This is a genomic window from Marinobacterium zhoushanense, from assembly GCF_014641945.1.
In the GTDB taxonomy this organism is placed as follows: domain Bacteria; phylum Pseudomonadota; class Gammaproteobacteria; order Pseudomonadales; family Balneatricaceae; genus Marinobacterium_D; species Marinobacterium_D zhoushanense.
The window spans coordinates 112,411-170,081 of record NZ_BMIJ01000007.1 but is presented as its reverse complement, the minus strand read 5'-3'; the positions used below and the strand labels follow the sequence as shown (position 1 = coordinate 170,081).

Annotated in this window: 51 protein-coding genes and 6 tRNA genes (2 of these 57 only partly in view); 37 read left to right on the top strand and 20 right to left on the bottom strand. The window is 60.7% G+C overall.

The features are described 5' to 3' along the window. The 17 genes from IEX40_RS16915 to IEX40_RS16835 form a co-directional block, all read left to right on the top strand. Positions 1–1,222, top strand: the 3' portion of a protein-coding gene (locus tag IEX40_RS16915) for an IucA/IucC family protein (protein WP_188750421.1). Its footprint begins 629 nt before the window's first position; only the last 1,222 of its 1,851 coding nucleotides appear in the window; the start codon falls outside the window, past its left edge; its stop codon occupies positions 1,220–1,222. Next, a complete protein-coding gene (locus IEX40_RS16910; RefSeq protein WP_188750419.1) occupies positions 1,215–2,468 on the top strand; it encodes an MFS transporter in 1,254 nt (417 codons plus the stop codon). Before IEX40_RS16915 ends, IEX40_RS16910 begins: the two co-directional genes overlap by 8 nt. Before the next feature lie 85 nt (positions 2,469–2,553). Beyond that, positions 2,554–3,336: an IucA/IucC family C-terminal-domain containing protein gene (locus IEX40_RS16905; RefSeq protein ID WP_188750417.1), complete on the top strand. Its 783-nt coding sequence runs from the start codon at positions 2,554–2,556 to the stop codon at positions 3,334–3,336. Positions 3,337–3,409: 73 nt separating this feature from the next. Further along, a complete protein-coding gene (locus tag IEX40_RS16900; RefSeq protein WP_188750415.1) occupies positions 3,410–4,360 on the top strand; it encodes a LysR family transcriptional regulator in 951 nt (316 codons plus the stop codon). 138 nt (positions 4,361–4,498) lie between these two features. Continuing rightward, positions 4,499–5,620 carry a high-affinity branched-chain amino acid ABC transporter substrate-binding protein gene (locus IEX40_RS16895; protein ID WP_188750413.1) on the top strand — a complete coding sequence of 374 codons (1,122 nt, stop codon included), beginning with the start codon at positions 4,499–4,501 and terminating at the stop codon, positions 5,618–5,620. 84 nt (positions 5,621–5,704) lie between these two features. Further along, positions 5,705–6,634 carry a high-affinity branched-chain amino acid ABC transporter permease LivH gene (livH, locus tag IEX40_RS16890; RefSeq protein WP_188750411.1) on the top strand — a complete coding sequence of 310 codons (930 nt, stop codon included), beginning with the start codon at positions 5,705–5,707 and terminating at the stop codon, positions 6,632–6,634. After that, positions 6,634–7,884, top strand: coding sequence for a high-affinity branched-chain amino acid ABC transporter permease LivM (locus IEX40_RS16885; protein ID WP_188750409.1), 1,251 nt, complete (start codon positions 6,634–6,636; stop codon positions 7,882–7,884). Before livH ends, IEX40_RS16885 begins: the two co-directional genes overlap by 1 nt. Next, positions 7,885–8,652, top strand: coding sequence for a high-affinity branched-chain amino acid ABC transporter ATP-binding protein LivG (gene livG, locus IEX40_RS16880; protein WP_188750407.1), 768 nt, complete (start codon positions 7,885–7,887; stop codon positions 8,650–8,652). A 2-nt stretch (positions 8,653–8,654) separates the two neighbouring features. Further along, entirely contained in the window at positions 8,655–9,356 is a 702-nt protein-coding gene (locus tag IEX40_RS16875; RefSeq protein WP_188750405.1) for an ABC transporter ATP-binding protein, read from the top strand. Between the two features lie 163 nt (positions 9,357–9,519). Continuing rightward, positions 9,520–10,995 carry an MFS transporter gene (locus IEX40_RS16870; RefSeq protein ID WP_188750403.1) on the top strand — a complete coding sequence of 492 codons (1,476 nt, stop codon included), beginning with the start codon at positions 9,520–9,522 and terminating at the stop codon, positions 10,993–10,995. 218 nt (positions 10,996–11,213) lie between these two features. Next, the gene (locus IEX40_RS16865) at positions 11,214–11,510 is read left to right on the top strand and encodes a BufA1 family periplasmic bufferin-type metallophore (RefSeq protein WP_188750401.1); all 297 of its coding nucleotides are present in this window, start codon (positions 11,214–11,216) and stop codon (positions 11,508–11,510) included. 46 nt (positions 11,511–11,556) lie between these two features. Beyond that, positions 11,557–12,531 (top strand): MNIO family bufferin maturase, encoded by a 975-nt coding sequence (bufB, locus tag IEX40_RS16860; RefSeq protein ID WP_188750399.1) that lies wholly within the window; start codon positions 11,557–11,559, stop codon positions 12,529–12,531. Further along, a complete protein-coding gene (locus IEX40_RS16855) occupies positions 12,528–13,298 on the top strand; it encodes an HvfC/BufC N-terminal domain-containing protein (protein WP_229680806.1) in 771 nt (256 codons plus the stop codon). Before bufB ends, IEX40_RS16855 begins: the two co-directional genes overlap by 4 nt. A gap of 13 nt (positions 13,299–13,311) precedes the next feature. Next, entirely contained in the window at positions 13,312–13,833 is a 522-nt protein-coding gene (locus IEX40_RS16850) for a DoxX family protein (RefSeq protein WP_188750397.1), read from the top strand. Positions 13,834–13,954: 121 nt separating this feature from the next. Then, the gene (locus IEX40_RS16845; RefSeq protein WP_188750395.1) at positions 13,955–14,449 is read left to right on the top strand and encodes a SixA phosphatase family protein; all 495 of its coding nucleotides are present in this window, start codon (positions 13,955–13,957) and stop codon (positions 14,447–14,449) included. A gap of 80 nt (positions 14,450–14,529) precedes the next feature. Continuing rightward, positions 14,530–15,486, top strand: coding sequence for an AEC family transporter (locus IEX40_RS16840; protein ID WP_188750392.1), 957 nt, complete (start codon positions 14,530–14,532; stop codon positions 15,484–15,486). A gap of 35 nt (positions 15,487–15,521) precedes the next feature. After that, a complete protein-coding gene (locus IEX40_RS16835; protein WP_188750390.1) occupies positions 15,522–16,136 on the top strand; it encodes a hypothetical protein in 615 nt (204 codons plus the stop codon). A gap of 24 nt (positions 16,137–16,160) precedes the next feature. Here IEX40_RS16835 and IEX40_RS16830 read toward each other — a convergent pair whose 3' ends face one another. The 6 genes from IEX40_RS16830 to hemA are packed head-to-tail and all read right to left on the bottom strand — an operon-like array spanning position 16,161 to position 21,098. Then, on the bottom strand, positions 16,161–16,649 hold the full coding sequence (locus IEX40_RS16830; protein WP_188750388.1) for a DUF192 domain-containing protein: 489 nt from the start codon (positions 16,647–16,649) through the stop codon (positions 16,161–16,163). Positions 16,650–16,696: 47 nt separating this feature from the next. After that, a complete protein-coding gene (locus IEX40_RS16825; RefSeq protein ID WP_188750387.1) occupies positions 16,697–17,104 on the bottom strand; it encodes a CoA-binding protein in 408 nt (135 codons plus the stop codon). 3 nt (positions 17,105–17,107) lie between these two features. Then, positions 17,108–17,863, bottom strand: coding sequence for a molybdopterin-synthase adenylyltransferase MoeB (locus tag IEX40_RS16820; protein ID WP_188750385.1), 756 nt, complete (start codon positions 17,861–17,863; stop codon positions 17,108–17,110). Between the two features lie 31 nt (positions 17,864–17,894). Further along, positions 17,895–18,737, bottom strand: coding sequence for a peptide chain release factor N(5)-glutamine methyltransferase (prmC, locus tag IEX40_RS16815; RefSeq protein ID WP_188750383.1), 843 nt, complete (start codon positions 18,735–18,737; stop codon positions 17,895–17,897). Continuing rightward, positions 18,727–19,815, bottom strand: a complete 1,089-nt coding sequence (gene prfA, locus IEX40_RS16810) for a peptide chain release factor 1 (protein WP_188750380.1) — start codon at positions 19,813–19,815, stop codon at positions 18,727–18,729. The genes prmC and prfA overlap by 11 nt, the downstream gene beginning before the upstream one ends. 11 nt (positions 19,816–19,826) lie before the next feature. Next, positions 19,827–21,098, bottom strand: a complete 1,272-nt coding sequence (gene hemA, locus IEX40_RS16805; protein WP_188750378.1) for a glutamyl-tRNA reductase — start codon at positions 21,096–21,098, stop codon at positions 19,827–19,829. A 191-nt stretch (positions 21,099–21,289) separates the two neighbouring features. On the opposite strand from hemA, the gene IEX40_RS16800 reads away from it, so the two are divergent. The 12 genes from IEX40_RS16800 (at position 21,290) to IEX40_RS16745 (ending at position 29,933) form a co-directional block, all read left to right on the top strand. Then, complete coding sequence (locus tag IEX40_RS16800; RefSeq protein ID WP_188750376.1) at positions 21,290–23,011, top strand: tetratricopeptide repeat protein; 1,722 nt, start codon at positions 21,290–21,292, stop codon at positions 23,009–23,011. Continuing rightward, positions 23,011–23,574, top strand: a complete 564-nt coding sequence (lolB, locus tag IEX40_RS16795; RefSeq protein ID WP_188750373.1) for a lipoprotein insertase outer membrane protein LolB — start codon at positions 23,011–23,013, stop codon at positions 23,572–23,574. The genes IEX40_RS16800 and lolB overlap by 1 nt, the downstream gene beginning before the upstream one ends. 133 nt (positions 23,575–23,707) lie before the next feature. Further along, positions 23,708–23,782: transfer RNA gene (locus tag IEX40_RS16790), tRNA-Gln, on the top strand. Positions 23,783–23,857: 75 nt separating this feature from the next. Beyond that, positions 23,858–24,799 (top strand): ribose-phosphate pyrophosphokinase, encoded by a 942-nt coding sequence (locus IEX40_RS16785; protein WP_188750371.1) that lies wholly within the window; start codon positions 23,858–23,860, stop codon positions 24,797–24,799. 129 nt (positions 24,800–24,928) lie between these two features. Next, on the top strand, positions 24,929–25,519 hold the full coding sequence (locus tag IEX40_RS16780) for a 50S ribosomal protein L25/general stress protein Ctc (RefSeq protein ID WP_188750369.1): 591 nt from the start codon (positions 24,929–24,931) through the stop codon (positions 25,517–25,519). A 22-nt stretch (positions 25,520–25,541) separates the two neighbouring features. Further along, positions 25,542–26,135, top strand: coding sequence for an aminoacyl-tRNA hydrolase (pth, locus tag IEX40_RS16775; RefSeq protein ID WP_188750367.1), 594 nt, complete (start codon positions 25,542–25,544; stop codon positions 26,133–26,135). A gap of 15 nt (positions 26,136–26,150) precedes the next feature. Next, on the top strand, positions 26,151–27,242 hold the full coding sequence (gene ychF, locus IEX40_RS16770; protein ID WP_188750365.1) for a redox-regulated ATPase YchF: 1,092 nt from the start codon (positions 26,151–26,153) through the stop codon (positions 27,240–27,242). 104 nt (positions 27,243–27,346) lie between these two features. Then, positions 27,347–27,423 (top strand) — tRNA-Met (locus tag IEX40_RS16765). Between the two features lie 22 nt (positions 27,424–27,445). Further along, positions 27,446–27,520, top strand: a tRNA-Gln gene (locus IEX40_RS16760). 23 nt (positions 27,521–27,543) lie between these two features. Beyond that, a tRNA-Met gene (locus tag IEX40_RS16755) sits at positions 27,544–27,620 on the top strand. 21 nt (positions 27,621–27,641) lie between these two features. Next, positions 27,642–27,716 (top strand) — tRNA-Gln (locus tag IEX40_RS16750). A 96-nt stretch (positions 27,717–27,812) separates the two neighbouring features. Beyond that, entirely contained in the window at positions 27,813–29,933 is a 2,121-nt protein-coding gene (locus tag IEX40_RS16745; RefSeq protein ID WP_188750363.1) for an EAL domain-containing protein, read from the top strand. Positions 29,934–29,998: 65 nt separating this feature from the next. On the opposite strand, the gene serB is transcribed toward IEX40_RS16745, so the two are convergent. Next, positions 29,999–31,216, bottom strand: a complete 1,218-nt coding sequence (gene serB / locus IEX40_RS16740) for a phosphoserine phosphatase SerB (RefSeq protein ID WP_188750361.1) — start codon at positions 31,214–31,216, stop codon at positions 29,999–30,001. Positions 31,217–31,396: 180 nt separating this feature from the next. Between serB and IEX40_RS16735 the strand changes: the two genes are divergently transcribed. Continuing rightward, positions 31,397–32,731, top strand: a complete 1,335-nt coding sequence (locus tag IEX40_RS16735) for a bifunctional DedA family/phosphatase PAP2 family protein (RefSeq protein WP_188750359.1) — start codon at positions 31,397–31,399, stop codon at positions 32,729–32,731. Here the strand turns inward: IEX40_RS16735 and rnr are convergent. The 6 genes from rnr to queA form a co-directional block, all read right to left on the bottom strand. Further along, positions 32,728–35,181: a ribonuclease R gene (rnr, locus tag IEX40_RS16730; RefSeq protein WP_188750357.1), complete on the bottom strand. Its 2,454-nt coding sequence runs from the start codon at positions 35,179–35,181 to the stop codon at positions 32,728–32,730. The two genes, IEX40_RS16735 and rnr, sit on opposite strands and share 4 nt — an antisense overlap. A gap of 158 nt (positions 35,182–35,339) precedes the next feature. After that, positions 35,340–36,263, bottom strand: a complete 924-nt coding sequence (gene secF, locus IEX40_RS16725; protein WP_188750355.1) for a protein translocase subunit SecF — start codon at positions 36,261–36,263, stop codon at positions 35,340–35,342. Between the two features lie 11 nt (positions 36,264–36,274). Then, positions 36,275–38,128, bottom strand: a complete 1,854-nt coding sequence (gene secD, locus IEX40_RS16720) for a protein translocase subunit SecD (protein ID WP_188750353.1) — start codon at positions 38,126–38,128, stop codon at positions 36,275–36,277. Between the two features lie 66 nt (positions 38,129–38,194). Next, positions 38,195–38,533 (bottom strand): preprotein translocase subunit YajC, encoded by a 339-nt coding sequence (gene yajC / locus IEX40_RS16715; RefSeq protein ID WP_188750351.1) that lies wholly within the window; start codon positions 38,531–38,533, stop codon positions 38,195–38,197. A gap of 60 nt (positions 38,534–38,593) precedes the next feature. Continuing rightward, a complete protein-coding gene (gene tgt / locus IEX40_RS16710) occupies positions 38,594–39,712 on the bottom strand; it encodes a tRNA guanosine(34) transglycosylase Tgt (protein WP_188750792.1) in 1,119 nt (372 codons plus the stop codon). A 32-nt stretch (positions 39,713–39,744) separates the two neighbouring features. Next, entirely contained in the window at positions 39,745–40,788 is a 1,044-nt protein-coding gene (gene queA / locus IEX40_RS16705; RefSeq protein WP_188750350.1) for a tRNA preQ1(34) S-adenosylmethionine ribosyltransferase-isomerase QueA, read from the bottom strand. Positions 40,789–40,932: 144 nt separating this feature from the next. On the opposite strand from queA, the gene IEX40_RS16700 reads away from it, so the two are divergent. Beyond that, positions 40,933–41,019: transfer RNA gene (locus IEX40_RS16700), tRNA-Leu, on the top strand. A 165-nt stretch (positions 41,020–41,184) separates the two neighbouring features. Then, positions 41,185–41,862 carry an SOS response-associated peptidase gene (locus IEX40_RS16695; protein WP_188750347.1) on the top strand — a complete coding sequence of 226 codons (678 nt, stop codon included), beginning with the start codon at positions 41,185–41,187 and terminating at the stop codon, positions 41,860–41,862. 75 nt (positions 41,863–41,937) lie between these two features. Here IEX40_RS16695 and IEX40_RS16690 read toward each other — a convergent pair whose 3' ends face one another. Both IEX40_RS16690 and IEX40_RS16685 read right to left on the bottom strand, forming a co-directional pair. Then, positions 41,938–42,258 carry a hypothetical protein gene (locus IEX40_RS16690; RefSeq protein ID WP_188750345.1) on the bottom strand — a complete coding sequence of 107 codons (321 nt, stop codon included), beginning with the start codon at positions 42,256–42,258 and terminating at the stop codon, positions 41,938–41,940. A gap of 131 nt (positions 42,259–42,389) precedes the next feature. After that, positions 42,390–44,177 (bottom strand): diguanylate cyclase, encoded by a 1,788-nt coding sequence (locus tag IEX40_RS16685; protein WP_188750343.1) that lies wholly within the window; start codon positions 44,175–44,177, stop codon positions 42,390–42,392. Between the two features lie 497 nt (positions 44,178–44,674). Here IEX40_RS16685 and IEX40_RS16680 point away from each other — a divergent pair, with 497 nt between their 5' ends. The 3 genes from IEX40_RS16680 (at position 44,675) to IEX40_RS16670 (ending at position 50,602) form a co-directional block, all read left to right on the top strand. Continuing rightward, positions 44,675–46,804, top strand: coding sequence for a TonB-dependent receptor plug domain-containing protein (locus IEX40_RS16680; RefSeq protein ID WP_229680805.1), 2,130 nt, complete (start codon positions 44,675–44,677; stop codon positions 46,802–46,804). Positions 46,805–47,036: 232 nt separating this feature from the next. Then, complete coding sequence (locus tag IEX40_RS16675) at positions 47,037–47,945, top strand: ABC transporter substrate-binding protein (protein ID WP_188750339.1); 909 nt, start codon at positions 47,037–47,039, stop codon at positions 47,943–47,945. Between the two features lie 2 nt (positions 47,946–47,947). Continuing rightward, the gene (locus IEX40_RS16670) at positions 47,948–50,602 is read left to right on the top strand and encodes an ATP-binding protein (RefSeq protein ID WP_188750337.1); all 2,655 of its coding nucleotides are present in this window, start codon (positions 47,948–47,950) and stop codon (positions 50,600–50,602) included. Positions 50,603–50,613: 11 nt separating this feature from the next. Here the strand turns inward: IEX40_RS16670 and IEX40_RS16665 are convergent, their stop codons facing one another. The 4 genes from IEX40_RS16665 to IEX40_RS16650 form a co-directional block, all read right to left on the bottom strand. Continuing rightward, positions 50,614–50,991, bottom strand: coding sequence for a hypothetical protein (locus IEX40_RS16665; RefSeq protein ID WP_188750336.1), 378 nt, complete (start codon positions 50,989–50,991; stop codon positions 50,614–50,616). Continuing rightward, positions 50,991–51,473, bottom strand: coding sequence for a DUF2489 domain-containing protein (locus IEX40_RS16660; protein WP_188750334.1), 483 nt, complete (start codon positions 51,471–51,473; stop codon positions 50,991–50,993). Before IEX40_RS16660 ends, IEX40_RS16665 begins: the two co-directional genes overlap by 1 nt. 143 nt (positions 51,474–51,616) lie before the next feature. Then, entirely contained in the window at positions 51,617–52,594 is a 978-nt protein-coding gene (locus tag IEX40_RS16655; RefSeq protein ID WP_188750331.1) for a c-type cytochrome, read from the bottom strand. Next, entirely contained in the window at positions 52,591–53,247 is a 657-nt protein-coding gene (locus IEX40_RS16650) for a c-type cytochrome (protein WP_188750329.1), read from the bottom strand. Before IEX40_RS16650 ends, IEX40_RS16655 begins: the two co-directional genes overlap by 4 nt. A 376-nt stretch (positions 53,248–53,623) precedes the next feature. Between IEX40_RS16650 and IEX40_RS16645 the strand changes: the two genes are divergently transcribed. Together IEX40_RS16645 and IEX40_RS16640 are read left to right on the top strand one after the other, a co-directional pair. Further along, complete coding sequence (locus IEX40_RS16645; RefSeq protein ID WP_188750327.1) at positions 53,624–55,129, top strand: SulP family inorganic anion transporter; 1,506 nt, start codon at positions 53,624–53,626, stop codon at positions 55,127–55,129. Positions 55,130–55,182: 53 nt separating this feature from the next. Then, entirely contained in the window at positions 55,183–56,022 is an 840-nt protein-coding gene (locus tag IEX40_RS16640) for a universal stress protein (RefSeq protein ID WP_188750325.1), read from the top strand. Here the strand turns inward: IEX40_RS16640 and recD are convergent. Continuing rightward, on the bottom strand, positions 56,008–57,671 hold the 3' portion of the coding sequence (gene recD, locus IEX40_RS16635; RefSeq protein ID WP_188750323.1) for an exodeoxyribonuclease V subunit alpha. It continues 400 nt past the right edge of the window; only the last 1,664 of its 2,064 coding nucleotides appear in the window; the start codon falls outside the window, past its right edge; it ends in the stop codon at positions 56,008–56,010. The two genes, IEX40_RS16640 and recD, sit on opposite strands and share 15 nt — an antisense overlap.

The window sequence follows — 57,671 nt, the reverse complement described above, 5'->3', positions numbered from 1 at the left end:
GGTGCTGATCGGCGTGCACCGCTCGCTGGCCCGCATCGACACGATGATCGATGGGCTCGACTACCGGCGCTGGTTCGCCCTGCACTACCCGGACTGGTTCGCCCGCTGGCAGCAACAACTGCCGGATCAGCAGCACTATCTGCCGCTACCGATCCACCCCTGGCAACTGGAGCACGACCTGCCGCAGCGCTTCGCCGATGAGCTGAACAGCGGCCTGATCCGCATCACCGAGGCGTGTTTCTACGCCGCGCCCACCCTCTCCTTCCGCACCCTGGCGCCGGGCACGGCCGGCGAGCCGCCCTATATCAAGCTGCCGGTGGCGGCGCAGATGACCAGTTCGGTACGCAACCTGTCCACCCCCTCGGTGACCAATGCCCCACGCATCTCCGCGGTGCTGCAGGATATCGTCAACCAGCGCCCGGATATCGCGGCGGCGCTGCGCTGTCAGTGGGACGAGGTGGGGCTGCACCTGGAGATCGACCGCGAAGATCGCGACGATGCCCGCTACCTGGCGGTACTGTTCCGGCGCAACCCCTGCCGTCTGTTGGCCGATCACGAACAGGCGCTGGTACTGGCGGCGCTGTTCGTGACCTCGCCGCTGTCCGGCGAGCCGCTGCTGGTCGACCTGATGCGGCAGGCGGGCGTACATGACCGCGACAGCGCATCCGCCTGGTTCGGGTGCTACTGCGACCATCTGTTTGCCGGGGTGCTGAACCTCTATCTGGAGTACGGCATCGCGCTGGAGGCGCACCAGCAGAACCTGATGCTGGTGTTGAACCAAGAGGCACAACCGGTCGCCTTCATCAATCGCGATGTGGGCGGTATCTGCATCCACTGCCCGACGCTGGCGGATCGCGGCTGGCCGGTCGAGTTCACGCCCGCCGCCACGCTGGTGGAGAGTCGGGAACAGGCGAGAGTCAACATCTTCCACGCCGTACTGCAGAGCAATATCGGCGAGTTGATCGAGCTGCTGGACGGTCGCTTCGGGCTCGACGCCCGGCAGCTCTGGCGCGATGTCGCCCGGCTGCTGGAGCGTTACCTGGACGACTACGGCATTCGCTACGGCAATGCGGCCCGGCAGGAGGAGTATCAGGCGTTCTTCGAACAACCCTGGCCCGCCACAGCGTTTATCCGCATGCGGTTGCAGGACCAGTCGCGGCACTCGGTCTGCAACCCCATCCCCAACCCGATTCAGAAGGCACTGACACCTACCGATGAATGATTGGCAGACACAGGTACGACTGCTCTGGTGGAGCCAGTTGATCGCCGTGGCGGCGATGGAGATGAGCGAACCCTTCTGGCCGCTGTTCCTGCGCCAACTGCAGGGGGTCGAGTCGGACTCTCTGGCGTTGTGGAGCGCGCTGATCTACGGCGCTCCGCTGCTGGTGGCCGGGTTCGCGGCACCGGTCTGGGGCCGCTTGGGCGACCGTTTCGGCCACAAGCCGATGGTGCTGCGCTCGATGCTCGGCCTGATGCTGACCCAGGCCCTGCTCTACTTCAGCAGCAGCCTGTGGGAGGTGCTGCTCTACCGCCTGTTGCAGGGCGCGCTGGCCGGTATCATCACCGCCGCACTCTGCTTCGCCACCGCCATCGCGCCGCAGGAGAAACGCGCGTCGGTGGTGGGCAGGTTGACCGCGGCCACCGCCGCGGGCGCCATTATCGGGCCGGTGGTCGGCGGTGCGCTGGTGCAGTGGCTGGATTACCGCGCTATCTTCCTCGGCGGTGCCGCCATCTGCCTGCTGCTGACCCTGCTGCTGGCGCGCCGGTTGCAACACGACGGCGGCCGCAACAGAGCCAAACCGGAAATAACCTCCGGCTCCGCCACTCTCTCCACCACTCTGCAAGACGGCCCGCCGATGCTGGCGCTGTTGCTGCTCGTCATCCTGCTGCTGCAGAGTGCCAAGGCGATGCCGAGCTCCTTCTTCGCCCTGTTTGCAGAACAGCAGCTCGGCAGCACGCCGCTGCTGACCGGGCTGCTGTTCAGCGCCGCCGGCTTCGGCATGATGCTCAGCGCCTCAGGTTGGGGGCAACTGTTCGACCGCCTGGCCCCGGCCACCGGCCTGGCCCTGCTCAGCACCATCGCGCTGGCGGCCGCCGCCTGCTATCTCGCCCACCTTTACAGCGGCTGGCTCTCGCTATTGGCGGTGCGCTTCGCCTGGGGTATCTGCCTCGGGGCGATGCTGCCGATGGTGCAGGCGACGCTGATCCGCCTTTCCGACAACGGTTGCAACGGTCGCCTGATCGGCGCCGCACAGAGCTGCATCCGTTTCGGCAACCTGGCCGGCGTCGGCGGCGGCGCGCTGCTGATGAGTCAGTGGAGCTACAGCGGCGGCTTCCATGGCGCCACGCTCGCCTACCTGCTCGCCGCCGCCGTGCTGTTTCTGGCCTGGTTGCGGCTGACGCAGGTCGATGCCAGTCCGGCAACGGCCGGCGCGAGCCACGCCCAATCCCGATCAGGTAGCTGGTAAGAACCGTGACCAACCTCAATCACCACATCATCCTGCCCCTCTTCCATGCCTTCATGGGCATGCCTCCCGGCCGGGAGCAGGTGCGATGAAGAGCGCGGCGTTCACCACGCAGGAGTGGGCGGTGTTGGCAGGACCGCTGCGCCTGAAACCCTCCCGCAAGCACGACCGGCACTCGCTGAGCGTTGCGGAATTATTGAAGGAGGAGAGTTGCGAGCGGGTGCTGCGAGAACTTGCGCCGGTCATCCGCGCCCCCACCCCGGCGATCGCCGCCTCGCTGCTGGCCAAGCGGGTTGCGTTACTGACCACCGGCGCCTGCCTCTATGCCATGTCGGCCTGCGACAAGGGGCTGAGCCTGGCGCCGGACAACTGCCTGATCGAGTACGGCCACGACGGCAGGCTCTGGACCTCGTCGATGCCGCTGCACGACCTCGCCCCCATCGGCTACGCTGACGGCGAACGCCGGGCCTGGCGCGACACCCTGGTGCGCACCCTGTTCGCCGAACTGCTGGCGCCGCTGTGGCACAGCTTCCATCGCATCAGCGGCATCTCGACGCGCGTGCTATGGGAGAACACCGCCGTGCGGGTCTATTCACTGTATGACCGGAGGCTGGCGGAGATCGAAACGCCCTGCATAAGGCAGCGCTGCGCAGAGGATTTCGACTGGCTGTTGAACCGTGCGGAACCTGCGCTGTTCGGCCTCGACCACAACCCGCTGCAGCGTTTCCGCCGCCCACCGGTATCGCTGAACGGTCGCGAGGTCCGCCTGCGCCGAACCTGCTGCCTCTACTACAAGACCGGAGATCCGGTCGAGTACTGCTCCACCTGTCCGCTGTTGCGACGGAACAGCTCCCCATCCAGACAGCCATAGGCGTTACCGCCTTCCCGATCCCGCTCAGTTTGATTACCATGCTTCCTGCAGAGCGCAGGAGCCCCGAAATAAGATGACTTCACGTAAATACTGGCTCGGCCAGGTAGGCGATTTCGAGCTCAAGCAACTCAGGGTGTTTACCACCGTGGTCCAGTGCGGCGGCTTCTCCGCGGCCGAAGCGGAGCTCAACATCACCCGTTCGACCATCAGTATCCACATCGCCAACCTGGAATCCCGCCTCAACCTCAAACTCTGTCATCGTGGCCGCGCCGGCTTCGCGCTGACCGAGGAGGGAAAAATCATCTACGAATCGGCGAAGAAACTGTTCGACTCAGTGGAGGAGTTCCGGGCTACCGTCAACAACCTGAACGCCACCCTGTCCGGAGATCTGCGTCTGATCTTTTCCGATACCGTCAGCGGCGATCCGCGGTTGGGTCTGCCCGAGCTGATCAACCAGATCAACGAACTGGCACCGGGGGTCTATATCACCGTCGATGTCGCCTCCATGTCCGAGATCGAACAGATGGTGATCAACGAGGAGGCCGAGGTGGGTTTCATCCCCCTACATCGTCAAATAGAGGGGCTGGAGTATATCCCCCTGTTTTCCGACAACTGCTACCTCTACTGCCACCGCAGCCACCCCCTGTTTGCGGTTGCGGACAGCGAGATCAGCGACGAGCTGATCGACGGCCACCCTTTCGTCCAGGCGGGGCTCAAACCGCACAAGGACGCCGCAAGCCTGATCGAGCAGATGGAATTGCGCGCCACCGCCTACTACTATGAAACCCGCCTCGCCCTGATCCGCTCGGGACGCTACATCGGTTTTCTGCCCGAGCACTATGTCGCCAACGTAGTTGAACCCGGCGAGCTGAGGGCCCTGCGCCCGGAGCGCAATATTTACCGCCTGGAGCTCGGCGCGATCGTGCGCAAATCGGCCCGTGCCAACAAAGCGCGAGACCTGTTTATCAAACTGTTGCAGGAAAAACTGCAGATCGTGTCGGATAAGGCAGAAAAAAACGCCTAATAATGGCCAAATCACAAAAACCTGCCTATACCGACAAAAATTTTCTGTGTAATAATCACCAAGTTTGACTAACTTGCTAACCATTGGCCGAACTGTTGTTGTGGCTCGGCATAAAAAATGGACGAAGGGGAAAATAAGATGGCGAAAAGCTTCAAGCGTTTTAGCAAGACTCTTCTGGCGGCAGCAACTGCGCTGACCATTGCCGGCACCGCACACGCAGAGACTCTGAAGATCGCACTGGCAGGCCCTGCAACAGGCCCGGTTGCCCAGTACGGTGATATGCAGAAGATCGGTGTACTCGCAGCGATCGAAAACCTGAACGCCAACGGCGGCATCAACGGCATGGATGTGGAAGGCGTGATCTATGACGACGCCTGCGATCCGAAACAGGCCGTAGCCGTGGCCAACAAGATCGTCAACGATGGCATCACCCACGTCGTCGGCCACCTGTGCTCCAGCTCCACTGAGCCCGCCTCCGACATCTATGAGGAGGAGGGTGTGCTGATGATTACCGCCGCATCCACCTCCCCGACCATTACCGAAAAAGGCTACGGCATGATCTTCCGTACCATCGGTCTGGACAGCCTGCAGGGCTCAATGGCGTCGCAGTACATCCTCGAAACCGCCAAGCCGAGCAAAATAGCCGTCATCCACGACAAGCAGCAGTATGGTGAAGGCTTGGCCACCGTCGTCCGTGACGGTCTGACAGCTGCTGGCGTTGAGCCGGTCATGTTTGAAGGCGTTACTGCCGGCGACAAGGACTTCTCTGCCCTGATCGCCAAGCTGCAGAAAGCCGATGTGGACTTCATCTATTACGGTGGTTACCACCCGGAGCTGGGTCTGATCCTGCGCCAGTCTGCCGAGAAGGGGCTCAAGGCCCAGTTCATGGGGCCTGAGGGTATCGTCAACTCCGACCTGGCCAAGATCGCCGGTGATGCTGTCGAAGGCGTGCTGGCCACTGCGCCGAAAGCCTTCGACCAGAACCCGGAAAACGCCGAACGTGTAAAAGCGATTGAAGCCAAGGGTGAAGATCCCACAGGCCCGTTCGTGTTCCCCGCCTACGCCGCGGTTCAGATCATGGCCGATACCATCAAGGCGATTGACAGCACCGACGCCGTCAAGATGGCCGAGTACATCAAAGCCAACTCTTTCGATACCGCCATCGGCACCGTCAAGTACGACGACAAGGGTGACCTGACCGAGTCCACCTTCCTCGTCTATGAACTGCACTCCGACGGATCCAAAACGCCCGCTCAGTGATCCTGAGTAACGTTTAAACCCACAACCCGGATACCCCTGTGCCAACAGCGCAGGGGTATCCTTTTATCTATCTGGTAAGTATCGATGACTGAAGCCAGCCTCTACCTCCTGCAACAGATCATCAATGGACTGACTATCGGCTCGACCTATGCCCTGATCGCCATCGGCTACACCATGGTGTATGGCATCATCGGCATGATCAATTTCGCCCATGGCGAGATTTACATGATCGGTTCCTATGTCTCATTTATCGTGATCACCGGCCTGCTGGCGATGGGAAGTTTCGCCCTGCCGCTGGTCCTGTTTATCGCCCTGCTGGTGGCCATGCTGATCGCCAGTACCTACGGCTGGACAGTGGAACGCGTCGCCTACCGCCCGTTGCGCGGCTCCAACCGTCTGATCGCGCTGATCTCGGCGATCGGCATGTCAATATTCCTACAGAACTACGTCGCGCTGTCTCAGGGCTCCCGCGATGTTGCCCTGGCACCGCTGATCTCCGGCAGTGTACTGGAGCTGGGTTCGCTGGAGACCTTCGAGGTCACCCTGTCCTGGATGCAACTGCTGATCTGGGTGGTGACGCTGGTCACCATGACCGCCCTGACTCTGTTCATTTCCCGCTCCCGCATGGGGCGCGCCTGCCGTGCCTGTGCCGAGGATCTAGGGATGACCAACCTGCTCGGCATCGATACCAATCGCATCATCTCGCTGACCTTCGTCATCGGTGCTGCGCTGGCGGCGATCGCCGGCCTGCTGCTCGGTCTCTACTACGGCGTGATCAACCCGTTCATCGGCTTCATGGCCGGTCTGAAGGCGTTTACCGCCGCAGTGCTCGGTGGTATCGGCTCGATCCCGGGCGCCATGCTGGGGGGCCTGATCCTGGGCGTCACCGAAGCGCTGACCGCGGCCTACTTCCCGTCCGAATACAAGGATGTGGTGGCATTTGGACTGCTGGTAACCATCCTGCTGTTCCGCCCCACCGGTATTCTGGGTAAACCGGAGGTGGAGAAAGTCTGATGCGCGGCTCACTTTATAACGCAATTTTCGCTGCCGGTATCACCCTGGTGCTGGCCTGCCTGATGCTGGGCGTCAGGCTCGGTGCCGAAGGCACGACCCTGACCGTGTACGGCGCAGGCGCCGACCGCTGGGAGTGGATCCTGGCCGGTGTCGGCCTGGTTTTCCTGAGCCAGCTGTTTTCGACGCAGTTGGGCAGATTGTCCAGCCGTATTCCGAGGCCTGATCTGGGAGCACTCAAACCGCAGGACGCGACCTGGAAAGTGATAAAACCCTGGCTGCTGGCGGCACTGGTGGTCGGCCTGCTGGTGTGGCCCTTCATGGTCTCCCGCGGCGCGGTTGACCTGGCCACGCTGACGCTGATCTATATCATGCTCGGCCTGGGACTGAATATCGTGGTCGGCCTGGCCGGCCTGCTCGACCTGGGCTATGTCGCCTTCTACGCCGTCGGCGCCTATACCTATGCGCTACTGTCGGAGTATTTCGGCTTCTCCTTCTGGGCCTGCCTGCCGATCGCGGCGCTGTTGGCGGCAGCGTTCGGCTTTATCCTCGGCTTTCCGGTGCTGCGTCTGCGCGGCGACTACCTGGCGATCGTGACCCTCGGTTTCGGTGAGATGATCCGTATTCTGCTGAATAACTGGACCAGCATTACCGGTGGCCCCAACGGCATCTCCGGTATCGAGAAACCGACCCTGTTCGGATTGGAGTTCAGCCGTCGCGCCAGCGAAGGCACACAGACCTTCCATGAGTTTTTCGGCATCGACTACAGCAGTGGCCAGAAGGTGATCTTCCTCTACCTGATCGCCGTACTGCTGGTAATCGTGGTTATCTACCTGATCAACCGTCTGATGCGGATGCCGATCGGCCGCGCCTGGGAAGCACTGCGCGAGGATGAGATCGCCTGCCGCTCGCTGGGTCTTAACCGTACTGTGATCAAGCTCTCGGCGTTTACGCTCGGCGCGTCAACGGCAGGATTTGCCGGCTGTTTCTTCGCTGCACGCCAGGGCTTTATCAGCCCGGAATCGTTCATCTTCATCGAGTCCGCCATCATCCTGGCCATCGTCGTACTCGGCGGCATGGGCTCCCAGATCGGCGTGATTCTGGCCGCCATCGTGATGACCGTTTTGCCGGAGCTGGCGCGTGAGTTCTCCGACTATCGCATGCTGATGTTCGGCCTGCTGATGGTGGTGATGATGCGCTGGCGCCCGGAAGGCCTGGTGCCGATGAAACGCCCACACCTGGAGTTGAAATAGATGAGTCAGTTACTGCTTGATGTAAACGAGCTGACCATGCGCTTCGGTGGTCTGCTCGCGGTAAACAAGGTCAATCTGTCGGTAAAACACCGCCAGATCGTCTCCATCATTGGCCCCAACGGGGCAGGTAAAACCACGGTGTTCAACTGCCTGTCCGGGTTCTATATCCCCACTGATGGCAGCATTATGTTCAACGGCCAACAGCTGGCCGGGCTGAAGGATTTCCAGATCTCGCGCAAGGGACTGGTGCGTACCTTTCAGCATGTGCGTCTGTTCTCCAAGATGACGGTGATCGAAAACATGCTGGTGGCGCAACACCGCCATCTGAACACCAATCTGTTCGCCGGCATGCTCAAGACACCGAGTTATCGACGCCTGGAGAAGGAGGCGATGGATCGCGCCATCTACTGGCTGGAGGAGGTAAACCTGCTGCAGCACGCCAACCGTGCTGCCGGCAACCTGGCCTATGGTCAACAGCGCAAGCTGGAGATCGCCCGCTGCATGTCGACCCAGCCGCAGCTGCTGCTGCTCGATGAGCCCGCCGCGGGTCTGAACCCGAACGAGACCAAGGAGCTGGATCAGCTGATCGTCCGCCTACGCGACGAGCACGAAATCTCGATCCTGCTGATCGAGCACGATATGGGCCTGGTGATGGGCATCTCCGATCATATCTATGTGATCGCCCAGGGTACCCCTCTCGCCGACGGCAAACCGGATGAGGTGAAGCAGAACCCCGATGTTATCAAAGCTTACCTGGGGGAGAGCTGAGCATGCTTGAACTCAAAAACGTCAATACGCATTACGGCCAGATTCAGGCCCTGCACGACGTCTCGATCAAGGTGAACAAGGGTGAGATCGTCACCCTGATCGGCGCCAACGGCGCCGGCAAGACCACCCTGATGATGACCGTGTGTGGCGACCCTCATGCCTCCTCCGGCGAGATTCTGTTCGAGGGCGAATCGATCCAGAGGATGTCCACCTCGCAGATCATGCGCAAGGGGTTGGCGGTGGTTCCTGAGGGCCGCCGCATCTTCTCCGGTCTCACCGTGGCCGAGAACCTGCACATGGGCGCCTACTTCAGCGACAAAGCGGCATATGAAGCCCAGCTTGATCACGTGCTCGGCCTCTTTCCGCGCCTGAAGGAGCGCTATCATCAGCGTGGCGGCACCATGTCCGGTGGCGAGCAGCAGATGTTGTCGATCGGCCGAGCGCTGATGAGCCACCCACGCCTGCTGCTGCTCGACGAACCCTCATTGGGTCTGGCTCCGATCATCATCCAGCAGATCTTCGAGATAATCGAACGGTTGCGCTCTGAGGGGGTCACCATCTTCCTGGTCGAACAGAACGCGAACCAGGCTTTGAAGATCGCCGACCGTGGCTACGTGCTGGAGAACGGGCGTGTCGTAATGAGCGACACGGGCGAAGCGCTTTTGACCCATGATGCGGTAAGGAAGGCCTATCTCGGCGGTTGATCCGGCACTCTCCATCACCCAACATGAAGAGCGATACCGGATTCGGTATCGCTCTTCTTTTTAACCGTAAACTTAGATTGCTAGACTTGATACTTTAGATGCGTGAACTGAACTCGGGCGCACCTGTTTCAACCCGATATTCCGGCACGGATGGAGCCTGACCGTGAGACTGATCATCATATCCCTATCAGCACTGTTTATAAGTCTGATGCTGATGAACGCGGGCAACGCGTTTCTGCTCACCTACCTCGGTATACGATTGGGTGCTGAGGGAGTACCACCGACCCAGGTCGGTTTCGTTATGGTGTGCTACGCCATCGGCTTCGTGGTCGGCTCCCACTGGTGCACTAACCTGGTCGCGAAAGTTGGTCATATCCGCACCTTCGCAGCGCTGACATCGCTTTCTGCGATGGCCTCGATCAGTTACCCACTGCTCGAATCTGTCTACTTTTGGGCGGTGTTGCGCTTCGTCGGCGGGATTACCGCCGCCGGCTTGTTCGTCATCATCGAAAGCTGGTTCAGCGCCGTCGCCACCAACAATAACCGCTCCACTCTGTTCGCGCTGTATCAGGTCGCGGCCTACGGCGCGTCGACTTCAGCTCAGCTCACGGTCGGTTATACCGACCCACTCAGCGCCGTCCCCTTTACCGGCGCTGGCCTGATCCTGCTGGCGGCGATCATCCCGCTATCGCTGTCGCGCATGCAGTCGCCGGTGATCGAACAGGGGCCGAAAATGTCGCTGCTATCGCTGTACCGCGAGGCGCCGCTCGGGCTCACTTGCGCCTTCACTTCCGGCATTCTGCTTGGCGCCTATTACTCAATGGTGCCGCTGTTCGGCAGCCTGACGGGGATGAGCGTGAAAGAGGTCTCCCAGTTGATGACCGCGTCGGTACTGATGGCGGTACTGCTGGCCTGGCCGGTTGGCTGGATCTGCGACCGCATCCAGCGCAGCAAAGTTCTCTTGACCGTACTGTTGTTCGCAACACTATTGAGCTGTGGTGTAGCGCTAACGGTGAAGATGGCGTTCCCGATTCGATTGACCCTGAGCGCCTTACTGCTGGGGTTGATGTCACTGATCTATTCCATGGGTGTGGCGTTAGCCAATGACCGTATCAGCAGCAGTGCCCGCGTCGCGGCCAGTTCCGCGTTGATGCTCAGTTACGGTATTGGCAGCATTATCGGTCCGGTTGCCGGCTCCATGGTGATGGAAGCCTTTACCCCCGCCACCATGTTCATAGGCTTCGCTATCCTGCTGGTCTCGTTGGCAAGCTATGTCCGCTATCGCCAGAACCGGATGCCGCCGCTGCCGGTGACCGCTCAGGAACACTATGTTGCCAGTATGCCGGAGAGCCAGCTGTCCAACGAATTCGACCCGCGCTATGAAGTGGAGAGCGAGAGCAGTATCGAGGATATCTTCCCCGATGAGTGGGTCGAGGCCTGGGGCGAGGATGGCAAGCGCGAGGAGGAACCTGAGCCCGCCGCCGTCAGCGCCAATATCGAGGTGGGCGGCGAGATGATCGGCATGGAGCAGCAGCCCTACCTCCAGCAGGAGGAGCAAGCCAGTCTCACAGAGATCGAGATCTCGCCACACCCCGATACAGGCGATGCCTCGTCACCTGCAGAGAAACCACAAAGCTAACCCTGCAGAAATTTACACAACGCCGCTGCCCTGTCAGCGGCGTTGTCATTTCAGCCTCGCTACATTTTTTTAAATTTATTTTTGTCGACCCTGTAAGGATCCTTCGCCGTCCCCGACTACTGCAGCAAGAAGGGATGGATGCAGCCACTCTTCTGACAGCTTTCACAAAAAAACAAAGGCCGCCAAGGCCCACGACATCACAATCTGGAGATAGAAAAATGGCTAAAACGACTACTACTGCTGCGGCTCTTGCACTGGCTCTGGGTACAGCCCTGAGCGTCGCCTCCCTGCCCGCATCTGCGGAGGAGACAAAAATGGAGAAGTGCTACGGCGTTGCGCTGAAAGGCCAGAACGATTGCAAGGCGGGTCCCGGCACTACCTGCGCAGGCACAGCCAAGAAGGACTACCAGGGCAATGCCTTCAAGGCTGTACCGGCTGGTACCTGCACGCAGATGGAATCGCCGACCTCTCCGACCGGTTACGGCCAGTTGGAAGAGTTCACCGAGGCGATGTAAGGCACAAGTCGCGGCGGTTCGGTTGTAATCAACAGGAGTTTCCGAGATGAAGACACAACAGGTTTCAGTGCCCGCTCCCTCGGTAGCCCCGACAGACCGAACCGCCGCGCACCACAGTCTCGCAGGCAGCCCCCGTAGCGGGGGCCTTCTCCATCGCGGAGATCTGCCACGTGCCGGCGGTATCGGGCTCAAGCCCGAACACTTCATTGATCTACTCGAGAGCCGCCCGGCGATCGGTTTCGTCGAGGTCCATGCCGAAAACTATATGGTGCCGGGTGGCCCCTATCATCACTACCTGAGCCAGGTTCACCAGCACTACGCGCTATCGGTCCACGGCGTCGGATTATCTATCGGTGGCGATGCGCCGCTGGATGAAGCACACCTTCAGCGCCTGGTTAGGCTGCTCGACCGCCATCAGCCCGAGCGCTTTTCCGAGCACCTGGCCTGGTCCAGCCATGGCGGCCGTTTTTTTAACGATCTGCTACCCCTGCCCTATACGGAAGCGCGGCTGCAGCGGGTCTGCGAGCATGTGGATCAGGTGCAACAGCGACTGAACCGACAGATTCTGCTGGAGAATCCGGCCACTTATATCCAGTTCACCGCCTCGTCAATTCCGGAAACGGAGTTCCTCTCCGAGGTGATTGCGCGCACCGGCTGCGGTCTGTTGCTGGACGTCAACAATGTCTATGTCAGCTGCATCAACCACGGCCTGAACAGCCACGACTATATTCGCGCCCTGCCCTGCGAACGGGTCGGCGAGATCCACCTGGCCGGCTTCAGCCGCGACCAGGATGCAGCCGGCGCACCGCTGCTCATCGACAGCCACGGCTCTGCCGTGGCCGAGGCGGTCTGGCAGCTGTATGAGTTCACACTGGAACTGACCGGCCCTGTCGCCACCCTGATCGAGCGCGACAACAACCTGCCGCCACTGCCGATTCTGCTGGCTGAGGCGCTACAGGCCCAGACACTGCTGGAAAAACGGATCGCAGCGAAACAACCGGTAACGGAGTCGCTGTCATGAGCCAATCCATCTACCCCGAAATGGACTTCCAGAAGGCCCTACTGGATCCCACTCAACCCGTACCCGAGGGGCTGAGCGCGTGGAACGGCTCCGACCCGACCGCACGTTTCGATGTTTACCGCAACAACGTCATTGTCTCCCTGATCGAAGCGTTGGAGAGTACCTTCAGCGTGGTCCAGAGTCTGGTTGGTGATACTTTCTTTCGTGCCATGGCGCGTGAATACCTGTTCCAGCGACTTCCCGACAATCCGGTGCTGAGCTACTTTGGCGGCGACTTTCCCGACTTCATCGCGCAGTTCGAGCCCGCCGCGTCGCTGCCTTACCTGGCCGACACCGCCCGCTTGGAGTGGTTCAGGGTCAGGGCCTACCACGCCGCGGATGCCGCCCCCCTGTCGACGCAAGCCCTGCAGCTGGCACTGGCACAGCCGGAGCGTCTGCCCTCGCTGTGCATCGCGCTGCATCCCTCGGCCCAGCTGCTGCGTTCGCGCTATGCCGTGGTCTCGCTCTGGGCAGCCCATCAGGGGCTGCTGCCACTGAGCCAGGTCGACCCGATGCAACCGGAACAGGCACTGGTTCTGCGCCCTGAACTGGAGGTCGAGGTGATCCCCCTCGACCCTGCAACGGCCCTGTTCACATCGGCACTGCAGCAGGGAGAGAAACTGGCAAGGGCGCTGGAAACCACGCTGTCCAGCCACCCCGAATTCGATCTTCACGCCGCGCTGGCCACACTGATCACGCGCCAGGCGCTGCTGTCACTTGAGTATTAAGGAGCTAACCGCCATGCAGAGTACTCCACTCCCAGCCGACAAAGCCGCCGACGGCGCGCTCGTACGCGGCATCAATGGGGTGATCTCGCTGTTCAGCCGGATACCGGAATCCCTACTCGCGTTGCTCGGGCGTTTTTCCATAGCGGCGGTGTTCTGGACCTCGGGACAGACCAAGATCGAGGGTTTTGCACTCAACATCGTCGACGGTCATTTTGAGCTGGGCTGGCCCCGTTTCGCCGGCTCCACCCTGTACCTGTTCCGTGAGGAGTATGCCCTGCCGCTGCTGCCGGTGGAGCTAGCCGCGACGCTTGCAACCCTTGCCGAGCACCTGTTCCCGGTGCTGCTGCTGTTCGGCCTGGCAACGCGTTTTTCGGCTTTGGCACTGCTGATCATGACCCTGGTGATCCAGATCTTCGTCTACCCCGGCGCGTATCCGACCCACGGTGTCTGGGCCACAGTGCTGCTGTACCTGATGATCCGCGGGCCGGGAAAAGCCTCGATCGACCATTGGCTGCAACGCCGCTTCGCCCACTAACTGATTCGGGTCGCCTCTGCCACTAAACGAATTCCCGGCTGCGGCAGAATTGCCTTTCCCTCGGAGGGGAACAATACTGCAAGGAACATCCCGCAAAAAACCAGCAGGGAATTCGACCACGATGAAGCAGCTAACCCTGATCCGTCACGCCAAATCCAGCTGGGACAATCCCGGGTTAGACGATTTCGACCGGCCGCTCAATGCACGCGGTATGCGCGACCTGCCGCTGATGGCTGCCAGGGTCAAGGAGATGGGGCTGATTCCTCAGCGTTTGCTGTACAGCAGCGCCACCCGCACCGCCGTCACCGCCAGAACCCTGGCGCAGACACTGGAACTCGATGAAGGCACCTGCATCGCGATCCCCGAGATGTACGAGGCCTGCTGGGAAACGCTACTCAACCTGCTACAGGGCCAACCGGACCATCTCGACAGCATCATGCTGGTGGGCCACAACCCGGGGATGGCCGATCTCGGCGGTTACCTGAGTGGACAGTCGCTGCACCATTTCCCTACGTCGGCGGTACACCAGCTGATGCTCAATGTACTGGGCTGGAGCGAACTGGCGGAAAGTTGTGGCAGCACGCAGATATTCGATTATCCCAAACTGCATACCTGAGCGTTTCCGATAGTGCTCTGCGCTTAGCCAGACTTTTCCGATAAAATTGGCGCTTTCACTCAGCCGCACCTGAGGCGCCCGTGCATCTCTACCTGCAAACCCTGCTGTTCACCGGCAATATTGTCGCTCCGATCTTTTTCATCCTGTTTCTCGGTTTTTTTCTGCTGCGCCTGCGCGTGATCAACGAGAATTTCGTCAACACTGCCTCTCGCCTGGTGTTTACGCTGACACTGCCGGCCCTGGTGTTCCTGGCCATTGCACGGATGGATTTCCACGCCATGTTCAACCCGGATCTGCTGGGTTACGTGCTGTTCACAACACTGATCACCTTTGCCCTGATCTGGTGGCTGGGCAGCCGCTGGATCAGCCGGCCTGAAGATCTGGCCGCCTTTATCCAGGGCGCATTTCGCAGCAACTACGGCATTATCGGCCTGGCAGTATCCTATAATCTGTTCGGCCAATCCGGACTGGCCCAGGCCTCGCTGCTGTTGGCCCTGATCATTCCGCTCTATAACGTACTGGCGATCCTGTGCCTGACCCTGCCACTGAAACGGGCGGACGGACTGAAACCGGGGCGCATCGCACTGGAGGTGGTGCGCAACCCGCTGATCCTGGCCGTGGTACTGGCCCTACCCTTCTCCTACTTCAATATAGGGCTGCCGACGTTGATCGCACGCACCGGCGACTACTTCGCCGACCTGACCCTGCCCCTGGCGCTGCTGGCGATCGGTGGCTCGCTGAATCTGAAGAGCCTGCGCGACAGCTCCGGCACCGCGTTCTGGGCCACCCTGATCAAGCTGGTGCTGCTGCCCGCACTACTCACCCCGCTGGCCTGGCTGGTTGGCTTCCGCGGCGAGGAGCTGGTCATCCTGATGGTGCTGTTTGCCAGCCCGACGGCAGCGGCCAGCTTCGTGATGGCCAAGGCGATGGGCGCCAACGCGGAGCTATCGGCCAACGTGATCCTGACCACAACCCTCGGTTCCGTTGTTACCCTCAGTTGTGCCATCTACCTGGTCAAGCTGCTGGGTGTCATTTAAATTGAAGCCTGACAACCAGCTCCGGAAGCGAAGCCATGCTGAAGATTTTTCGCGATGCACGTACCGCCAAACTGGTCACCGCGCTGAACAGCGGTGACCGCGACATGCTGGCCAAGCTGGCCGGCAAGGTAGATAGCGAACAGCTAGGCACACCGCTGAGCGAGGGTCTGAACGCGGCAGAGCTGGCCCTTCAGGCCGGCCAACCGGATGCGCTGGCCTGGGTACTGGAACGTACCGAGCTGGCCGGTGGCCAGGGCGTGGATGGCAGGCCCTACACGTTGATCGCGCTGCGCCATGCCGATCAGAGTCTGGGGCTGCTGAACACTCTGCTGCAGGCCGGAGCCGATGCCAACGCTCGCTTCGAAGGTCGTTCGCTGTTGCACTGGTGCTTCGATAGCGTCAAGTCGGAGCAGCTGATGCTGCACCTGAGCCGCCTGGTACAGCATGGAGCCGAGCTGAGTACCGGGGCGGAGCTGGTCACCCTGGCGCTACTCAGGGACGATCAGGCCACGGTGCATTTCCTGATCCACTCCGGCGCCCCTCTGCCGGAACAGATCGACCAGATCGAGTGCAGCGAGGCTATGCGCTGTTACGCCAAGCGTTGCGTCGAGGACAAGAGAATCAGGGAGATGATGCTGGGCCACCGCTAACCGGCAGCGAGACCGGCATTAGCCTTAGCGCTCTGCCACTATATCCTGCAGAGGCGTTAGGTCCATCCGGTCGCCGACCCTGACCCCCTGGCGTTCGAAGGCACCCCGATTCACCTCCAGGCCATACATGGCCGGATAGCGACTGGGTACCAACTCCAGGCTGTAAGGCTGCATCGGCAGAATCTGGCGGATAACGCCTCGACGGTCGATATAGGCGAGAGACAGCGCCGTCGGCGTTTCCTTCATCCAGAACATCCGGGGCTGCTCATCCGGAAACACGAACAGCATCGCCATCCCGTCGTTCAGATCGGTGCGCCCCATCAGCCCCCGCTGCCTGGCCTCGGGCGTGGCGACGATCTCGGTGCGAAAGCTGGCGGGGCCGACCTGCAGCGTCCGCACCGTCCCGCGCTGAGCGCTGCACGCCACCGAAACGGCGCAGAACAGCAGAATCAACACAACCCGATAGCGGCCGTGCCAAAAAGCCAGTGCCGCGCATCGCCTACCCAAGCGCATTGCAGCCCCCATCGACATAGCGGTGTTTTGATTGCCAGATCGAGCGCTCAGCGACGTCCCCAATCGATCGCCGGACAGCGATCCATGACCACATCAAGCCCGGCCTCACGCGCACGCTCAGCGGCCGCTTCATTGATCACACCGAGCTGCATCCAGACCGCCTTGGCGCCGACGGCAATCGCGTCGTCGACCACGTCTCCTGCCGCCTCAGAGTTGCGGAAGATATCGACCATATCGATCGGCACCTTGATGTCGGAAAGGCGGGCCACCGCCAGCTGGCCATGCAGGCTCTGCCCGGCAAGTTTCGGATTGACCGGTATGACGATATAGCCGTGGCGCAGCAGAAACTCCATCACCCGGTAGCTGGCCCGGTGGGGCTTGTTGCTGGCACCCACCAGCGCGATCAGTTTGACCTCGCGCTCAAGTCGTTCGATCAGAGCCTGTTCGTTTGCCATCCTCTACTCCTCCTCGGCTGCACATACCGGACAGTTTGGATCGCGCCGCAGCTTCAACATACGCCACTCCATACGCTTACCATCGAGCAGCAGCAAGCGCCCGACCAGCGGCTCGCCAATGCCGGCCAGCAGTTTCAGCGCTTCCGCGGCCTGCATGGTACCGATAATACCGACCAGCGGCGCGAATACGCCGGATTCGGAACAGCTTAGCTGTTCATCCTCGCCTTCGCGATAGAGGCACTGGTAGCAGGGCGCGCCGTCGACCCGGGGATCGAAAACGCTGATCTGGCCATCGAAGCGGATCGCCGCGCCGGACACCAGCGGCGTTTTGGCTGCTACACAGGCGCGGTTGAGGGCAAAGCGGGTGGAAAAGTTATCGGAGCAGTCGAGCACCAGGTCCGCAGCCGCGACCTGCTCAGCGAGCGCCTCGCCCTCCAATCGACAGGCCAGAGTATCGACGCGGATATCCGGATTCAATGCTAGTAAGGCTTGGCGGGCGGATTCCACCTTGGCCTCTCCGACCCGCTCCGAGGTGTGCACGATCTGGCGCTGCAGGTTGGTCAGATCCACCTCATCGTCATCGACCAGCACCAGATGACCGACGCCGGCCGAGGCGAGATAGATCGCCGCCGGGCTGCCCAGGCCACCGAGGCCGATAATCAGCACCCGGCTGTTGAGCCAGGCCTCCTGGCCGTCGACATCCACCTCCGGCAGCATGATCTGGCGGCTGTATCGCAGTAACTGCTGATCCGATAACACCTTGCTTTCCTTCTCTATCAGGCCTTCTCTATCAGGGTCGGCGGCCAAGCGTGACGCGCTCGTGGCCACCCAGGTCGTTCAGGGTTTCTACCTCAGCATAACCCAGGCCCGTCAGCAGCGCCCGCACCGGTTCGCCTTGGGCGTAACCGTGCTCGAACAGCAACCAGCCGCCGGGTTTGAGGTAGGCGAGCGCCTCTTCGGCAATATGGCGGATATCGGCCAGCCCGGACGCTGCGGCCACCAACGCCGAACGCGGCTCGAAGCGCACGTCGCCCTGCGCCAGGTGGGGATCGGCCGCATCGATATAGGGCGGGTTGGACAGGATCATATCGAACTGACCGCTGAGCGGCTCGCACCAGCTGCCGGTCAGCACCTCCACGTTATCCAGCCCCAGACGATCGCGGTTACGCGCTGCCAGTGCGGCCGCCGCGGCGACGCGGTCGGTGGCCACCACCTGCCAGTGTGGACGTTCGCTGGCCAGTGCGAGTGCAATGGCGCCGGTGCCGGTACCAAGATCGGCCACCCGGTAGGGAGCGTCGGCCAAACGTGCCAGCGCCGCTTCGACCAGGGTTTCGGTATCCGGGCGCGGGATCAGTGTATCGGGTGTGACCTCCAGACTCAGGGTCCAGAAGTCGCGCACGCCGGTCAGGTGCGCCACCGGTTCGCCCGCGATACGGCGCTGAAGCAGGGCGAGAAATTGCGCCTGCTGGTCGGGGTCGAGTTCGCGCTCAGGCCAGGTAAACAGGTAGCTGCGCGCCTTGCCCAGCACATGACAGAGCAACAGCTCGGCATCCAGACGCGCCGTGTCGCTGTCGATCCGCTCGGCACCCAGTGCCAGTGCCGCCTGGATGCTGAGCGGTGTATCAGTCGGCATCGGACAGGGCACCGAGCTGCTCGGCCTGATGCTCGTGAAGCAGCGGCTCGATAACGGCATCCAGATCGCCCTGCATCACTTCACCCAGCTTATACAGGGTCAGGTTGATGCGGTGATCGGTGACCCGCCCCTGGGGGAAGTTATAGGTGCGGATGCGCTCGGAACGGTCGCCGGAACCCACCAGGCTCTTGCGGGTACTGGCCTGCTGCGCCTGCTGCCGGTCGGTTTCCGCCTGCTGCAGACGGGAGGCCAGCAACCCCATCGCCTTGGCGCGGTTCTTGTGCTGGGAGCGCTCCTCCTGACACTCGACCACGACCCCGGTCGGGATATGGGTGATGCGGATCGCCGAGTCGGTCTTGTTGATGTGCTGACCGCCGGCGCCCGAGGCGCGGAAGGTATCGATACGCAGATCCGCCTTGTTGATCTCGATCGCCGCCGACTCGTCCAGCTCCGGCATCACCGCCACGGTGCAGGCGGAGGTATGGATACGGCCCTGGGATTCGGTCTCCGGCACCCGCTGTACGCGGTGGGCACCGGATTCGAACTTCAGCCGCGAATAGACCGCCTCGCCCGCCACGCGGGTGATGATCTCCTTGTAGCCGCCGTGCTCACCCTCGTTGGCACTGATCACCTCGATCCGCCAGCCGCGTTCTTCTGCGTAGCGGGAGTACATACGGAACAGGTCGCCGGAGAAGATTGCCGCCTCGTCACCACCGGTCCCGGCGCGGATCTCGAGAAACACGTTGCGGCCGTCGTTGGGATCCTTCGGCAGCAGCAGGATCTGCAGCTCGCCCTCCAGCGCTTCGATGCGTTCCTTGGCGGAATCGATCTCCTCCCGCGCCATTTCGCGCAGATCGGGATCGCTATCCTCAAGCATCGCCTTGGCCTCGGCCAGATCCTCCTGCGCCTGGCGCCAGTCGCCAAACGCCTTCACCACCGGCTCCAGTTCGGCGTACTCCCGTGAGTAATCGCGGAAACGGTTCTGGTCGGAGATCACCTCGGGTTCGCTAAGCAGCGCGGACAGCTCCTCATAGCGGTCACTCAGCTTCTCGAGCTTGGTCTGAATCGAGTCTTTCATGGCAGTGCCTGTCAGTTGGAGCGTTCGGCGGGGGTAGAGAGTTGGTAGAGCTCATGCACTAGCGCCGCCAGTTCGGTACGGCCATCGGCCGACGCCTTGCGCAACTGGACCGTGGGCTGGTGCAACATCTTGTTGGTAATGCCGCGGGCGAGCTGGCGCAGCACCTGCTCCGCATCACGCCCCTGGGCCAGCAGGCGCAGTGCCTTGTCCAGTTCGGCATCGCAGATCGCCTGGCCCTGCTCGCGCAGCGCGGTCAGGGTATCCACCGCCTCAAGCTCGCGCAGCTGACCGAGGAAGGCGTGGGCACCGGCTTCGATCATCGCCTCGGCATCGGCCGCGGCGGACTCGCGCGAGCGCTGGTTCTCCTCGATCACCTCGGTCAGGTCATCGACGGTATACAGGTAGACGTCGTCCAGTTCCGCCACCTGCGGCTCGATATCGCGCGGCACGGCGATATCGACCATGAACATGGGCCGGTGTTTGCGCTTTTTCAGCGCCGTCTCCACCGCCCCCTTGCCCAGGATCGGCAACTGGCTGGCGGTGGATGAGATCAGGATATCCGCCTTGGGCAGACGCGCCGGCATCTCCGCCAGCTCGATCGCCTCGCCGCCGACCTCATCGGCCAGCGTCTGTGCCCGTGCCAGGGTACGATTGGCCACGGTGATCGAGCGTACACCCGCCTGTTTCAGGTGCCGGGCCACCAGTTCAATGGTTTCACCGGCGCCGATCAGCAGTGCATGACTTTCGCCCAGGTCGGCGAAGATGTGCTGTGCCAGACTCACCGCGGCATAGGCCACGGAAACCGGGTTCTGGCCGATAGCGGTTTCAGTGCGCACCTGCTTGGCGATAGAAAAGGTGTGGCGGAACAGTCGCCCCAGCTCGGCCCCGATCATGCCCGCATCCTGCGACACACTGAAGGCGCTCTTCAGCTGCCCCAGAATCTGCGGCTCACCCAGCACCAGAGAATCCAGGCCGCAGGCGACCCGCATCATATGGCGCACCGCCTCTTCGTCACGGTAGATATAGCAGCACTTGGCCAGCTCATTCGGATCCAGGCCATGGTAACGGCCGATCCATTCCAGCACTTGCCGGGTATCGGTCAGCTCGGTGGCACAGTAAAGCTCGGTACGGTTACAGGTGGAGAGAATCGCAACCTCTTGCAGCCGTGCCTGTTCACGGGCGTCGGACATCGCTTCGCCGATCCGCTCGGGTGCAAACGCGACGCGCTCACGCACCTCGACCGACGCGGTCTTATGATTGATCCCCAATGCCAGCAACGCCATAGATTAAGCTTCGCACTACCCAGATGAGACAAGCGCGACATCATACACCTTTACGCTCGCTGGATTAAGAAGCTGTGCATGCAACCCTTGCCGGGGATCAACCCACCCGCGCAGACTCCCACAGGCGTTCCGATGACAAACCCGGCACGCTTCATCTATAGTGGCTTTTTGTCTCCAGGATCAGAGCAAAGATGAGAATACCCGGGTTCGCCATCCTGTTCGGCGCCCTGCTGCTAGGCGGCTGTGCCGGTCAGGCTTCGCAAGGACCAGATTCAGCGGCCCTGTCAACGCCGCCGGCAACGCCTCAGGCTCCGGTGCAGTATCAACCGGGGGAACTCAACCAGGAATCGGTTTATGAGCTGTTGGCTGCTGAGATCGCGGGCCAGCGGCGGCAGTTCGATCAGGCGCTGGGCTACTACCTGCATCAGGCACGGATGAACCATGATCCGGCCATCGCCGAACGCGCCACACGCATCGCCCAGTTTCTGCGCAACGCCAAGGCGGTGGTAGAAGCCGCCGGCATCTGGGCGGAGATCGAACCCGCCAACCCCGAACCCAAGCATATCCTGGCCAATATCCTGATCAGCGAACGGCGATTCGACGAGGCGCTGCCGATACTGGAGCAGATTCTTGACGACGGCAGTGCCGAAGCGGTGCTGATGATCGGTGCCCACAGCAATCAGATGCCGGTGGATACGGCCCGCCTGTACGAACGACTGCTGGCCAGGTACAGCGAGCAGGATCCAGAACGGCTGGAGGTGCTGCTGACCCGGGCACTGCTCAAGCGACGGATGGATGACGACCAGGGTGCTCTGAAACTGATCGACCAGGGCCTGGCGGTGGAGCCGGGTCAGACCGACCTGCTACAACAGAAGGTTGAGATTCTGCGCAAACAAGGCGATTCGGACCAGGCCCTGCAGCTGGTGCGCCAGGCGCTCAAAAGCAACCCCGACACCAAGCCGCTGAAGATCCAGTACGTTCAATTGCAGATAGACTCTGCCCCCAAACGCGCGTTGAAGGCTATGTTGGAGCTGGCCGACGCCTACCCCGAAGATGACCAGCTGCACTACTACTTCGCCTTGTTGGCGCTCGACCACAAACAGTATGACGCCAGCCGGCAACTGCTGAACACGCTGCTGCTGAGAAACCCGAACAACGCCAACCTGCATTTCTATCTCGGCATTGTCGAAGAGGACGCGGGAGAACCTGAAGTCGCGCTGTCTCACTATCTCAGGGTGACCGAGGGCCCAAATCTGCAGCAGGCCTACAACCGGGCGCTTAGCCTGCTGGAGCATCCCGAGCAGGAAGCACGGGTGCGCAAGATCATCGCCCAGGGGATCGACGATCACCCGGAGCTTGGTATCGAACTGACGTTGATGCTGGCGGACTGGCTGCATAACCAGGACCAGCGCGACGAGGCATTGAACCTGCTTGAACAGGCGTTGGCCAAGCACCCGAAGAATGTGGGCCTGCTTTACAGCCACGCACTGATGATCGAACCCGAGGACCCGCAGCGGATGCTCAGCGAGCTGGAGACGGCGCTCAGACTGGAGCCGGACAACGGCATGCTGCTCAATGCCCTAGGGTATTCACTGACCCTGTACAGCGACGACTACAGCCGGGCCCACACCCTGATTTCCCAGGCGCTGGAGCAGCATCCGGACGACGCGGCGGTACTCGACTCCATGGGCTGGGTACTGTACAAGCTCGGTCGGCTGCCGGAGGCGCTCAACTTCCTGCGCCGCGCACACAATGCCTTCGACGATCCCGAGGTCGCCAGCCACCTTATCGAGGTGCTCTGGGCCAGCGGCGAAACCGAGGAAGCGCTGGAGCTGCTGCGCAGCAGCCTGCAGAGCGCGCCGGATGACGAACGCCTGCGCGCCGTCGCCGACAAGCTCGGAGTCGATGGCTGATGCGTTGGCTCACGCTCGCGGCGGCGCTTCTGCTCAGCGCCTGCAGCACCCTGCAACCACCGCCGCCTGCGCCTGTCGGTCAGCTACAGGGCAGCCTGGGACCCAACTGGCTGTTCGAGGGCAAGGCCGGCATTCGCCAGGGGCCGCACGCCGACAGCGCCAGTATCGACTGGCGCCAGCAGGGCGAAGAATTCGAGATTCGCCTCAGCGGACCACTGGGCCAGGGCGGCATGCTGATCGATGGCGGCCCCGAAGGCGTCCATATGCAGGTTGCCGGCGAGGCGGAGACATACCGCGCGGCGACCCCGGAAGGGGTGATGCAGCAAGCATTGGGCTGGCACCTGCCGGTCAGCCAGGCACGTTTTTGGGTGCAGGGACGTCCCGATCCTCACTACCCGTTCAAGCCTCTGGGGGAGGCCGAAGGCTTCGAGCAACTGGGCTGGCGTATCGAGGTCCAGCGACTGACCCAGGTCGGCGATCTGCTGGTGCTCCCGGCCCGGGTAGAGTTCAGCTATGACGACCTGCGCATCCGCCTGATAATCCGCGACTGGCAACGTTTATGAGCAAGCACCCTGCCCCTTTATCCACCTTCAGCCATGAATAATCCGGGTAATTCCATGCCGGGGGTTGATTTTCGAGGCCTGTTTATCGAAAATACGCGCCTTCTTGGATTGGTGGCTCGCCACCCATGGATACAGGGGTATCGCCAAGCGGTAAGGCACTGGATTCTGATTCCAGCATGCGCAGGTTCGAATCCTGCTACCCCTGCCAAAATAAGTATCGATGACTGACTCCCTTTCAGCGACCTCATCCGCAAACCCTGATGCAATCGAGAAGGTACTCGCCGTGTCTAAAATGATGGTTTTCACCGGCAATGCTAACCCTGCACTGGCTCAGAAAGTGGTTGAGCGGCTGGATATCCCGATGGGGAAGGCAAACGTTACCCGCTTCAGCGACGGTGAAGTCAGCGTCGAAATCCAGGAGAACGTGCGCGGCAAGGATGTGTTCATCATCCAGTCCACCTGTGCACCGACCAATGACAACCTGATGGAACTGATCGTATTCGCCGATGCGATGCGCCGCGCCTCCGCCACCCGTATTACCGCGGTCATCCCCTACTTCGGCTATGCCCGCCAGGATCGCCGCCCGCGTTCTGCTCGTGTACCGATCAGCGCCAAGGTCGTCGCCAGCATGATCTCCAACGTCGGCATCGACCGCGTACTGACCGTCGATCTGCACGCCGACCAGATTCAGGGTTTCTTCGATATCCCGGTGGACAACGTTTACGGCTCACCGGTACTGCTCGACGACATCATGGACCAGGGTTACGACGACCCCATCGTGGTATCCCCTGACGTGGGCGGCGTAGTCCGTGCCCGCGCCGTGGCCAAGCAGCTCGACTGCGACCTGGCGATCATCGACAAGCGTCGCGAACGCGCCAACGAAGCCCAGGTCATGAACATCATCGGTGATGTCGCCGGACGCACCTGCATCCTGGTCGACGACATGTGCGACACCGCCGGCACCCTGTGCAAGGCCGCCAAAGCACTGAAGGACAAGGGCGCCGCCCGCGTGATCTCCTACGTCACCCACCCGGTGCTGTCGGGACCTGCGATCAGCAACATCAGCAACTCCGAACTGGACGAGCTGGTGGTTGCCGATACCATTCCGCTGTCCGAAGCGGCACAGAAGTGTGAAAAGATCCGCCAGTTGACCCTGGCACCGATGCTGGCAGAAGCGGTGCGCCGCGTCTGCAACGAAGAATCGATCAGCGCGATGTTCCGATAAACGGAAAACGCGCCGAACGCGCCGGGCAGAAACAGATCTGACCGGCAACACGCCCCGTAAGGGATATGAAATGCTGCACACTCCTGGTCGCGGGGGTCTGCAGCTTTTGAACTATATAAGGTAACTACAATGAGTACTTTCGTAATCAACGCCGAAGCCCGTAACGATCAGGGGAAAGGTGCGAGCCGCCGCCTGCGTCGTGAAGGCAAAGTGCCGGGTATCGTCTACGGTAGCGAAACCCCGGTTGCTATCGCCATCTCCGCAAATGAGCTGGCCAAGGCTCTGCAGGACGAGACTTTCTACTCCTCCAAGCTGACCCTGACCCTGGATGGCAAGGAAACTTCCGTGTTCATCAAGGATCTGCAGCGCCACCCGGCCAAGCCGGTCGTTCTGCACGCTGACTTCCAGCGTTTGGACGAAAGCAAGAAGATCAAGATCCAGGTACCGCTGAAGTTCGTGAACTTCGAGAAGTCCGCTGCATCCAAGGCATCTGCCAAGTTTGCCGCTGAAACCGCCACCGTCGAGATCCTCTGCCTGCCGAAGGACCTGCCGGAAGCGCTGGAAGTCGATCTGTCCAAGATCGAAATGGGCCAGATTGCTCACCTGTCCGATATCAGCCTGCCGGAAGGTGTTGAGGTTGTTGCACTGCGTCGCGGCGAAGACCACGACCAGGGCGTTGGCTACTGCTACGCTCCGCGTGGCGCCAAAGCCGGCAAGTAATAGCTGCCGCTAAGGCACTGGCATGCAGGATCGGATACAGCTGATCGTCGGCCTCGGCAACCCCGGGGCCCAATACGAGCACACCCGCCATAATGCCGGCGCCGAGCTGGTGGAGCAGCTTGCTGCCCACCAGCACACCACCCTGCAGACCGATAAACGTTATCACGGTCTGTACGGCAAGATTCTGATTGAAGGCCAGCCGGTCCACCTGCTGATACCGACCACCTTCATGAACCTGAGCGGCCAGTCCGTTGCCGCGCTCGCCAACTTTTTCAAGATCCCGGCCACTGCCATTCTTGTGGCACATGACGAGCTCGATATAGCCCCCGGCACAGCGCGCCTGAAACAGGGCGGCGGTCATGGCGGACATAACGGCCTGCGCAGTATCATCAGCCAGCTCGGCAACAACCGCGACTTCTACCGTCTGCGTCTTGGTATCGGCCACCCGGGGCATGCCAGCCAGGTGTCCAACTTCGTGCTGAGCAAAGCTTCGCCGAAGGAGCGCGAACTGACCCAGGCGGCAATCGATGAAGCGCTCCGCCAGCTACCGCTGGCGATCAAGGGTGACTGGCCACGCGCCATGAACCACCTGCACAGTTTTAACGCCTCCAGTTAAACAGGATTTTTCATCATGGGATTCAAATGCGGCATCGTCGGCCTGCCCAACGTCGGTAAGTCCACCCTGTTCAATGCACTGACCAAATCGGGCATCGCGGCGGAGAACTTCCCGTTCTGCACCATCGAGCCCAACTCGGGCATCGTACCGATGCCGGACCCGCGCCTCGATGCCCTGGCCGAGATCGTCAAGCCCGAGCGCGTGCTACCCACCACCATGGAGTTCGTCGATATCGCTGGGCTTGTCGCCGGTGCATCCAAGGGTGAAGGGCTGGGCAACAAGTTCCTCGCCAACATCCGCGAAACCGATGCTATCGCTCACGTGGTCCGTTGCTTTGAGGATGACAACGTCATCCACGTCGCCAACCGCATCCACCCGATCGAGGATATCGAAACCATCAACCTCGAACTGGCACTGGCGGACCTGGAGTCCTGCGAGAAGCAGCTGCAGCGCGTACAGCGCACCGCCAAGGGCGGCGACAAGGACGCGATCGCGGCCAAGAACCTGCTGGAGAAGCTGATCCCTCGCCTGTCTGAGGGCCTGCCCGTACGCGGCATGGAGCTGGACGACGCCGAACAGAAACTGGTGCGCAGCTTCCATCTGCTGACCACCAAGCCGACAATGTACATCGCCAACGTGGCCGAAGACGGCTTCGAGAACAACCCCTGGCTGGACAAGGTCAGAGAATTCGCCGCCGGAGAAGACGCCAGCGTGGTACCGGTGTGCAACAAGCTGGAAGCCGAGATTGCCGAGCTTGAGGATGACGAGAAATCGATGTTCCTCGACGAGATGGGCATGGAGGAGCCGGGCCTGGACCGCGTCATCCGCGCCGGATACGCCCTGCTTGGACTGCAGACCTATTTCACCGCCGGCGTCAAAGAGGTGCGCGCCTGGACGGTGAAGATTGGTGCGACAGCCCCCCAGGCGGCGGGCGTGATCCATTCCGATTTCGAGAAAGGCTTCATCCGCGCCGAAGTGATCGCCTACGACGATTTCATCGCGAACAAGGGTGAACAGGGCGCCAAGGACGCCGGCAAATGGCGCCTGGAGGGCAAGGAGTACATCGTCAAGGACGGTGACGTGGTGCACTTCCGCTTCAACGTCTAATCTCACCACGCTCGGATAAGCCCGCCTTCCGGCGGGCTTTATTTTTCCCCTCAAGCTGTTGACAGCAAAAGGCAAACAGAGAATAATGCGCGCCTCTGAAGCGTGGCAATATAGCTCAGTTGGTTAGAGCAACGCATTCATAATGCGTGGGTCGCAGGTTCGAGTCCCGCTATTGCCACCATTTTCCCGCATCGGGAAGTTGTAGGGGTATCGCCAAGCGGTAAGGCAACGGGTTTTGATCCCGTCATGCGCAGGTTCGAATCCTGCTACCCCTGCCATCACATTCAGAGATTCAAAATGTGGCAATATAGCTCAGTTGGTTAGAGCAACGCATTCATAATGCGTGGGTCGCAGGTTCGAGTCCCGCTATTGCCACCATTTCCCACAGCGGAACGCTTCAGGGGTATCGCCAAGCGGTAAGGCACTGGATTCTGATTCCAGTATGCGTAGGTTCGAATCCTACTACCCCTGCCAATTCTCAATATAAGCAGCTCACTTCATCCTGACAGCGGGTTTATGTCGGGTTAGTATGTACGCCAGGATTGAGAAGGAGCGGAGTCAGCCAGGACCATGATGACTGCATCAGAATCGGCCTACAGCATGCTCGACAAGCTTGCAGCCGGTACACACAAACGCAGTGCGATCAATATCATTTTTGTCGGTTTCGAGAGCCACGAGGTCGATCCGCTACTGTCATTGATTCGCACCGGCCGCCTCTCCCCCCGCGGACGCCGGATCGAAAGCCGTGAAGAACTCGCACAGGCTCTGAGCCAGCGCTCCTGGGATCTGCTGTTATGCAGCACCCATACCAACCATGAACTCGGTCCCCATGCCGTCGTCCAGCTGCTGCACCACCAGGACAAGGATGTGCCGGTGATCGAGCTCAGCAGCGATACCTCCGAGGCCGCGCAACTGCGCGCGTACAAGGAGGGGATACACGCACTGCTGTCGGAACGCCCCGGCGAGCTGCTGCTGCATGTGGTACACCAACAGCTTCAGGCGCTGGATACCCGCCGCCGCCTGCGCCAGGCCGAGACCATGCTAGAGGTTACCGAACGCCACGTTCACGAACAGGTGGTCAGCTCCCGCAGTGCCATTGGCTACCTGCACGATGCCAAGCTCGAGTTTGCCAACGATAGTCTGGTAGAACTACTCGGCTATGACCGAGCATCCCAGCTGCAGGGGGTAACGCTTGATCAACTGTTGATTCCGGAGCAGCGTAGCGAGGTGCAGGAGACACTCTCAGCACACCTTGAACAGAATGAACCGATCGATCTTCGACTGGGACTGCGAATCGTCCGCTCCGATAACAGTAACTTCAGCGCCGAAGTGCAGCTGCAGACCTGCCGCTATCTTGGCCACATCAGCCTGTCGATGACGATCCACCCCGATAACGAGCTGCTCATCGATAGCGCAGAACATCGGGATGAAGATGCGCTCACCGGGCTGAAAAATGGCACCTACCTGATGCAGCGCCTGGATGAGACGGCACAACGCGCGCTTACCGGCGGTCATGATGCTCATCTGCTGTATGTGCGTCTGGACCAGTATCGCCACCTGCTGGCCGAGCTGGGCGGGGACGCGGCCAATACGCTGCTTAAATCGATCGCCTCCCGACTCGAAAAAGCGTTCAGCGAACCACACCTGGTATGCCGCTTCGAGGACGACAGCTTTATCGTTCTGTTCCAGCATGCCGACGCCGAAGATACACAAAGAATCGGCCGCAAACTTTTTCGCCAGATCGGCGAGCTGAAGATCCCCTACGAGCAAAGCACCATATCCAGCACCTGCTCCATCGGTATCGTGACCATAAACGACAGCGCGCCTCCCGCAAGCGAGCTGATTCAGCGCGCCCATAAAGCCGCCGACGAACTGGTCAACGGCAACGGCTGCACACTGTTCCATGCTCAGAAGCTGGTTCACGCGCAGGACGAGGATGCGATCAAACGCATCCTCAATGCGATCACCGACAGTCGTCTGAAGATGCTGTTCCAACCCGTCGTCTCCCTGGGCGAAGAGGAGGAGGTGCACGAGTACGAAGTACTGATCCGCCTGCTGGATCACAACGACTCCCCCCTGACCCCGAACACCTTTTTGACCTCGGTCGAGCAGAGCGACGTCATGGTCAAGATGGACCGCTGGGTGCTCGAGCGCTCATTGCAACTGCTGCGCGAGGAGCTGGATAAGGGTCACCGCAACCGTCTGTTCATCAACATCGCCGGCCGCACCCTCCGCAGTCGGTCGCTGCTGACCTGGTTCGCCAGCCAGATAGAGGAGCTGCGCATACCGCCCGACCTGCTGGTATTCCAGATCAGTGAAACCGATGCCGCCACCGAGCTGGAGTATGCCAAACAGTTCGCCGAGAAGGTGCGCGCCATGGAGTGCAACCTCTGCATCAAGCATTTCGGCAGCTCACCCAACTCCCACCGAGTGTTCGCCGAAGTGAACGCCAACTACCTCAAGCTCGACGGCGCCTATATTCAGGATCTGGAGAGCGGCGATCTCAGCATTAAAGCGCTGCAGGAGCAACTGGAGCCGACCCTGAGTCACGGCCTGATTGTGATCGCCCCACTGGTGGAAAACACCCGCGTGATCAGCAAACTGTTCCGCTGCGGCATCCAGCGCATCCAGGGCTACTATCTGCAGCCACCGCGGGAGACGATGGATTACGACTACTTCGAGGAGCGATAGCCGACAGCAAAACGCCGGCTGATAGCCGGCGTTTTCACTTAAGCCGAGGGCTTAAGGCCGAGGGTTTAGCGAGCCCGGTCGCGATCGCGAAACCCGATCAGGTAGAGAATACCATCGAGCCCCAGAGTGGAGATCGCCTGTTTGGCACTGCGCCGCACCAAAGGCTTGGCGCGGAACGCAATACCGAGGCCGGCAATCGACAGCATCGGCAGGTCATTGGCTCCGTCGCCAACCGCGATGGTCTGCTCCAGACACACCCCCTCTTTCGCGGCGATCTCGCGCAGCAGTTGCGCCTTACGCTCGCCATTGACCACTGTGCCGATCACCTCGCCGGTGACCTTGCCATCCTTGATATCCAGCTCGTTGGCGTAGACGTAATCGAAACCGAGCTTCTGCTGCAATCGACGCGCGAAGTAGGTAAAGCCGCCGGAGAGGATGGCCGTCTTGAAGCCGAGCGACTTCAGGTTGGAGACCAGCTCCTCCGCCCCTTCGGTCATCGGCAGACGCTGGGCGATATTCTCAAGCACGGTCGCGTCCAGCCCCTTGAGCAGCGCCACGCGACGCTTGAAGCTCTCGTTGAAATCGATCTCGCCGCGCATCGCCGCTTCGGTAATCGCCACCACCTGATCGCCGACGCCAGCCTCCTTGGCCAGCTCATCGATCACCTCTGCCTCGATCAGCGTGGAGTCCATGTCGAACACGACCACACGGCGGTTGCGGCGGTAGATATCATCCTTCTGAAAGGCGATATCCACATCCAGTTCGGATGCCGCCTTGAGGAACGCCTCGCGCAGCTCCGACGCATCTGCCGGCATGCCTCGCACGGAGAACTCGACACAGGATTTGGTACGGGATTCCGCCGTGGAGTCCAGTGTCACACGACCGGATAGACGGCTGATGTTATCGATATTCAGCCCGTGCCGCGCCGCAATATCGGTCACCCTCGCGATGTGGGCGGCGCTGATACGTCGCGCCAGCAGGGTGATGATATGGCGCGACTTGCCCTGCCCCTCGACCCATTGATCGTAATCGGGATCCGCCACCGGCTCGAAACGCACCTGCAGATTCAGCTCATGCGCCTTGAACAGAATATCGCGCAGCAACGGCGAGGACTCCGCCTCCACCGGTACCTGGATCAACATGCCGAGTGACAGGGTGTTGTGGATAACCGCCTGGCCTATATCGAGTATGGCGATCTCGTAGTTCGCCAATATGCCGGTCATGGCAGAAGTAACGCCCGGCTTGTCTTCGCCGGTAAGGGTGAGCAGAATAATTTCGTGCATTGCGTAAAGATCCGTCCGTCACTGTAGACTTGGCCGCCCTGGCAAGCGCCAGCGATTGAAAGTGGCCAATCAGGGTCGCTCAGAGCAAAGCGGCAAAATTATACCCTGTTCCTCAAGACAGCGCAGTCCCGGCGCAAATCCAGTATAGTCAGCGAAACATGAACCACTGATCAAACTGCCGTGTCCCAAGCGTTCTGGCTCGATTTCATCACCACTCACAGCAACCTGCTGCCGCTTCTGGTGGGCGCCATCGCCTGCCTGGAGAGCATCGCCTTCGTCGGTATCACCGTCCCCGGAATCGCGCTGCTGTTTGCCCTGTCGGCACTGGCCGGCAGCCAGGCGATGCCGTTGCATCCGCTGTTGGTCGCAGGCTTCGTCGGTGCCGTACTCGGCGACCAGTTCAGCTTCCTGCTTGGCCGTTTCGCGAGCCCCTGGCTGGAACGCCGCTGGCCCCTGCGACAGCATCCCCAGTGGCGCACACGCGGGACGATCTTCTTCAACCGACACGGCGGTCTCAGCGTTGTGATCGGTCGCTTTATCGGCCCCTTTCGTCCCCTCATACCCTTCATCGCCGGCAGCTGTCGGATGTCGCCGCTGCGCTTCAGCCTGTACAACCTGTTCTCCGCTATCGCCTGGTCACCCGCCTACCTGCTGCCGGGTTATCTGGCAGGCATGGGCGCGCAGCAACTGCCCCTGCTGCAAAGCCCGGTACTGGAGCTGCTGATCCTGCTCTGTGCGCTGATCATCGCCTTCCAGCAGTTCCATATGCGCCTGCGCCGCGAGGCCAGCCTGTGGCACTGGTTGCAACGCCACCAGTTCGACCCGCAACGTATCGGGATACTGTTGCTGCTGAGCGGTAGCGCGCTGCTGTTCCTGCTCTGCATCGCGATTCAACTCTCCGGCCGTTTTACCGAGATCAACGCCAGCCTGTATACCCTGCTCCACGGCCTCGGCCAGGAGATACCCACACTGAGCTCTCTGCTAACCCATCTGGGCGATCCCCCCCTGGTGCTGACAATGGCACTCGCCTGCGGCGTGATCGGGCAGCTGCGCTATCGTCAGCCGGCAGTCTGGGGCGTTGCACTCGGAGTCGGTGCTGTCCTGTTATTCAACCACCTGCTGAAGCAGACACTGGCCGTCGCGCGACCGGAGATTGGACAGGCCCTGCTGGATAGCTACAGCTTCCCCAGTGGACACGCCAGTGCCGCCAGTGCTTTTTACGCACTCCTGGCCGTCTGGCTGTTGCAGGGACATAGTCATCCGGTACGCCATGCCGGCTATATGACGACTCTGGGACTGGTACTGATGATCGCGCTCTCGCGCACACTGCTTGGTGTGCACTGGCCACTGGATGTAGTGGCGGGCTCACTGGAGGGGATAACGGTCGCCGCATTGTACCGTTATTGGCTGCTTCGTCATCCATCGCCGCGCCCCGTTGCAACAGTGCCGCTGTTGGCACTGTTGCTCGGTGGCGCCTTGCTTTACAGCCTTGTTCGCACGCTGATCCTGATCTAATCGGATTTACGACGCCGTGCGCGGGGTGGATGCTTGGGCTTATGCGCCGCCTTGCGCTTGGCGGTCTTGCGCTTGGGTTCATCCTCACCGGATACCCGCGCCCGCGCCTTACCCGGACGCGGCGACTCCTCCCGACGCTCGGCGCCAGGACCCAACTTGCCGGCCGCCAGCAACTCGCGCTTGCTCGGCTTCTTGACCGGTTCACTGGCTGGTGAGCTGGCCAACTCGAAATCGATCTTGCGCTCATCCAGATCGACCCGCACCACGCGGACCTTGAGCGGATCGCCGAGCTTGAACACCTTACGTGTACGCTCACCGATCAGGCGCTGCTTGGCAGCCTCGAAGTGGTAATAGTCGCTGGGCAGGCCGGTGATATGGATCAGCCCCTCGACATAGAGATCCTTCAGCTCGATAAAGGCCCCGAAGCCGGTTACCGCCGAGATCACCCCATCGTACTCCTCGCCGATCTGGCTCTGCATATATTCGCATTTGAGCCAGGCCACCACATCGCGGGTCGCCTCGTCGGCGCGGCGTTCGGTCATCGAACAATGCTCACCCAGGGCCAGCATCTGCTCCATGCTGTAACCGACACCAAACCCCGGATTAGGCGCGAAGCCCTTGGGACGCTCCACGTTCTTAATCTTCTTATCGCTATGAATGGCAGCGCGGATGACGCGGTGTACCAGCAGATCCGGATACCGACGGATTGGCGACGTGAAGTGGGTGTAGGCATCATAGGCCAGACCGAAGTGGCCCTGGTTATCCGGGCTGTACACCGCCTGCTGCATCGACCTGAGCATCATCGTCTCGATGATATGGCGATCCGGCCGGCCCTCAATCGTCTCCGACAGACGCAGATAATCCTTGGGCTCAGGCTTGTCGCCGCCGGGCAGGTTCAGCCCCAGCTCACCGAGGAAGGCGCGCAGGTTCTCCAGCTTCTGTTCTTTCGGGCCTTCGTGGATGCGGTAGAGTGCCGGTTTCTTCAGCTTCTGCAAAAACTGTGCAGTGGCCACGTTGGCCGCCAGCATGCACTCTTCGATCAGCTTATGGGCATCATTGCGATGCACCGGAACCAGCCGCTCGATCTTGCGCTCGTCACTGAACAGGATACGCGTTTCGGTGGTTTCAAAATCCATCGCACCGCGCTCTTCACGGGCGCTGCGCAACTTCTTGTACAGCGCATGCAGCTGCTCAAGATGGGGTACCACAGGCGCATATTCGCGCCGCCAGGCCGCCCCCTCCTCGCTGTCAGGCTCGGTCAGCATGGCACCAACCTTGGTGTAGGTCAGCCGCGCCTTGGAGTTGATCACCGCTTCATAGAAGTTGAAGTCGGACAGCTTGCCGGCCCGGGTCAGGGTCATCTCGCAGACCATCGCCAACCGATCTACCTTCGGATTCAGCGAGCAGAGGCCGTTGGAGAGCAGTTCCGGCAGCATCGGCACCACATATTCGGGGAAGTAGACCGAGTTGCCGCGCTTGATCGCCTCCTGATCCAGCGCCGAGTCCGGGCGTACATAGTAGGAGACGTCGGCGATAGCGACCCAAAGGCGCCAGCCGCCGAAGCGTTTCTTCTCACAAAAAACCGCGTCATCGAAATCGCGGGCATCCTCACCATCGATGGTAACGAAGGGCAGATCGCGCAGATCAACACGATTGCGCTTATCCTCCTCACGCACCTCGGGTGTCAGTTCGCCGATCTGCTGATGTACCGCGTCGGGCCACTCGTTGGGGATATCGTAGCTGTGGATCGCTACCTTAATCTCCATCCCCGGCGCCAGATGCTCGCCGAGCACCTCGACCACCCGGCCACGGGCGGGCTGACGACGGCTCGGCTGCTGGATCAGTTCAACCACCACCAACTGACCATTCTCATATTTCAGGCCGGTACTCGGATCGGGGATCACCATCACCTGGTTGGTGATGCGCTGGTTTTCCGGCACGATGCTGCCAAAACCGTTTTCGCCGTCGAAGCGACCGACCAGTTTGCGCGTGTTGCGCTCAAGGACCTCGACCACCTTGCCCTCGCGACGACCCTTGAAGTCGACGCCGATCTCCTGCACCAATGCCCGGTCGCCGTCGAACAGCTCGCGCATATTGCGCGGACTGAGGAACAGGTCGTCACCGCCGGCGTCCGGCTTGAGAAAGCCGAAACCGTCACGGTGACCGATAACACGACCGGCGATCAGGTTCATCTTCTCGATCAGGCCAAACTCCCCCTTGCGGTTGGAGATAAGCTGGCCGTCACGGCACATGGCGATCAGGCGACGGCGTACCGCCTCGATATCGTCTTCGTCCTGCAGCCCCAGCTCGCGGCAGAGGTGAGGGTGTTTGATCGGTGCGCCCCATTTGTGCAGGAACTCGAGCAGGAACTCCCGACTCGGCACCGGATTGTCATATTTCTGTGCCTCTTCCTGGGCATTGGGGTCTTTATCTTTCCAACTATTACTCATTCGTATTCCATTTGGACCACCGCCGTTCAGACCATTATGCTGAATCAGTCAGGGTCAATTATTGATCGTTCTAGAATAGCGGTAGTTAGCGTGTTCGCCTACCCAAACGCTATACCAGCAACAAAAAAGCCGGCAATAGCCGGCTTTTACACTCACATTCAGGGCATTTCGTCCACCACATCTTCTTTCGGCGGCGGAATGAGATCATCGCGGTTCACCTTCAGCATCAGCAGCAGGTTGGCCGCCACGTAGATCGACGAATAGGTACCGATACCGACACCGGCCAGCAGCGCAATGGCAAAGCCGTGGATGGTGCTGCCGCCGAAAACCGCCAGCGCAATCAACACCAGCACGGTGGTGAAGGAGGTCATCAACGTGCGGCTCAGGGTCTGGCTCAGCGAGCTGTTCATGACCTCGACCGCATCGGCCTTGCGCATGATGCGGAAGTTCTCGCGGATACGGTCGTAAACCACGATGGTATCGTTCAGCGAGTAACCGATCACCGCCAGCACCGCGGCCAGTACGGTCAGATCGAACTCCAGCTGCAACAGCGAGAACAGGCCGAGCACGATGAGCACGTCATGCACCAGCGCCAGCACCGCCCCGAGGGAAAACTTCATCTGGAAGCGGAATGCCAGGTAGATCATGATCATCGCCAGCGCCAGCAACATACCGAGGCCACCCTGCTCGCGCAGCTCTTCACCGACCTGGGAGCCGACGAACTCGTTGCGGCGCAACGTCAGCGTTTGACCACTCTCCGCCGCCTGCAGCCGCTGCAGGATATTGTCGCCCAGCTGCGGATCGTGGGTTTCACCGAGTCGGATCAGCACATCGGTGGCAGCACCAAAGGTCTGCACGGTGACATCCTCGTATCCGGCGCCCTCGAGCGACTCACGGATAGCCCCGAGCTCGGCCGGCTGCTCGTAACCGATCTCGACCAGGCTGCCGCCGGTGAAGTCGAGGCCGAATTTGAGACCATTGATCGCCAGCGATACCACGGAGATCAGCAGCAGGGTCAGCGAGAAGGCCGCCATCAGCTTGCGCGGCCCCATGAAGTTGAAGATTTTCTGTGTGTTGGCCATTATCCCGCCCCTCAAAGCGCCAGTTTATTCAGCTTACGCCCGCCATAGGCCAGGTTGACCAGGCCGCGGGTGACGAGAATCGCCGTGAACATGGAGGTCAGGATGCCCACCGACAGGGTTACGGCAAAGCCCTTGACCGGACCGGTACCCATCGCAAACAGGATCACCGCTGCCAGCAAGGTGGTGATGTTGGCATCGAGAATGGTCGCATAGGCACGGCCGAAACCGGCATGAATCGCCGACTGCGGCGGCAAACCGTTCTTAAGCTCCTCCTTGATGCGCTCGAAGATCAGCACGTTGGCGTCCACCGCCATACCGACCGTAAGCACAATACCGGCGATACCGGGCAGGGTCAGCGTAGCCGACAGGATCGACATCACCGACACCAGCAGCACCAGGTTCAGGGTCAGGGCGATATTCGCCAGCAAGCCGAACACCCGGTAGTAGAGCAGCATGAACGCCAGCACCAGGGCAAAGCCGATCTGCACCGAGGTCACGCCCATGGCGATGTTTTCCGCGCCCATGCTCGGACCCACTGTGCGCTCTTCTACGAAATAGATCGGCGCGGCCAGGGCACCGGCACGCAGCAGCAGCGCCAGCTCGGAGGACTCCTGTGCACTCTCAAGACCGGTGATGCGGAAGGAGTTGCCCAGGGTACTCTGGATCGTCGCCAGCGAGATGATCCCCTTCTCGGTATAGGGGATGCGCTTCTCGACGCTTTCACCGTCCACGGTCTGCTGGACGATGCGGGATTTATGCTCGACGAACAGCACCGACATGCGGCGCTGGATCGCGTTGCGGGTTACCCGGCTCATCATCTGACCGCCCTTGCCGTCGAGGGTGATATTCACTTGCGGCTGACCGTTCTCATCGAATGAGGCCTGGGCGTTGGCCACGTTGGAACCGGTGATGATGATATCCTTTTCGAGCGTGGCCTTACGGCCGGGCTCGTTGCGGAACTCGTAGGTCTCGGTGGTCACACGACTGGCATCCGGCTTCGCCTCGAGACGGAACTCCAGGTTGGCGGTCTTGCCGATGATCCGCTTGGCGGCAGCAGCATCCTGAATACCCGGCAGCTGCACCACGATGCGGTTGCGGCCCTGACGCTGCACCAGCGGTTCGGCAACACCCAGCTCGTTGACACGGTTACGCAGTGTGGTCAGGTTCTGCTTGACCGCGTAATCCTCGATCTCGCGGATCGTCTGTTCGGTCAGGTTGATATAGAGGTAGTTATCCTCACCCTCCTCTGCCGTGTCGACCAGGAACTCGGGGAAGTTGGTGCGCAGCAACTCCTGCGCCTCATCCCGTACCTGGGCATCGGCGAAACGCACCGACAGGCGGCCGTCGTCCAGATGCTCCACCTCGCGATAGCGCAGCCGCTCTTCGCGCAATTTGGTCTTGATATCGCTGACATAAACGTCGAGCCGCTGCCCTACCGCCTGCGCCATGTCCACTTCCAGCAGGAAGTGCACACCGCCACGCAGGTCCAGGCCCAGCTTCATCGGGCCGGCACCAACGGAGGTCAGCCAGTCTGGAGTGGTAGGGGCCAGGTTCAGCGCCACCACGTAATTGCTACCGAGAGCCTTGCTGATAACATCCTTGGCGCGCAACTGGCCATCGCTGTCGGCAAAGCGGATCAGGCCGGTGCCTTCGTTCAGTTCGGCGGATTTGAAGGCAACACCCGCCTGACTCAAATCCTGTTCAAGGCGGCCGATCAACGCTGAATCGACAGTATAGGCCTCGCGGGAGCCCGACACCTGTACGGCATAATCTTCAGGGTACAGGTTGGGCGCGGCGTAGAGTCCGGCCACCAGCAGCACGAAGATGATCAGGAGGTTTTTCCAGAGTGGGTAGCGGTTGAGCATCGGGCTCCGTCCTCAGCAAAACGAAAGCGCCACTGACTGGGCAGTGGCGCTGGGGATGGGATTCGATCAGATACTCTTGATCGTGCCCTTGGGCAGTTCCGCCGCGACGTGGGCTTTCTGGAACTTCATCTCGGTACCTTCGGCCACTTCCAGCACGACGTACTCGTCGTTCAGACGAGTCACCTTACCGATGATGCCGCCGGCGGTGATCACTTCGTCGCCCTTGGCCAGGCCACCGATCAGCGCCTTATGCGCCTTGGCACGCTTGGACTGAGGACGCCACATGAAGAAGTAGAAGATCAGGCCGAAACCCACCAGGAAGATAATGTTAAAAAACCCCGGGTCCATCTGACCTGCTGCAGGTGCTCCTTCAGCGGCTTGTGCGGTGGCGATAAGGAAGCTCATTAAAGCGTTCTCCTGATAACTGACGTTGAAATCTGTTTGTGGGGTCTAAGGATCTGTTTTTCAACCCTTGAGAGGAGGAACTTCCTGCCCGCGCAGCGCATAGAACTCCTCCACAAAGTGGCTCAATTTACCCTGTTCAAGTGCACCGCGCAAACCAGCCATCAACTGCTGGTAATAGTGCAGATTGTGGATGGTATTGAGCTGTGCGCCGAGGATCTCGCCGCACTTGTCCAGGTGATGCAGATAAGCCCGGCTGAAGTGCTGACAGGTATAGCACTGACAGGTTTCATCCAGCGGACGGGTGTCGGTTTTGTTGGCCGAGTTACGGATCTTGACCACGCCGGTGGTGGTAAACAGGAACGCGTTGCGCGCGTTACGCGTCGGCATCACACAGTCGAACATATCCACACCGCGACGCACGCCTTCAACCAGGTCTTCCGGTTTGCCGACACCCATCAGGTAACGTGGCCGATCCTCCGGCATCTTGTACGCCAGATGGTCGAGGATACGCATCATATCCTCTTTCGGCTCACCCACGGACAGCCCGCCGATGGCATAACCGTCGAAGCCGATCTCGGTCAGCCCCTCCAGTGACTCATCACGCAGGTGTTCATACATGCCGCCCTGGACGATGCCGAACAGCGCCGAGGGGCTGTCGCCGTGCGCCTCCTTAGAGCGTTTGGCCCAGCGCAGCGACAGCCGCATCGACTGCGCCGCCTCCACCTCGGTGGCCGGATGCGGTGTGCACTCGTCGAAGATCATCACGATATCGGAGCCCAGCGCGCGCTGAACCTCCATCGACACCTCGGGACTCAGGAACACCTTGCTGCCATCCACCGGCGACTGGAAGGAGACCCCCTCCTCGGTGATCTTGCGCATCTTGCCCAGGCTGAACACCTGAAAACCGCCGGAATCGGTCAGGATCGGTCCCTGCCACTGCATGAAGTCGTGCAGATCGCCGTGCTGGGCGATGATCTCGGTGCCCGGGCGCAGCATCAGGTGGAAGGTGTTGCCGAGGATGATCTGCGCACCGATCCCCTCGATATCGCGCGGCAGCATCCCCTTCACCGTACCGTAGGTACCCACCGGCATGAACGCCGGGGTCTCGACCACGCCACGGGGGAATGTCAGCCGGCCGCGGCGCGCCTTGCCCTCGCTGCCGAGCAGCTCAAAGTTCATGAAACATTCGCGGCCGTTGGTAGTGTTGTCGCTCATTGGTTCTCCTGCGCATCACGACGAGTCAGGAACATGGCATCGCCGTAACTGAAGAAGCGGTAGCGCTCGGCCACCGCCTCCCGGTAAGCATTCATCATATGGTCGTAACCGGCGAAGGCGCTGACCAGCATCAGCAGCGTCGACTCCGGCAGATGGAAGTTGGTGATCAGCGCATCGACGCTGCGGAACCGGTAGCCGGGATAGATGAAGATATCGGTATCGCCGTACATCGGCGCGATCTCACCGTGACGGCTGGCGCTCTCCAGGCAGCGCACGCTGGTGGTGCCCACCGCCACCACGCGGTTACCGCGGGCACGGGTCGCCTTTACCGCGTCGCAGACCGCCTCCGGCACCTCGATATACTCGGCATGCATATGGTGATCCTGGATCCGTTCCACCTTGACCGGCTGGAAGGTGCCGGCGCCCACATGCAGGGTAACAAAGGCTGTTTCCACCCCTTTGGCCGCCAACTCTTCCAGCAGCGGCTGATCGAAATGCAACCCCGCCGTCGGCGCTGCCACCGCGCCCGGTTTGCGGTTGTACACCGTCTGGTAACGCTCCCGGTCGGAGGACTGGTCCTCACGCTTCATATAGGGCGGCAGCGGCATATGACCATGCTGCTCCAGCGCCTCGACCAGATGCCCGTCGATCTCGAAGTGCAGCTCGAACAGGTTTTCCCGGCGTCCGGTTACCACCGCCTGCAGCCCGCCCTCGAGCAGCAGCCGAGCACCCGGCTTGGGCGAGCGACTGGAGCGCACGTGGGCCAGCGCCTCATGTTCGCCGGTAACCCGTTCGATCAGCAGCTCGATCTTGCCGCCGCTCTCCTTCTGTCCAAAGAGTCGTGCCGGTATCACCCGGGTATCGTTGAACACCAGCAGGTCGCCGGGTTCGAGCAGGTCGAGGATATCGCTGAACACCCGGTGCCGGAGCTCACCGGAGTTGCCGTCGACACAGAGTAGACGGCTGGCGCTACGCTGCTCCAGCGGGTAACGCGCGATCAGCTCATCGGGCAGTTCGAAGTAGAAGTCTTTAACTTGCATTGCGCGGGGGAATATCGTTTTAAAGGGGCGCGAAGTTTACCAGATAATCAGCTTTTTCGCAGTCCTGATTGACGAGGCGAAACAACCGCTTATAATGGCGGCCTGCTTCACCTTTGGCGTGTATCAAAACGTCAATAACACTGTGCCGGTGTGGTGAAATTGGTATACACAGGGGATTCAAAATCCCCCGCCTTAACGGGCGTGTCGGTTCGAGTCCGACCACCGGCACCATTCATATACACGCAGTTAGCTTGTGATCGAAGATTTTTCCGATCCCCCTACCGCCCCAAAAGCCCAACTACTGTCCACGCTGCTGAAGCCGGCCCTCATTGGTCCCTTTTGGCGCTATCCAATCCTTCCGCTACGCTCTGAATAGAACACCAACAGAGGTCAGCCATGTGCGGACGCTTCAACGTCATCGATGACCCGATGACGCAGGGCTTGCTCGATTCGCTGGGCATCACCAGCCATCTGCATACGCAGTACAACATCGCCCCTAGTGAGGATATCCAGGTAATTCTGGTCGAGGATGACGTCGCGCGCCTGCGCCATATGCGCTGGTGGTTGACGCCCAGTTGGGTCAAGGAACCGGGTACGCAGTACTCCATGTTTAACGCCCGGGCCGAAACGCTGGCCACCAGCCGCGCCTTCCGCGGCCCGTTTAAACATCAGCGCTGCATCGTGGTGGCGAGTTCTTTCATCGAATGGACAACCCAGGACGGACACAAGGTACCCTACGATATCCGTCCGGCAGGTGCGGCGTTCGCCTTTGCCGGCATCTGGGATCATTGGGGGCAGGGCGCGGAAGCCTTTTACAGCTGCGCGATCATTACTACCGATGCGGTGCCGGCGTTCCACGCCATCCACAACCGCCAGCCGGTGATGCTGCCTGCGGATGCACTTAAACGCTGGTTGGACCCGGCTATAGAGGGAAGTGAACTGATCGACCTGCTGCAGCCGATGCTGCCGACCAATCTGGAGGTGTTTGAATCGGACCCGAACATCAACAATGCCCGGCACAAGCTACCACCCGAACACCTGAGCGGGTCTGCTCTCATTATCAAAGCCGATTAGTGACTGGCCCCACAGCAGATGCCCCACAGCAGGCACTGCCGACAGCGTCCATTTGCGGGTGCGACCGGGACCAGGTCAGAACGACTTGAGCAGTTCAAGCTTCTCCGCCACCAGGTCGAGGTCGACTTCGACCGGGACATCGGTCTGCCGGCGACCATAGGGGCTGATCGATGACAGCTTGTTTTCCGCTTCCATGCGTCGACGCTTGTCGGCATCGCTGCGTCGGTCGATCACCGACTTACGTCGCTCATCGCCCTCGTATCGGGCAAACATATAGCTTTTCCACCACTCTTGGGCTTGATGGAAGGTGGCGTGATCGGGGCTGAGCCGCTTGTCCGACTCATCGATCCAGTAGAACACGATACGGCTGTCAACAAGATCCTTAATCAGGCGCATGGTGTCTCGTTCCGTTATTGTTATATGTAGGAGACAAAATATAACAGCGTGTTCTGCGCACGCAAATTGATCTGACTCAGTGATTGCCCAATCCAATCCGGGGCGATTGGACGAACTTGACCACCTGCGGTTTACCCCATGTTCGTCTGCCCGGATGATCGGCTATCCAGGGCCATGACCGCCTGCTCGCTCGCCAGGTGGTCATGCTGCACAACCCGGTTGCGTCCCTGCTCCTTGGCCAGATAGAGCGCAGTGTCAGCGGCATCGAAGAAGGTCTGCGGATTGCGAAAGCGTTCAGCCCTCTGTGTTGCAGCACCCACGCTGACCGTGATCCGGTCCGCTTCGGCCGTTTCCGACTCGACCCGGCTGCGAATGCGCTCCGCTACCGCCGCGATATCGGTTTCATCGGTGCCCGGCAACACCACGGCGAACTCCTCCCCCCCGTAGCGGTAGACGGTGCCGGGCTTACGTACGCTACGCGACAGGATCTGGGCGACAACTCTCAGCACCTGGTCGCCACGTGCATGACCATAGGTATCGTTGAAACGCTTGAAATGATCGATATCCAGCACCAGCAGTGAAAGAGGCAGGTTGCGCCGCACGGTTTTCTGGAACTCGATGTCGATCTGCTCATTAAAGTAGCGCCGGTTGTGCACACGGGTGAGTGCATCCAGGTTGTTCTGCTGCTTGATCTCGTTGAGTCGACTGCCGATGGCCAGGCTCAACAGCACCATCTCGATCAGCGAGCCGACCTGAAAGGCATTCTGCGTCAGGGCGTTATGCGGCAATAGCCCGAAGGTTTTCAACATGTAAGCGAATACGCCACCGAGCAGTGCGCCGAAGGCGGCACAGTAGTAGCGCGCCGGCCTGGACCCCAGAAACAGCGTCAGCACGCCAAGCACCAGCATCTCCAGACAGACCAGGGATGTCAGCGCCGCCATCGGTATGATCAGGGTTTTATAGGACAGTAGCGGACTGATCAGCAGAGATGCCAGCACCAGCCACTCGGTAAAATAAGCCACTTTGTCGGCGCGCGGACATAGCGACGGGGTGGACAGAATCTCCCGGGTAAATCGGAGTGCACCGAACAGCGACAGTGCCAGCAGTACGATCAGGCTCTGATTGGCCAGCCATGGATTGTTCGGCCATAGATACTCGAAGCTCAGCCCGTTGTGCACCGACATGTACAAGCCATAACTGAGTACGTACAGGGTGTAGTAGGCAAACGCTTTCTCCCTGAGCGTCATGAACATGATCAGGTTGTAGACCATCAAGACGATAAAGCCGCCGTAGTAGATACCCAGTGCCAGGTACTCTTCGGCGGTCATGCTGACCAGATCTTCCGGGGTGTGAGCATAGAGCCCGATATTCAGCGAGCCCTCGGTTTGAAAGCGGAGGTAGTAACGGCTTTCGCTGTGCGCGGGCAGCTCGATGGGGAACAAAAACTGGCGGTTATCCAGTGGACGGCTGGAAAACGGCAGTCGGTCTCCGGTAGAGATCTTCTCCCATCCCGCCGGGGTCGACGCCCAGAACTCCAGATGATCGATCAATGGATAATCCTGACGAATGACCATGCGCCGTGCCGTGTCACCGTCGTTGTACAGGGTCAGGCGCACCCACCAGGCAGAATCGGTAAAGCCGAAGTTGGGTGACGCGTCGCCCAGGCTGGTGAGCTCGCCCCGGCTATCCAGTTCGCGCACCCGGTCGAATTCGATTTCCCCGGCTGGATCTTCCAGTAACACCAGATAGGGGCGCAGGTCGACGCGTCCCTGTATCTGATCGATGGAAAGCGATGAAGAACCATCGGCCAACAGATGCGGCGAGCCCAACATCAACAACAAGGCCAGAATCAGCCTTAGGTGACGGCTGCCAAGATGTGCTAAGCGGCCTATGGCCGTCTGCAAAACCCTATCGATCATAACCGGAAGACTCTGTTCCAGTATCCATACATCAGGTGCTGCCAAGGATCCTGTTTCGCAGCAGATTGAGGTGGAGGCGTCAGGTGATCAGTACTCGCCCCACAAGCTGGCTGCGGCAGGTTGAGAGCACTACCCTCAGAATGCCCCAGCTCTGGAGTCAGTCTATACGATCGAAATTGATCGCAGAAGCGGCAGCTCGCCGTAAGTGTGGATGCAATGCAGAGGTAAGTGCCCCGCCCCCCCTAACGCCAGCTCCTCCACTGCCGATAAAAACGTGAAAGAAGAGCCAATTCGCTATACTGTACCCTTCATGAAAATTGGTCGGATTAGGCAGTGAAGAGGGATGTTCGAATGGATCTGGCAACATAACGGTTTCATCTTTGAAGCCATACTGATGGGCGCTGTAGTCGTCTACATCGGACTGAAGATCAAATAGTAAACACTGGCCCAACCGAGCAATGAATAGAAAAGATCTGCATTTACTGGTCCTATCCCTCTTGCTGACTTCGCCCAGCTCCGCTTTCGCCGCTGAGGAGTTGCTGAGCGAAACCGACTTTTTCATCGATATCCCAGAGGTGACCTCCGCGACCCGTCTGCCGCAAAAGATTTCGGAGTCGCCGGCGTCACTCACGGTGATCGATCGCCAGATGATCGATGCGTCAGGGCTGCAGACCATCCCCGATCTGATGCGTCTGGTGCCCGGTTTCCAGACTTACCTGGTCAATGCCAACACCTACGGTTCAACCTATCACGGCGCGTCCGACGATTTCCCGAACAACCTGGAGGTGATGGTCGATGGACGCTCGGTATATATTCCGCTGCTCTCCACCGTGGTTTGGGAATCTCTGGGCATTCATCTGGAGGATGTCGAACGTATCGAGGTGGTGCGGGGCTCCAACGTTCCGACCCAGGGCTCCAACGCCTTTCTCGGCTCCATCAATATCATCACTCGGGAACCGACCACCAGCAGCGGCATAGATCTGAGCACAGTGTTCGGCAGCCAGGACACGAAGAATGCGCATCTCAGCTATGCCGATAGCAACAGCGTTTTCAGCTACCGGATCAGCGCCAACCACGAGCAGAACGACGGCAACGATCATTACAGTACGTTTTACACCGGCGACTGGTTTGCGGCCGATGGCAGCGATGGCAAATGGCAGGACGATCTGTCCCGTGATTACCTGAACATCAGCTCCACCTGGACCCCCGACCTGACCAACAGCTTCTGGTTCCAGTTCGGTATCGACCGGGGCCGGAAAACCACCGGCGCGCTGGATATCGAGTCACCCCATGTTGCCGAGCGGGACCACGACAGCAGCTTTCAGAGTATCAAGTTCAACCACCTGTATTCCGATCACGGTACGCTTCAGCTGAGCGGCTACCACAACAGGCTTGAGCTCAGCACGCCTCGGGCATCGGTTGCAGAGATACTGACCGAACTCGGCGTGCCATCAGGATCCCCGGTCTGGCTGCCCTTCTTTGCCGCGCCCATACCTGCCGACGAAGTACCTGACTATATCCAGGCATTGATCGATACCAACGGCTACCACATGATTGAGCAGGAGGGCAGCACTGAAACCACGGATCTGGAACTGCAGCTAACCGACCGCTTCGGCTTAGCCGATCTGGTCGCGGGGATGGGGTACCGCTACCTGTCGGCGGATAGCGAAATCCTGCTGCAACAGGGCAAGGTGGATGAGGAGCGGACCCGTGCCTTTGGTACCCTGAGCCTCAACCTGAGCCCACGCTGGCAACTGATCTCCGGCCTGATGCACGAGCACAGCAGCGAAGGTAGCGACGCGTTCTCCTACCGTAACGCCGCTATCTTCAAGCCCAGCATCGGCCAAAGTTTCCGCATCGGCTATTCCGCAAGCGAGCGCCTGCCATCGTTGCTCGAACGCTATGGCGACGCCAGTGTGACCTTTCCCGCCTATGCCCCGTACGTGCTCAGCCCCGTTTTCTATGATTACGTCAGGAGCCCCAACCCCGACCTGGAGGAGGAGAGGATCAAAAGCTGGGAACTGGGGTATTACCAGGCGTTTGCCAATCAACAGGGCTATGTTGACCTGAGGATCTTCAGGGAAAAAGTCAGCAATGTGGTTTTCACCTACTTCGAAACTTACCCGTCTGAGTTGGACAGCGGTAAGCGGGTACTCAGTACCCGCAACGTCGGCAGCTGGGAAAATAACGGCGCCGAATTTCAGCTCAAGTACCAGCCGCTACCCTCTCTCTGGGGCCTGTTGAGCTACAGCTATATCAATACCCGGCATGAGAACTTCCGCACCGGCGAGATCGGCATCAATAGCAAGGACTACTTCAACCACGACGGCACTCTGACGCCTGAACATACGGCATCGCTGCTGCTCTCCTGGTCCCCCCGGGACGATCTGCAGCTGAGTGCCACGCACTACTATATGGACCAGGTCCACTGGATAGAGGGGGGCGAGCGCGACGCGTACGACCGCACCGACCTGCGCCTGGCCAAACAGTGGCATTTCGATCCGGGCAGCACAGTGGAAACCGCGCTGATCGTGCAGAATGCGTTCGGCGCCCGCTACCAGGAGTTCTACCGGCATAACGCCTTCGACCGTCGCACCTATCTGCAACTGAAGTTGAACTTCCACTGAGCACAGATGGTTAGACTCCATTGGCGAGACGCTAGCAGCATCAACTCAGATCGGGCCCTACAGGTGGGGTACGGCAGAGCGCTTGACTACACTATTGAAACTGCTCTATTGCTAGAGCTTCGCAGTGCGGGTGGTCGGCACGGGGAGTCACGGGACGATGCACACCTCGGCGGTACCGACCCTCAGCTGACGATTAGACACAGATGACTGGACACCGGCAAGGATAGCACGTGTGAAACCATTACTGTCATGGATCCTGATAGGGTTGGCGCTACTGACTCCGCTCACATCGAGAGCGGCGCCCCCACTCGTCCTGCTCAGCGATTCGACCGGTAGCTACACACTTATGCTCGACGCGCTTAAACAGCATTTCCAGGGCGAATTGGATTCCGCCCCCCTGCCTTTTGAGCACACCATTACAGACCGCTTGATCCTGGGCCTCGGTTCGAAAGCCTGCGCCCAGGCGATGACAAGCGCCGAGACCGGCAGTCGCGTCCTGTGCATATTTCTGCCCGCACAAACTTTTCACGAGCTAAGTGCGAGCGAGCGCGGAAAAAACCTGCTGAAGCAAAGCAGGCTGAGTGCCCTCTTTCTCGACCAGCCGCTGGAGCGGCAGATGCGGTTGGCCAAACTGATCGTACCGACAATCAAGACCATCGGCACCGTCGTCGGACCGGACAGCGAGCAACAGGCAGATGAATTCAGCATGACGGCCAGGGCCCTGAACCTGGAACCGGTCATCGGGCAACTGAACAACGACGACAACCCGGTGCAGGTGCTGACCCCGGTGATCGAGCGCAGCGACCTGTTTCTGCCGCTACCGGACCGCTCCGTATTCAACCGCGCCGCCGCGAAGTGGATCCTGTACATAACATTGCGCAATCGCGTACCACTGATCGGCTTCTCCGCCAAGTATGCCGATGCCGGCGCCGTGGTCGCATTGCACTCCTCGGTGGATCAGATCGCGAAAGAGAGTGCGCAGCTGATCCGCACCTACCAGTCGAACAGCGCTTTACCGTCACCCGCCTATCCGCGCCATTTCAGCATCAACGTCAACAACACCGCGGCAAAAAGCCTTGGCCTCCAGTTACCCACCAGCGAGCGCCTGATCGAGCAACTTGAACGGATGGAGGGGCGCTGAATATGGCCAAGCGCACGCTCAGTATCCGCACCCGGGTGATGGCCCTGACCCTGCTGCCGATGACGCTACTGGCGCTGATTCTGGGCAGCTATTTCACCCTGACCCGGGTCGCCGAGATCCGTGAGGACCTGCTCGAGCGCGGCCAGTCGATCGCACGACTGATGGCCTCGGCAGCCGAATTTGGCGTGCTCAGCGGCAATCGAGAGCTATTGAGCAACCTGAGCAGCGGCCCCATCACCCACGATGAGGTGGCTGACATCCTGTTTTACGATGCCGATTTCCGGCTGCTCTATCGCAGTAGCCGATTCGATATCGAGATCGAGCGCGACCTGTTGGAACCGCGCCAGTTCAAGGGCACCTGGCACTTCATTCAGCCGATCAACTCGCGCACGCCTCCGTTGCAGGACAACCCGGAGCTTCTACCGATCAGCACCGAGAGCGAGACCCTGGGCTGGGTGGCGGTCTTGATCTCGGCACAGCCAACAGTGCAGCGGCAGCAGGAGATTCTGCTGCGTGGCGCCGGACTGACACTCATCTGCCTGTTGGTGACCCTGTTGCTGGCCAACCGCTTTGGCCGCCGCATAACCCGGCCGGTGATGGGGCTGACACGGCTGATCGAGCGCCTGCAGCGAGGCGAACTGGACGCCCGCGCCGATACCAGTTACACCGGCGAATTGCGCACTCTGGCCAGCGGTATCAACCGACTTGCCGCCCGGGTTCAGGAGTCGAATCAGCAGTTCGAATACCGCGTCGAAAGCGCCACCCGCCGTTTAACGCAAACGCTGCGTCACCTGGAACGACGCAATCGCGAATTACAGATCGAACGGCTGCGTGCCGATGACGCCAACCGCGCCAAGGATGAGTTTCTCGCCCGCATGAGTCACGAGCTGCGTACCCCGCTGACCTCGGTGCTGGGCTTCACCGAACTGCTCAACCAGACCCGTCTCGATAAAGAGCAGACGCGCTACCTGGAGATCATTACGCGCACCTCCGGACTGCTGCTGACGATCATCGACGATATTCTTGATTTCTCGCGTCTGGAATCCAATGCCATCCACATCGAGAGTCTGAGTTTCGATTTCGTGCAGAGCCTGTTCGATGTGATCGACGCGCAGTCGCCGACGGCGGCCGGCAAAGGACTCGAACTCACGGTGGATATTCCACCCGACCTGCCGCTGCAGATTCAGGGTGATCCTTCGCGTTTGAGCCAGGTGCTGAACAACCTGATCGGCAATGCCGTTAAGTTCACCGAAAGGGGTGAGATCAACGTCCGCGTATCGCTCGCCCGTCTACCGCTATCAGACCCGCGGCTGCTGATCACGGTCCGTGACACCGGTATCGGCATCCCGGCATCGCGCATCGGCCAGCTGTTCAGCGCCTTTACCCAGGGCGACAGCTCCATCAGTCGACGCTTTGGCGGCTCCGGCCTCGGCCTGGTAATTGCCCATCGCCTGACCGAACTGATGGGGGGCCGGATAACACTCGACAGCATAGACGGCAGCGGCACCGAGATTCAGCTTGACCTACCCCTGCGCTACGGCGACGGTGGGCAAGCCCCACTCTGCCTCGATGGCGACCTGAGTCGGGAGCTGGCTGTGTTCGAGCCACATCACGGCAGTCGGGCTGCATTGTTGCGCCAGCTGCGTCAACTGCCACAAACCATCCATCAGGTACGTCGTATCGAGGAGCTCAGTGAGCTGACCGACCCGGCTCAGCTCGGCGGCGTTGTCCTGGCAATCAATCCCCAAGACACCAGCAGCCGCAGCGTACAGTCGCTCTGCGACAGGGTACGCGCCCAGACCCAGGCACCGCTGATTCTGCTGATTCCGGGGCGCAAGCCCCTGCGTCTGCATGTAGGCCAGTTGCACCTGCTGTCCAAGCCGCCTAGGCCCTATGAACTGTTGCACCTGCTCGGCCTGCCGACCCCGGTACCAGGCGCAGCCGCCCCCGAACTCCTCGGTAACGCCCACCTGCCCTATCCGCTCAAGGTGCTGGTGGCCGAGGACAACGAGTTCAACGCGCTGCTGGTTCGCCGGTTGCTGGAGGGGGTGGGCGCGCAGGTCAGCTGTGTCGGCTCCGGCCTGGAAGTACTCGAGCACCTGGAACAGCAGATGCCGGACCTGATCCTGATGGATGTGCATATGCCCGGCATGGATGGCATCCAGGCCACGCGCACCATACGTGAACGCCTGCCGGAGCTGCCGATCGTGGCCCTGACCGCCAACGTGGTGCCGCATGAGCACAAGGCGCTGTTCGAAGCCGGCGTCGACGACCTGCTGCTGAAACCGATCAATGTACCTGAGCTACTGCGCATGCTGTTGCAGCAGTGTGAACTGAAAACCGGGCAAAGCGCGGAGGCAACGCCTATCGGCGCTCAACTCGAGGCCTCTGTCGAATCGCTGACCACCCCGGAGCAGCTGCAGCAGGAGGTGCGCCGTCTGTCAGAGGCGATCATGCAGTCGCTCTGGCAACGGGATCGAAACAAGATCCGCAGCCATGCGCACCAGTTGCTTGGCATGGCTGGGCTATACGAGATGCCGGTACTGGAAGGCGCCACGGCCGAACTTCACCAGGCGGCTCTGGACGGCAACATGCGCGCGCTCTGGATGGCCTGCTCGCGTCTGTGCAGGATTGCTCAGCAGGACAGTTTGGAGTAACCCGGCGGGTATCAAAACTCCCGGGTGATCGGCTCGTGACGGATCAGTTCGTCCAGCTCGGCCAACACCTTGCCGATCCGCTCTCGCCCGTCTCGATCGTAGAGATAACCATCCAGCCCGGTACCTGCAGCGCGTTCCCCCTCCAGCCCCTCGTGGATCGCCACACAACGGCGACGCACCGCTTCGAGTTCAGCGTCGTGGTGGATCGGCAGGCCCAGAAACAGCTCCCAGCTCTCCACCGAAGTGGAGCGATCCAACACCCCTGCCAGCAATTCGCGAACCTGAACCCGGCTCGGCCGATAGGCGGGCAGGCGGCCAAAGCTCATGAATACCACCAGCAGTACCAGCAGGATCAGGGTAAAGATAAAGACCGGGATAAATTCGAGCATTACTGCATCTGCTCAAGAGGGTAGGTCTGCAACGCCTGCATGGCATGACGCACATGTTCACCCTGCTCCTTCTCCACCTGCGCCATCTCCTTTTCATATCGACGCTTCTCGGCGCTGCTCAGGGCGCGCCACTGCTCCAGAAAGGGGATATGGGAGGTGGCTTCAAATACCCGGTTAATCACCGCGAACTGCTCATGCTGGTGCAGGTGAGGCGCCAGATTATCCAGCAACACCTTGAGCCGTATGCAGCCTTCTGTCATGGTCATCTTGTCATCATGCAGCACCGCCGCAGCGATGATGCGGACGCTGTCGATCAGGTACTGGCGGTGCTCACGCGCGTCACGCTCCAGTGTCTCCCGCTGCTGCTGCTCCTGCTCGCGCGCGTGCTTCTGCGCAAGCAGCTGTCGACGTATCACTAAGCTCAAGATGAGGATTACGATCAAGCCAGCGGCGATCAGCAGGTAGGTCAGCGAGGCGCTCATAGGGTCACTCTTGGTTATGTTGGGAGCTATACAGCAGCGGTCATCATGACATCCGCCGTGTCTATGTATTTATTATAGCGAGAGGAGTGTACGGGCATAACCGCAGGCTGGACCAAGGCCGCCCCAGTGGGCGGCCTGGCGTGTCACTCGAAGGTGCGCGGACGTAACACGTCCGGTTTCAGGAAGGGCTTATCGCCGGTATTGTCATGCTGGCCAAGAATATGGCCGTTAAATTCGGTACCGTAACGGGTCCATTTGTGGAAGTTGCTGTACTTCTCCCGGGTCTCCTTGGCATCTCCGGTGTAACGCGGATCCTGAGGCCGCTCATGACTGTTGACGAACAGCGCCACATCCCAGGCCTGCTGATCCGTCAGTGAACCCGGTTTCCCCAACGGCATGTTGTTCTTGATGAATGAGGCCGCCGTGAAAACACGGGCCATGCCAGCTCCCCAGTTGTAGGAGTGATCGCCCCAGAGCGGCGGAAAGACAACCTTGCCGTCGTGTTTTTGTCCCAATCCATCTTCGCCATGACAGACCGCGCAGTTATCGGCGTAGACCTGCGCCCCACGCGCATAGTCGGCCGCTTGCGCGGGTTCACGTCCAAGGTGACCGAAGCCACGTCCCCCAATATTGGTCTCGTAGACCTGCGCCCCCTTTGCCAGCCACTGGTGGTACGCCACCAGTGCCAGCATATCATCGCTGCCATACTCGGGCGGTTTACCGTTCATGGAGAAAGAGAAACATCCCGCTATGCGCTCCTCCAGCGAGTTCACATGCTGGTTCTTGCCACGAAAATCGGGCAGCGTGGTAGCGGCGGGCCAGACCGGTCCAGACCAGTTCATGCGCCCCTCACCCATATGGCAGCTCTTGCAATTCATATCGTTGAACACATACTCACCGCGCTTCTGCTGGGTATTCATAAATAGATCACGCCCCTTGAGAATCACCTCACGCAGATTGGGATTAAGTGACTGATCGTTCATCAGATCATCCAGCGTTGGCGCCTGATGCACATACTGACCCTCTTTGTACGCGGGTAGATCGACCGGCACTGCGGGCGCTGACATGACCGGCGTGGCAGCAACGCTCAGCAGCGCCAAAGCATAGACACTTGGTTTCATGGGCTAACCCTCCGTGTCGGTTGCTGAGATAGATAGGCGGACACCGCTTGGATCTGCTCGTCACTCAGTCGCGCGGCGATCGCCAGCATAAGCTGATTGGGGTCGTTGTTTCGGGTGCCGTTTTTCCAGGCTTCAAGCTGCTGACGCAGGTAGGTAGAGTGCTGTCCGGAAAGCCCTGGAAAAGTAGCGCCGACACCCTGAGCGCCGGGCCCGTGGCAGGTTTCACAGGGCACAATATAGTTATCCCAATCGCCCTGCTTGACCAGTTGTTCGCCCTTTGCCAGCAAATCGGCGGGCAGTTCCGCCGGCGTCACCGCCAGGGTCTGCACCGTATAATAGGCCGCTACATCCTCGATCTGCTGATCGTTCAAACGCGACGCATTGGGTGCCATGACAGCGCTGATACGGCGACCCTCGCGGTAATCCCTGAGCTGCGCGGCCAGATAGCCGGCGTCCAGCCCTGCCAGACGGGGAAACCCGGCCCCGTCGTTACCGGCACCATCGCTACCGTGGCACGCCAGGCAGGGTGCCCCACCCTGACCATCACCCTGCATTACAATCGTTGCCCCCCGGTCCACATCGCCGGCCGCCTGCGCCAGAGCGGTTGTGAGCAGCAGCGCGGCAAATGCCCCACCGCGTCTAGTTATTATCATTTGGTTATCCTCTTCTTGGCAGATCCCCCCAATAATAAGCCAGCACATCTTAATATTCGATATATCTAATTTAATATTTTCTAATTTATTTTATATCCCCTCAGTGCCGCGCCAGGTTCAAGGCCTCGCACTGCTGTGTTAACATCGCCCGCTGCTTTTTTAATCAGCATCATCGACGTCTACAGCGAAGAAAAAAGCAGGCTTCAGCCAATCTCCACGAGGTTTCACTAGGCTGATCCCCTGTCTCCCCACCCGCCGCTGCTTCCGCTCGACGCTGACCGTCTATGCCTGGCTCAAGCCTTGCATGATTGCTTTTTACCGACGCCCATACCCTGCTGTCGGTCTGTTTCCGTTTGAACGAAAAGTCAGGACACCCATGATCTCAACCCTAAAATACGGATGGTCCCTTTATAACCTGCGTGGCGATGTCCTCTCCGGACTGGTCGTCGCCCTGGCGCTGATTCCGGAGGCGATCGCCTTCTCCATCATCGCCGGCGTCGACCCCAAGGTCGGCCTCTATGCCTCCTTCTGCATCGCCGTGGTCACCGCCTTCTTCGGCGGCCGCCCGGGGATGATCTCGGCGGCCACCGGTGCCATGGCGCTGCTGATGGTGACCCTGGTCAAGGAGCACGGCCTGGAGTATCTGCTCGCCGCCACCCTGCTGACCGGGGTGATCCAGATCCTGGCCGGGTTCCTCAAGCTCGGCTCGCTGATGCGCTTCGTCTCCCGCTCGGTGGTGACCGGCTTCGTCAACGCCCTGGCGATCCTGATCTTCATGGCCCAGCTGCCGGAGCTGATCGACGTGACCTGGCATGTCTATGTCATGACCGCCGCCGGCCTTGGCATTATCTATCTGTTCCCCTATGTACCCCGGCTCGGCGCGCTGATCCCCTCGCCACTGGTCTGCATCCTGCTGCTGACCGCGGTGTCGATCACCCTGGGTCTGAATATCAACACCGTCGGCGATATGGGTGAACTGCCGGATGACCTGCCGGTATTCCTCTGGCCGGATGTGCCGCTGAACCTGGAGACACTGTGGATAATCCTGCCCTACGCCGTGCCACTGGCGGTGGTCGGCCTGCTCGAGTCGCTGATGACCGCCACCATCGTCGATGACCTGACCGATACCCCCAGCGACAAGAATCGCGAGTGCAAGGGCCAGGGCCTGGCCAACGTGGTCGCCGGCCTGTTCGGTGGCATGGCCGGCTGCGCCATGATCGGCCAGTCGGTAATCAACGTGAAATCCGGTGGCCGCACCCGTATCTCGACGCTGATCGCCGGTGTCGTGCTGCTGATCCTGGTGGTGTTCCTTGACGAGTGGGTATCGCAGATCCCGATGGCGGCGCTGGTCGCGGTGATGATCATGGTTTCCATCGGCACCTTCAGTTGGGAATCGATCGTCAACCTGAAGAAGCACCCGCTGTCCACCAACCTGGTGATGCTGGTCACCGTGGCCATCGTCGTCGCCACCCATAACCTGGCGCTCGGTGTATTCGCCGGGGTACTGCTGGCGGCGCTGTTCTTCGCCAACAAGATCGGCCAATACTTGTATATCGACAGCGAGTACATCGACAGCGAACTGGTCGACTCCGGCGCCCTGCGCCGCTACCGCGTGGTCGGCCAGGTGTTTTTCAGCTCGGCGGAGAAGTTCACCGCCGCATTCGATTTCAAAGAGGATGTGGAGCGGGTCAGGATCGACCTGAGCCAGGCGCACTTCTGGGATATCACCGCGGTATCGGCGCTGGACAAGGTAGTGCTCAAGTTCCGCCGTGAGGGTACCGAGGTGGAGGTGATCGGCCTGAACGAGGCCAGCGCCACCATCGTCGACCGTTTCGCCGTGCACGACAAGCCGGAAGCGGTTGACCAGTTGATGGGTCATTGATATCTGTTAGGGAAACAACAATGACGACCGGGTCCACAAAAAAAGGAACGCCCATGAACCAGGTAATCGCCTGTATCGATGGCATCGGCGAGAGTGCCGAGTGCATCTGTGACGCGGCGAGCTGGGCCAGCCTCAGACTGGAAGCCCCTCTGACACTGCTGCATGTGCTGGACAAGAGCCAGTACCCCACCGAAACCAACCTGACCGGCTCCATCGGACTGGGCGCACGGGAAACCCTACTCGAAGAGTTGGCGGCGCTGGATGAACAGCGCGGCAAGCTGGCCCGCGAACAGGGCCGGTTGATGCTGGACGCGGCGCGAGAGCGCGCCGTCGACGACGGCATCGCCGAACCGCAGACGCTGCAGCGCCACGGCGATCTGGTCGACACGCTGAGCGAACTGGAGGCGGACACCCGTCTGCTGGTATTCGGTCGCGGCGGTGCCGGCGGCGCCCTAGGCCACCAGGTGGAAGCGGTGATCCGCGCCCTGCACCGACCTATGCTGGTGCTGCCGGATGCATTCACACCGCCACAGCGATTCCTGATCGCCTATGACGGCAGCCCGACGGCGCGCAAGGCGGTGGAGATGGTGACCCGCAGCCCTCTGCTGCAGGGTATCCCTTGCGACCTGTTGATCGTCGGCCCCTCCACTCACGACGTGAAGATGGAGCTCAAGCACGCCCATGAACAGCTGCAGCAGGCCGGATTCGAGGTCAATGCCGAGATCCTCGCCGGCGACGTGGAGCAGACCCTGCTCGGCGAGGTCGACAAGCGCGGTGCCGAACTGCTGGTCATGGGCGCCTACGGCCACTCCCGCATCCGCCAGATGCTGGTCGGCAGCACCACCAGCAAGCTGATCAAGCAGACCCGGGTACCGCTGCTACTGCTGCGCTGAGCCAAGATCCGCCGCCAGAATGCGGGTGCGCAGGGCGCTGGCCCTATGCACCCGGGTAGCGATCGCCTCATGCAGTCGCGCCCTGGCCGGTAACACCAGGGTGAACCAGTCGCTGGCGCGGGTGATGCCGGTATAGACCAGTTCCCGCGTCAATACCGGGTTCGGCCCGGGCGGCAGCACCAGTGCCGTATGGGCGAACTCCGAGCCCTGTGACTTGTGTACCGTCATCGCGAACACCGTTTCGGTGCTCTGCAAGCGGCTCGGCAACACCCATTTCAGCGATCCATCGGCCAGCGGGAATACTACCCTCAGCACCTCGCCGCCCTCGCTTCGCGGCACCTTCAGGCAGAGACCGATATCGCCGTTCATCAGCCCCAGTGAGTAGTCGTTGCGGGTCAGCATCACCGGCCGCCCCTCGTACCAAAGCTGATCGGGCTGCAACAGGCCGGCGTCGGCCAGCACCTGTTCGATGCGCTGATTCATCCCCTCCACGCCCCAGGGGCCCTTGCGCAGTGCGCAGAGCACGCGGAAACGGGCAAAGCTCGCCAGCAGCCTGTGCGCCCACTCCTGCCGAGCGACATCGGCATAATCGGCGCTCGCGGGGCGCTCAGTCCGCAGCAATTGCAGATAACCGCTGTATCCTGGCGCTCCTTGTTCGCGGCCAAGACGGCCGCCGCTGAGCATCAACGCGCGCAGGGCCGGTGTTTGTTCGGCGCGGGGTTCCAGCAGCTCCAGCTGCTCCGGGAAGCCCCCCAGCGTGCGTTCCACCGTTTTCAGATCGCCGTTGTTGACGCCCCGCGCCAGGCGCCCGATACCGCTGTGCTCGCCGAATCGATGGCTGTGGCGGAGCATGACGATATGCTGGGCCAGCGGTTGATCTCCCGCGCGTCCTGCGACTGCCTGCCACTGGGCCAGATCACCGGCCCCGGCGCCTGCGGACCGCCCCAGGGTCGCGGCCGAATAACCGCCCCACTCGGCGTCGAGGCAGAGATCGCCCAACACCGCCCCGGCCTCCACCGAGGCCAGTTGATCCTTGTCACCGAGCAGAATCAGTTGTGCCCTGACCGGCAGCGCTGCAAGCAGCGCATGCATCATCTCCAGGTCGATCATTGACGCCTCGTCGATTACCACCAGGTCGGCGTGTAACGGATTGTCGGCGTGATGACGAAAATGACGGGTATCCGGACGCGAACCAAGCAGGCGGTGCAGGGTGCTGACCTCGGTGGGGATCTGCCGCGCCATCCCCACCGGCAACTGGGACACCGCCCGCCCGATCGACTCGGTCAAACGCGCCGCCGCCTTGCCGGTCGGCGCCGCCAGGCGGATACGCAGCGGCGCATCACGGTCCAGCGCCTGGCTCTGCAGCAGCGCCAGCAGCCGCACCACGGTGGTGGTTTTGCCGGTTCCGGGACCGCCGGTGATGATCGCAAAGCGACTGGAGCCGGCCAGTGCGCAGGCCAGCCGCTGCCAGTCGATCTCGCCATCGGCGGGGGTATCGAACAACAGGTCCAGCCGCTCGCTCATCCCGGCAGGCAGGCTGTCCGCTTCATCGCTATTCAGCCGCGCACGAATCGCCGCGGCGACCGCCACCTCGTAGCGCCACTGACGGCGCAGGTAGAGACGTGCTGGGGTGCCCGGCTCAAGCACCA

Excerpts from the sequence above, each read along its gene's own strand:
- IEX40_RS16910 (WP_188750419.1), top strand. The coding sequence starts at position 1,215 with ATGAATGATTGGCAGACACAGGTACGACTGCTCTGGTGGAGCCAGTTG.
- IEX40_RS16905 (WP_188750417.1), top strand. The coding sequence starts at position 2,554 with ATGAAGAGCGCGGCGTTCACCACGCAGGAGTGGGCGGTGTTGGCAGGA.
- IEX40_RS16900 (WP_188750415.1), top strand. The coding sequence starts at position 3,410 with ATGACTTCACGTAAATACTGGCTCGGCCAGGTAGGCGATTTCGAGCTC.
- IEX40_RS16895 (WP_188750413.1), top strand. The coding sequence starts at position 4,499 with ATGGCGAAAAGCTTCAAGCGTTTTAGCAAGACTCTTCTGGCGGCAGCA.
- livH (WP_188750411.1), top strand. The coding sequence starts at position 5,705 with ATGACTGAAGCCAGCCTCTACCTCCTGCAACAGATCATCAATGGACTG.
- IEX40_RS16885 (WP_188750409.1), top strand. The coding sequence starts at position 6,634 with ATGCGCGGCTCACTTTATAACGCAATTTTCGCTGCCGGTATCACCCTG.
- livG (WP_188750407.1), top strand. The coding sequence starts at position 7,885 with ATGAGTCAGTTACTGCTTGATGTAAACGAGCTGACCATGCGCTTCGGT.
- IEX40_RS16875 (WP_188750405.1), top strand. The coding sequence starts at position 8,655 with ATGCTTGAACTCAAAAACGTCAATACGCATTACGGCCAGATTCAGGCC.
- IEX40_RS16865 (WP_188750401.1), top strand. The coding sequence starts at position 11,214 with ATGGCTAAAACGACTACTACTGCTGCGGCTCTTGCACTGGCTCTGGGT.
- bufB (WP_188750399.1), top strand. The coding sequence starts at position 11,557 with ATGAAGACACAACAGGTTTCAGTGCCCGCTCCCTCGGTAGCCCCGACA.
- IEX40_RS16855 (WP_229680806.1), top strand. The coding sequence starts at position 12,528 with ATGAGCCAATCCATCTACCCCGAAATGGACTTCCAGAAGGCCCTACTG.
- IEX40_RS16850 (WP_188750397.1), top strand. The coding sequence starts at position 13,312 with ATGCAGAGTACTCCACTCCCAGCCGACAAAGCCGCCGACGGCGCGCTC.
- IEX40_RS16845 (WP_188750395.1), top strand. The coding sequence starts at position 13,955 with ATGAAGCAGCTAACCCTGATCCGTCACGCCAAATCCAGCTGGGACAAT.
- IEX40_RS16835 (WP_188750390.1), top strand. The coding sequence starts at position 15,522 with ATGCTGAAGATTTTTCGCGATGCACGTACCGCCAAACTGGTCACCGCG.
- IEX40_RS16830 (WP_188750388.1), bottom strand. The coding sequence starts at position 16,649 with ATGCGCTTGGGTAGGCGATGCGCGGCACTGGCTTTTTGGCACGGCCGC.
- IEX40_RS16825 (WP_188750387.1), bottom strand. The coding sequence starts at position 17,104 with ATGGCAAACGAACAGGCTCTGATCGAACGACTTGAGCGCGAGGTCAAA.
- prmC (WP_188750383.1), bottom strand. The coding sequence starts at position 18,737 with ATGCCGACTGATACACCGCTCAGCATCCAGGCGGCACTGGCACTGGGT.
- prfA (WP_188750380.1), bottom strand. The coding sequence starts at position 19,815 with ATGAAAGACTCGATTCAGACCAAGCTCGAGAAGCTGAGTGACCGCTAT.
- hemA (WP_188750378.1), bottom strand. The coding sequence starts at position 21,098 with ATGGCGTTGCTGGCATTGGGGATCAATCATAAGACCGCGTCGGTCGAG.
- IEX40_RS16800 (WP_188750376.1), top strand. The coding sequence starts at position 21,290 with ATGAGAATACCCGGGTTCGCCATCCTGTTCGGCGCCCTGCTGCTAGGC.
- lolB (WP_188750373.1), top strand. The coding sequence starts at position 23,011 with ATGCGTTGGCTCACGCTCGCGGCGGCGCTTCTGCTCAGCGCCTGCAGC.
- IEX40_RS16780 (WP_188750369.1), top strand. The coding sequence starts at position 24,929 with ATGAGTACTTTCGTAATCAACGCCGAAGCCCGTAACGATCAGGGGAAA.
- pth (WP_188750367.1), top strand. The coding sequence starts at position 25,542 with ATGCAGGATCGGATACAGCTGATCGTCGGCCTCGGCAACCCCGGGGCC.
- ychF (WP_188750365.1), top strand. The coding sequence starts at position 26,151 with ATGGGATTCAAATGCGGCATCGTCGGCCTGCCCAACGTCGGTAAGTCC.
- IEX40_RS16745 (WP_188750363.1), top strand. The coding sequence starts at position 27,813 with ATGATGACTGCATCAGAATCGGCCTACAGCATGCTCGACAAGCTTGCA.
- serB (WP_188750361.1), bottom strand. The coding sequence starts at position 31,216 with ATGCACGAAATTATTCTGCTCACCCTTACCGGCGAAGACAAGCCGGGC.
- rnr (WP_188750357.1), bottom strand. The coding sequence starts at position 35,181 with ATGAGTAATAGTTGGAAAGATAAAGACCCCAATGCCCAGGAAGAGGCA.
- secF (WP_188750355.1), bottom strand. The coding sequence starts at position 36,263 with ATGGCCAACACACAGAAAATCTTCAACTTCATGGGGCCGCGCAAGCTG.
- secD (WP_188750353.1), bottom strand. The coding sequence starts at position 38,128 with ATGCTCAACCGCTACCCACTCTGGAAAAACCTCCTGATCATCTTCGTG.
- yajC (WP_188750351.1), bottom strand. The coding sequence starts at position 38,533 with ATGAGCTTCCTTATCGCCACCGCACAAGCCGCTGAAGGAGCACCTGCA.
- tgt (WP_188750792.1), bottom strand. The coding sequence starts at position 39,712 with ATGAACTTTGAGCTGCTCGGCAGCGAGGGCAAGGCGCGCCGCGGCCGG.
- queA (WP_188750350.1), bottom strand. The coding sequence starts at position 40,788 with ATGCAAGTTAAAGACTTCTACTTCGAACTGCCCGATGAGCTGATCGCG.
- IEX40_RS16695 (WP_188750347.1), top strand. The coding sequence starts at position 41,185 with ATGTGCGGACGCTTCAACGTCATCGATGACCCGATGACGCAGGGCTTG.
- IEX40_RS16690 (WP_188750345.1), bottom strand. The coding sequence starts at position 42,258 with ATGCGCCTGATTAAGGATCTTGTTGACAGCCGTATCGTGTTCTACTGG.
- IEX40_RS16685 (WP_188750343.1), bottom strand. The coding sequence starts at position 44,177 with ATGATCGATAGGGTTTTGCAGACGGCCATAGGCCGCTTAGCACATCTT.
- IEX40_RS16670 (WP_188750337.1), top strand. The coding sequence starts at position 47,948 with ATGGCCAAGCGCACGCTCAGTATCCGCACCCGGGTGATGGCCCTGACC.
- IEX40_RS16665 (WP_188750336.1), bottom strand. The coding sequence starts at position 50,991 with ATGCTCGAATTTATCCCGGTCTTTATCTTTACCCTGATCCTGCTGGTA.
- IEX40_RS16660 (WP_188750334.1), bottom strand. The coding sequence starts at position 51,473 with ATGAGCGCCTCGCTGACCTACCTGCTGATCGCCGCTGGCTTGATCGTA.
- IEX40_RS16655 (WP_188750331.1), bottom strand. The coding sequence starts at position 52,594 with ATGAAACCAAGTGTCTATGCTTTGGCGCTGCTGAGCGTTGCTGCCACG.
- IEX40_RS16650 (WP_188750329.1), bottom strand. The coding sequence starts at position 53,247 with ATGATAATAACTAGACGCGGTGGGGCATTTGCCGCGCTGCTGCTCACA.
- IEX40_RS16645 (WP_188750327.1), top strand. The coding sequence starts at position 53,624 with ATGATCTCAACCCTAAAATACGGATGGTCCCTTTATAACCTGCGTGGC.
- IEX40_RS16640 (WP_188750325.1), top strand. The coding sequence starts at position 55,183 with ATGAACCAGGTAATCGCCTGTATCGATGGCATCGGCGAGAGTGCCGAG.